Source organism: Trichocoleus sp. DQ-U1, assembly GCF_039961925.1.
Classification (GTDB): domain Bacteria; phylum Cyanobacteriota; class Cyanobacteriia; order Cyanobacteriales; family FACHB-T130; genus FACHB-T130.
In genome coordinates this window covers 1-57671 of the sequence record NZ_JAMPKB010000031.1, presented here as the reverse complement: position 1 = coordinate 57671, position 57671 = coordinate 1, and the positions used below count along the sequence as shown (strand labels likewise).

General features: G+C 46.3%; 48 protein-coding genes and 2 pseudogenes (1 of these 50 running past the window's edge). 22 read left to right on the top strand and 28 right to left on the bottom strand.

Annotation, left to right across the window (positions count from 1 at the left end):
- The 7 genes from NDI34_RS14950 to NDI34_RS14920 all read right to left on the bottom strand — a co-directional run.
- A protein-coding gene (locus NDI34_RS14950) for a TolC family protein (protein WP_348233042.1) crosses the window boundary here: on the bottom strand, positions 1 to 1093 show its 5' portion. The gene continues 887 nt to the left of window position 1, outside the view; only the first 1093 of its 1980 coding nucleotides appear in the window; its start codon is at positions 1091 to 1093; its stop codon lies off the left edge, out of view.
- 108 nt (positions 1094 to 1201) lie between these two features.
- The gene (locus NDI34_RS14945) at positions 1202 to 2365 is read right to left on the bottom strand and encodes an ABC transporter permease (protein ID WP_190428460.1); all 1164 of its coding nucleotides are present in this window, start codon (positions 2363 to 2365) and stop codon (positions 1202 to 1204) included.
- Between the two features lie 121 nt (positions 2366 to 2486).
- The gene (locus NDI34_RS14940; RefSeq protein ID WP_348233041.1) at positions 2487 to 4007 is read right to left on the bottom strand and encodes an efflux RND transporter periplasmic adaptor subunit; all 1521 of its coding nucleotides are present in this window, start codon (positions 4005 to 4007) and stop codon (positions 2487 to 2489) included.
- A gap of 37 nt (positions 4008 to 4044) precedes the next feature.
- Complete coding sequence (locus NDI34_RS14935; protein WP_348233040.1) at positions 4045 to 6744, bottom strand: glucosidase; 2700 nt, start codon at positions 6742 to 6744, stop codon at positions 4045 to 4047.
- Between the two features lie 57 nt (positions 6745 to 6801).
- Positions 6802 to 7362, bottom strand: a complete 561-nt coding sequence (locus tag NDI34_RS14930; RefSeq protein WP_348233039.1) for a sugar O-acetyltransferase — start codon at positions 7360 to 7362, stop codon at positions 6802 to 6804.
- Positions 7363 to 7573: 211 nt separating this feature from the next.
- Entirely contained in the window at positions 7574 to 7939 is a 366-nt protein-coding gene (locus tag NDI34_RS14925) for a response regulator (RefSeq protein WP_190410056.1), read from the bottom strand.
- A gap of 106 nt (positions 7940 to 8045) precedes the next feature.
- Positions 8046 to 8309, bottom strand: a complete 264-nt coding sequence (locus tag NDI34_RS14920) for a hypothetical protein (protein ID WP_190410057.1) — start codon at positions 8307 to 8309, stop codon at positions 8046 to 8048.
- Positions 8310 to 8446: 137 nt separating this feature from the next.
- Between NDI34_RS14920 and NDI34_RS14915 the strand changes: the two genes are divergently transcribed.
- Positions 8447 to 8620: a hypothetical protein gene (locus tag NDI34_RS14915; protein ID WP_190428456.1), complete on the top strand. Its 174-nt coding sequence runs from the start codon at positions 8447 to 8449 to the stop codon at positions 8618 to 8620.
- Positions 8621 to 8640: 20 nt separating this feature from the next.
- Here NDI34_RS14915 and NDI34_RS14910 read toward each other — a convergent pair whose 3' ends face one another.
- Positions 8641 to 8874 carry a hypothetical protein gene (locus NDI34_RS14910; RefSeq protein WP_190428367.1) on the bottom strand — a complete coding sequence of 78 codons (234 nt, stop codon included), beginning with the start codon at positions 8872 to 8874 and terminating at the stop codon, positions 8641 to 8643.
- A gap of 6 nt (positions 8875 to 8880) precedes the next feature.
- Between NDI34_RS14910 and NDI34_RS14905 the strand changes: the two genes are divergently transcribed.
- Both NDI34_RS14905 and NDI34_RS14900 read left to right on the top strand, forming a co-directional pair.
- Positions 8881 to 9591, top strand: coding sequence for a gamma-glutamyl-gamma-aminobutyrate hydrolase family protein (locus NDI34_RS14905; protein WP_348233038.1), 711 nt, complete (start codon positions 8881 to 8883; stop codon positions 9589 to 9591).
- A 251-nt stretch (positions 9592 to 9842) separates the two neighbouring features.
- Entirely contained in the window at positions 9843 to 11495 is a 1653-nt protein-coding gene (locus NDI34_RS14900; RefSeq protein WP_348233037.1) for a hypothetical protein, read from the top strand.
- A gap of 201 nt (positions 11496 to 11696) precedes the next feature.
- Here NDI34_RS14900 and NDI34_RS14895 read toward each other — a convergent pair whose 3' ends face one another.
- Positions 11697 to 12083: a nuclear transport factor 2 family protein gene (locus tag NDI34_RS14895; RefSeq protein ID WP_348233036.1), complete on the bottom strand. Its 387-nt coding sequence runs from the start codon at positions 12081 to 12083 to the stop codon at positions 11697 to 11699.
- A gap of 39 nt (positions 12084 to 12122) precedes the next feature.
- Positions 12123 to 12497, bottom strand: coding sequence for a nuclear transport factor 2 family protein (locus tag NDI34_RS14890; RefSeq protein ID WP_190410063.1), 375 nt, complete (start codon positions 12495 to 12497; stop codon positions 12123 to 12125).
- 596 nt (positions 12498 to 13093) lie between these two features.
- Here NDI34_RS14890 and NDI34_RS14885 point away from each other — a divergent pair.
- Positions 13094 to 16597, top strand: a complete 3504-nt coding sequence (locus tag NDI34_RS14885; RefSeq protein WP_348233035.1) for a PAS domain S-box protein — start codon at positions 13094 to 13096, stop codon at positions 16595 to 16597.
- Entirely contained in the window at positions 16569 to 16949 is a 381-nt protein-coding gene (locus NDI34_RS14880; protein ID WP_190410137.1) for a response regulator, read from the top strand. The genes NDI34_RS14885 and NDI34_RS14880 overlap by 29 nt, the downstream gene beginning before the upstream one ends.
- A gap of 177 nt (positions 16950 to 17126) precedes the next feature.
- On the opposite strand, the gene NDI34_RS14875 is transcribed toward NDI34_RS14880, so the two are convergent.
- Positions 17127 to 17711, bottom strand: coding sequence for a peptidoglycan-binding domain-containing protein (locus NDI34_RS14875; RefSeq protein WP_190410065.1), 585 nt, complete (start codon positions 17709 to 17711; stop codon positions 17127 to 17129).
- Between the two features lie 692 nt (positions 17712 to 18403).
- The gene (locus tag NDI34_RS14870; protein WP_348233034.1) at positions 18404 to 19447 is read right to left on the bottom strand and encodes a M23 family metallopeptidase; all 1044 of its coding nucleotides are present in this window, start codon (positions 19445 to 19447) and stop codon (positions 18404 to 18406) included.
- Between the two features lie 929 nt (positions 19448 to 20376).
- Here NDI34_RS14870 and NDI34_RS14865 point away from each other — a divergent pair.
- A complete protein-coding gene (locus NDI34_RS14865; RefSeq protein ID WP_190428799.1) occupies positions 20377 to 20574 on the top strand; it encodes an NblA/ycf18 family protein in 198 nt (65 codons plus the stop codon).
- Between the two features lie 126 nt (positions 20575 to 20700).
- On the opposite strand, the gene NDI34_RS14860 is transcribed toward NDI34_RS14865, so the two are convergent.
- Positions 20701 to 21567 carry a WGxxGxxG-CTERM domain-containing protein gene (locus NDI34_RS14860; protein ID WP_348233033.1) on the bottom strand — a complete coding sequence of 289 codons (867 nt, stop codon included), beginning with the start codon at positions 21565 to 21567 and terminating at the stop codon, positions 20701 to 20703.
- A gap of 1473 nt (positions 21568 to 23040) precedes the next feature.
- Here NDI34_RS14860 and NDI34_RS14855 point away from each other — a divergent pair.
- The 8 genes and pseudogenes from NDI34_RS14855 to NDI34_RS14820 form a co-directional block, all read left to right on the top strand.
- Positions 23041 to 24273: pseudogene (locus tag NDI34_RS14855) on the top strand (glycosyltransferase family 1 protein); the annotation flags it as partial.
- 284 nt (positions 24274 to 24557) lie between these two features.
- The gene (gene glf / locus NDI34_RS14850) at positions 24558 to 25790 is read left to right on the top strand and encodes a UDP-galactopyranose mutase (RefSeq protein WP_348233032.1); all 1233 of its coding nucleotides are present in this window, start codon (positions 24558 to 24560) and stop codon (positions 25788 to 25790) included.
- A gap of 250 nt (positions 25791 to 26040) precedes the next feature.
- Positions 26041 to 28251, top strand: coding sequence for a family 1 glycosylhydrolase (locus tag NDI34_RS14845; RefSeq protein WP_348233050.1), 2211 nt, complete (start codon positions 26041 to 26043; stop codon positions 28249 to 28251).
- A gap of 72 nt (positions 28252 to 28323) precedes the next feature.
- Entirely contained in the window at positions 28324 to 28746 is a 423-nt protein-coding gene (locus tag NDI34_RS14840; protein ID WP_190410072.1) for an STAS domain-containing protein, read from the top strand.
- A 1271-nt stretch (positions 28747 to 30017) separates the two neighbouring features.
- Positions 30018 to 31991 (top strand): glycoside hydrolase family 2 TIM barrel-domain containing protein, encoded by a 1974-nt coding sequence (locus tag NDI34_RS14835; RefSeq protein ID WP_190410073.1) that lies wholly within the window; start codon positions 30018 to 30020, stop codon positions 31989 to 31991.
- Positions 31903 to 33003: a galactose-1-phosphate uridylyltransferase gene (gene galT, locus NDI34_RS14830; protein WP_190410074.1), complete on the top strand. Its 1101-nt coding sequence runs from the start codon at positions 31903 to 31905 to the stop codon at positions 33001 to 33003. The genes NDI34_RS14835 and galT overlap by 89 nt, the downstream gene beginning before the upstream one ends.
- A 114-nt stretch (positions 33004 to 33117) precedes the next feature.
- Positions 33118 to 34215 carry a M24 family metallopeptidase gene (locus tag NDI34_RS14825; protein WP_348233031.1) on the top strand — a complete coding sequence of 366 codons (1098 nt, stop codon included), beginning with the start codon at positions 33118 to 33120 and terminating at the stop codon, positions 34213 to 34215.
- 170 nt (positions 34216 to 34385) lie between these two features.
- Complete coding sequence (locus NDI34_RS14820; protein ID WP_348233030.1) at positions 34386 to 35423, top strand: DUF6745 domain-containing protein; 1038 nt, start codon at positions 34386 to 34388, stop codon at positions 35421 to 35423.
- A 34-nt stretch (positions 35424 to 35457) separates the two neighbouring features.
- Here NDI34_RS14820 and NDI34_RS14815 read toward each other — a convergent pair whose 3' ends face one another.
- From NDI34_RS14815 to NDI34_RS14785, 7 genes are all read right to left on the bottom strand, one after another.
- On the bottom strand, positions 35458 to 35829 hold the full coding sequence (locus tag NDI34_RS14815; protein WP_190410076.1) for a signal peptidase I: 372 nt from the start codon (positions 35827 to 35829) through the stop codon (positions 35458 to 35460).
- A 202-nt stretch (positions 35830 to 36031) separates the two neighbouring features.
- A complete protein-coding gene (locus tag NDI34_RS14810; protein ID WP_190426753.1) occupies positions 36032 to 38140 on the bottom strand; it encodes a M3 family metallopeptidase in 2109 nt (702 codons plus the stop codon).
- A gap of 107 nt (positions 38141 to 38247) precedes the next feature.
- Complete coding sequence (locus NDI34_RS14805) at positions 38248 to 39267, bottom strand: aldo/keto reductase (protein WP_348233029.1); 1020 nt, start codon at positions 39265 to 39267, stop codon at positions 38248 to 38250.
- 265 nt (positions 39268 to 39532) lie between these two features.
- The gene (locus NDI34_RS14800) at positions 39533 to 41611 is read right to left on the bottom strand and encodes a leucine-rich repeat domain-containing protein (RefSeq protein WP_348233028.1); all 2079 of its coding nucleotides are present in this window, start codon (positions 41609 to 41611) and stop codon (positions 39533 to 39535) included.
- Positions 41612 to 41670: 59 nt separating this feature from the next.
- Entirely contained in the window at positions 41671 to 42006 is a 336-nt protein-coding gene (gene petJ, locus NDI34_RS14795) for a cytochrome c6 PetJ (RefSeq protein WP_348233027.1), read from the bottom strand.
- A gap of 52 nt (positions 42007 to 42058) precedes the next feature.
- Positions 42059 to 42325: a hypothetical protein gene (locus NDI34_RS14790; RefSeq protein WP_348233026.1), complete on the bottom strand. Its 267-nt coding sequence runs from the start codon at positions 42323 to 42325 to the stop codon at positions 42059 to 42061.
- A gap of 113 nt (positions 42326 to 42438) precedes the next feature.
- Positions 42439 to 42663, bottom strand: a complete 225-nt coding sequence (locus NDI34_RS14785; RefSeq protein ID WP_348233025.1) for a hypothetical protein — start codon at positions 42661 to 42663, stop codon at positions 42439 to 42441.
- Between the two features lie 124 nt (positions 42664 to 42787).
- On the opposite strand from NDI34_RS14785, the gene NDI34_RS14780 reads away from it, so the two are divergent.
- Both NDI34_RS14780 and NDI34_RS14775 read left to right on the top strand, forming a co-directional pair.
- Positions 42788 to 44251 carry an alpha/beta fold hydrolase gene (locus NDI34_RS14780; protein WP_348233024.1) on the top strand — a complete coding sequence of 488 codons (1464 nt, stop codon included), beginning with the start codon at positions 42788 to 42790 and terminating at the stop codon, positions 44249 to 44251.
- Positions 44252 to 44414: 163 nt separating this feature from the next.
- Positions 44415 to 45224 carry a histidine kinase gene (locus tag NDI34_RS14775; RefSeq protein WP_190410084.1) on the top strand — a complete coding sequence of 270 codons (810 nt, stop codon included), beginning with the start codon at positions 44415 to 44417 and terminating at the stop codon, positions 45222 to 45224.
- A gap of 154 nt (positions 45225 to 45378) precedes the next feature.
- On the opposite strand, the gene NDI34_RS14770 is transcribed toward NDI34_RS14775, so the two are convergent.
- Both NDI34_RS14770 and NDI34_RS14765 read right to left on the bottom strand, forming a co-directional pair.
- Positions 45379 to 45570: a YqaE/Pmp3 family membrane protein gene (locus NDI34_RS14770; RefSeq protein ID WP_190410085.1), complete on the bottom strand. Its 192-nt coding sequence runs from the start codon at positions 45568 to 45570 to the stop codon at positions 45379 to 45381.
- 213 nt (positions 45571 to 45783) lie between these two features.
- Complete coding sequence (locus NDI34_RS14765) at positions 45784 to 46176, bottom strand: phage holin family protein (RefSeq protein WP_190429279.1); 393 nt, start codon at positions 46174 to 46176, stop codon at positions 45784 to 45786.
- 50 nt (positions 46177 to 46226) lie between these two features.
- On the opposite strand from NDI34_RS14765, the gene NDI34_RS14760 reads away from it, so the two are divergent.
- Positions 46227 to 46376: a hypothetical protein gene (locus NDI34_RS14760; protein WP_348233023.1), complete on the top strand. Its 150-nt coding sequence runs from the start codon at positions 46227 to 46229 to the stop codon at positions 46374 to 46376.
- Positions 46377 to 46562: 186 nt separating this feature from the next.
- Here the strand turns inward: NDI34_RS14760 and NDI34_RS14755 are convergent, their stop codons facing one another.
- Together NDI34_RS14755 and NDI34_RS14750 are read right to left on the bottom strand one after the other, a co-directional pair.
- Entirely contained in the window at positions 46563 to 46841 is a 279-nt protein-coding gene (locus tag NDI34_RS14755; protein WP_190429277.1) for a hypothetical protein, read from the bottom strand.
- 15 nt (positions 46842 to 46856) lie between these two features.
- Complete coding sequence (locus NDI34_RS14750) at positions 46857 to 47339, bottom strand: VOC family protein (RefSeq protein WP_190410089.1); 483 nt, start codon at positions 47337 to 47339, stop codon at positions 46857 to 46859.
- A gap of 80 nt (positions 47340 to 47419) precedes the next feature.
- Here NDI34_RS14750 and NDI34_RS14745 point away from each other — a divergent pair, with 80 nt between their 5' ends.
- Both NDI34_RS14745 and NDI34_RS14740 read left to right on the top strand, forming a co-directional pair.
- Positions 47420 to 47908 (top strand): DUF4385 domain-containing protein, encoded by a 489-nt coding sequence (locus NDI34_RS14745; protein ID WP_348233022.1) that lies wholly within the window; start codon positions 47420 to 47422, stop codon positions 47906 to 47908.
- 151 nt (positions 47909 to 48059) lie between these two features.
- On the top strand, positions 48060 to 48965 hold the full coding sequence (locus NDI34_RS14740) for a hypothetical protein (RefSeq protein WP_190527083.1): 906 nt from the start codon (positions 48060 to 48062) through the stop codon (positions 48963 to 48965).
- Positions 48966 to 49150: 185 nt separating this feature from the next.
- On the opposite strand, the gene NDI34_RS14735 is transcribed toward NDI34_RS14740, so the two are convergent.
- Positions 49151 to 50179, bottom strand: coding sequence for a hypothetical protein (locus NDI34_RS14735; RefSeq protein WP_348233021.1), 1029 nt, complete (start codon positions 50177 to 50179; stop codon positions 49151 to 49153).
- 294 nt (positions 50180 to 50473) lie between these two features.
- On the opposite strand from NDI34_RS14735, the gene NDI34_RS14730 reads away from it, so the two are divergent.
- On the top strand, positions 50474 to 51514 hold the full coding sequence (locus tag NDI34_RS14730) for a hypothetical protein (RefSeq protein ID WP_348233020.1): 1041 nt from the start codon (positions 50474 to 50476) through the stop codon (positions 51512 to 51514).
- 279 nt (positions 51515 to 51793) lie between these two features.
- Entirely contained in the window at positions 51794 to 52396 is a 603-nt protein-coding gene (locus NDI34_RS14725) for a hypothetical protein (protein ID WP_190410094.1), read from the top strand.
- Between the two features lie 143 nt (positions 52397 to 52539).
- On the opposite strand, the gene add is transcribed toward NDI34_RS14725, so the two are convergent.
- Entirely contained in the window at positions 52540 to 53610 is a 1071-nt protein-coding gene (gene add, locus NDI34_RS14720; RefSeq protein ID WP_348233019.1) for an adenosine deaminase, read from the bottom strand.
- Positions 53611 to 54079: 469 nt separating this feature from the next.
- On the opposite strand from add, the gene NDI34_RS14715 reads away from it, so the two are divergent.
- The gene (locus NDI34_RS14715) at positions 54080 to 56335 is read left to right on the top strand and encodes a Tex family protein (RefSeq protein WP_348233018.1); all 2256 of its coding nucleotides are present in this window, start codon (positions 54080 to 54082) and stop codon (positions 56333 to 56335) included.
- Positions 56336 to 56560: 225 nt separating this feature from the next.
- Here NDI34_RS14715 and NDI34_RS14710 read toward each other — a convergent pair whose 3' ends face one another.
- Positions 56561 to 57271 carry a class I SAM-dependent methyltransferase gene (locus tag NDI34_RS14710; protein ID WP_348233049.1) on the bottom strand — a complete coding sequence of 237 codons (711 nt, stop codon included), beginning with the start codon at positions 57269 to 57271 and terminating at the stop codon, positions 56561 to 56563.
- A 304-nt stretch (positions 57272 to 57575) separates the two neighbouring features.
- Positions 57576 to 57671 (bottom strand): annotated as a pseudogene (locus tag NDI34_RS14705) (IS5/IS1182 family transposase); the annotation flags it as partial.

Sequence of the window (57671 nt, the reverse complement as noted above, 5' to 3'; positions counted from 1 at the left end):
TATTAATGAGAGTTGATTTTAAACCTTGAATATTTGCTCTTTCATCGAGTCGAGCAATTTCAATAGGAGCTTGATTAACTGCAACACCAGCACCTCGTAATAGAGGTTGCGTTAAACGTAGCTGAAGATTTGAGCCAAATAGATTGTTATCTCTATCAACATTGAAATTATTTATATTTGACGTTTGACCGTTCGTTTCCCAACCAAAACTCAGCCTACCTCCCGTAGGAACCGTGACCTCAACAGTGGCACCAACACCAAGATCGCTATTCGTGCTAGTGTTTCCACCCGAACCAAAGCGATCGAGATTAAATGATAATCTAGGCGTAAAATCAGGGACAAATCTATCTTCTGCCACTGCTAAGTCTTGTCTTTGGGCGATTCTTTCTAAATAAGCATTTTTGATATCTTTATTGTTTTGCAATACCAAGATAACAACATCAGCTAGGGTTAATTGAATCCCCCGCCCAGTTGTTACGGTTTCTTGTTGGTTGGGTTTTGGTTGCGCTTGAGCCAATAAAGCGGCTGGTTTCCTGGCTTCAGAGAACGTCTTTAAAATTGACCGAGATGCGGCAACGGGAGGCGAAGATTGGGGGCGAATACTTTTTGCCGATGGGGAGATACTAGATCCCTCCAACTCTGTTTGTAAAGGCGGGCTAGTAGTCGGAGAGGGTGGGAATTGTCTTGGCTGGGTGTTAAGCGTAAAAGTTGGACTGGTTTTAGTTGCGAGTGGGGAAAGAGAAGAAGGAGCGATCGCATTCTTTACACCAGTTCCCCCTAAAACTATTGCTTTGCCTATGTTCACCCCCGGACTTTCTGAGACTGGAGCCGTTTTGAGCTTTGCTCTATCCGTTGGCGGAACCATAATCGGGCGTGCGAGTTCCGGCGTCTGTGTCTGAGCCGCTGTCCGAGCATTAGCAGTCGTCGCTCTTACCGCCGTTGAATGAAGCTTAAGAAGGAAGGCTAACGTTAATGTCGTGCCTAAAGTTGCAGTCACAAGCAGAACCACACCCCCAAAAGAAGAGCGGATAGGGGGTAAAAACCTACCGCTAGAAACTGGAGGTTGGGCATTTGGGTTGTCGTGCTTGTGCATGATCGCGGATAGCTTTTAGCTGGTTGATTTTAGATTTTAGATTGAACAATTGTCGATTTAATCCAAAATCCAAAATTGAGTTGCTTTACGCAATGCCTGTAACTGAGGCTAAGAGTTACGCAATGCTTTCACGGGATCGAGCCGACTAGCTCTCACAGCAGGCAAAAATCCAGCGCCTACTCCTACCAAGAGTGCAGATCCTAGGGACAAAGCAGCCGTCTTGCTTTCAAATTCGTAAGGTAACTTAAAAGTTTCGGCGACAACCATCGTCAAGCCATGCACCGAGATAATAGCGGCAGTTCCCCCCAATAAACTCAGGATTGCCGCTTCCAGAATAAATTGCAGCAAGATGTCCCGCCTTTTTGCCCCAATTGCCCGCCTCAGCCCAATTTCTGGGGTACGCTCCATTACTGCTGCGATTGTGATATTGGCAATGCCGACGCCACCGATGAGTAGCGAAATGATTCCCACGGCTGTCAGCCCATTGGATGCCATTTCCAAGGTTTGCTGCTGCGCCAAGATTTCGTCTACGTTGTTCCAGGCATAAACCTCTTTGCCTGGGAAGCGCTGCTCCATCAGTTGCTTGGCTTTGTCTGCCAAATCTTCTAAGTCTTCTATTTTGTAAGGGCGTATCTTGAAGGAGCCAAGGTCGCGGCTACCCGTCAGGGCGTAGTAAAACGACATCGGTATCAATACCTCACCTTCAGGTTCCCCAAAAGATGGGGTAACGGTTGGCACGACCCCGACAACGACGTAGGGTCTTGAATTGGCATAAATGGTTTCTCCAACAGCTTTCTGACCTTTAAAAAGTTTGTCTACTAAAAATTGATCGAGCACCACGACAGGGCGATAGTTTTCAAAATCGGCAGGAGTGAAGAAGCGCCCCGCTACCAATTGCTTTCCCGACGTGAGCAGAAAGTCTTGAGTAACAGACCTCATATTAGGTTGGGCTTCTTCATCCTGAAATAAGGTTTGAGGATTCGGATAGAACCCACTAGAGGCACTGATTGCCCGCACGCCCTCTAGCCGCTGTCGCAAGTATTCCATGTCTTCTGACCGGAGTTCCCCATTCATGTAGACAGAGACTTGAGGGGCGTCTCTCTCAGCGAGTTGCTTGGCAATTACCGCTCGACTGATGCTGCCCACTTGAAGCGTGGCGCTGACTGCTGCTACACCCATAAAAACGCCCAAAGTGGTAAGGGTTGAACGCACAGGGTTACTGCGTAGCGAGTTACAGGTGAGTGCGAGGAGGTCGAAGGGGGAGAGGCTCATATCAACTTAAAAATTAGGAATTACCAATTACTTCTCATGTTTCTTTTTTCTGTTTCCCAGGCTGAGCATGAGAGCAAGGATATTGATTACCAATTACCGATTACCAATTACCAATTACCAATCACTTTTCATCTTTCTTTTCTAATTTCTCTTGAACAATAACCGGCGTTCCTGGCTCTAGGGAAGCATCAGGCGGCGGCAGCACCACTGAGTCCCCCGGTTGCAAACCTGAAGTCACTTCTACGGTTGTTAATCCCTCTAGCCCCAAAGATACGTCCCGTTTTTGCGCCTTGCCTTGATCTCGTACCCAGACAAAGGGTTTAGAACCAGAGCGCTGTATGGCTTCCGTATTCAAAACCACGACGTTCTGGCGCTGCTGCAAAATGATTTCGACGCTGACTTGGCTGCTAGGAATTAATCTGCGGGTGGGTTGGTCAAGCTTGACAGTTGCAGGCACCGTGGCTTGTCCGGATTGGCTTTCCTGCTCGCTGCTGCTAGAAGTGCTAGCGATCGCTTGGGGATACAAGCTTTGCACTCGTCCGGTAAATTTCTTCGCATCGGGACCAATCACACTAATGCGGACACGTTGATTGCTCTTCACTTTGGCAGCATTCAGCGTGGAAAGATTGAGTTTCACCAACTCTTGTGTCGGATCGCCTAAAGTCAGCAGGTCATTCCCAATGTTGACGCCATTCCCATTCTTAACCATGATGTTGAGAACTTTCCCTTGAATGGGTGCAGTGACGATGTTGTTTTGGAGTTGCTGCTGAAGATTTTTGATTTCCAGCACCTTTATCTGGATGTCCCGACTGGTGGTAGCGACTTCTAATTGTGCCTGCCGCAGTTCAGTTTGTGCAGTCGCCACCTTGTCTAAGATTTCTTGCTGGTCAGTTTGACGCTGCTGCTGAAGGTTCTGGAGTTCTAAGTTACTTGTACTCGCTTCTAACTGAGCATCTCGTAAAGCAGACTGGGCATCGCGGACTTGTTCTTGCTGATTCTGGAGTTCGTTGGCTGGAATGAAGCCTTTGTCAGCGAGGACTTGCAGCTGCTTGAGTTCCTGTTGGGCAGCCGTTAGCTTTTCCTGAGCTTCGGCAATCTTCTGCTGATTGCGTTTGATGCTAAGTTCCTGTTTCCGAATTGCCGCCTGCTGATTGACACGATTTTGGAGTTCTCTTCGGGCAGTTGTTAGCCTTTCCTGGGCTTCTACAACTTTCTGGCGACTGCGTGCCAAAGTGAGTTCCTGTTTAGTAATCTCCAACTGCTGGGCGTCGAGGCTTGTTTCTTGCTTGGTGTCGCGCAGAACGATGAGTTTTTGACCGGATTGAACGCGATCGCCAAGTTGTACTAACACCCGTTCCACAGCGCTTTCCGCTGGGGATTTGAGGGTTTGCTGACCGCCTAATTCAACCACGCCACTTTCATTGATCGTGTTCTCAACGGTGCCTCGCTCTACTTTTACCAAACGCACCGCCACCGGATCGCTGGAGCGATTTAGCAGCAACCCATAAACTAGCCAACCTCCTACGCTTGCTACTGCTAGACCTGCTGACCAAGCTAACCATTTGACTCCAGCCTTGAATTCCGGTTTACCCAGGTTCCCAATTCCCAACACTTTGCCCGTCCAGTTTGCAGTGGTAAGCAAAAATTACACTGCTACTGATAATAGTTCACCGTTCCGTCTATTTTTGAGCAGGTTTGGAAGCTTGATTTTGTCCGCCGTATTCGCCGCATTGCTGAATGAGTTTAGCGACTACACCTGTCCAGCCAGTTTGATGACTAGCGCCCAGTCCTGCGCCATTATCGCCATGAAAATATTCGTAGAACAGAATTAAATCGCGCCAATGGGGATTATTTTGAAAGTTTTCCGAGTCGCCATAAACCGGACGTTTACCTGATTCATCCTGAAGGAAAATTCGGGTTAGCCTTTGCGACAATTCTGTGGCGACTTCCCAGAGATTCATCATTTGACCAGAACCTGTGGGACATTCGACTTGGAAATCATCACCCAGGTAGTAATGAAATTTTTGAAGCGCTTCAATAATTAAATAATTAATCGGAAACCAAATAGGCCCGCGCCAGTTGGAATTCCCCCCAAATAAGCCGCTCCTGGATTCTGCGGGTTCGTAATCTACCCGGTATTCTTCTCCATTTACCTTAAAAATGTATGGATTACTCGCATGAAATTTTGAAACGGAGCGAATCCCATAGAGACTTAAGAATTCGTTTTCATCAAGCATCTTTCCTAAGATCCGCCGGAGTTTATCTCGATAAGCGATCGCAAGTAATCTTCTAGCACCAACCCCTGGCGTTTCCATACACGCAACATTTTGCTTCAGGTTAGGGCGATTTTGAATAAACCATTGCATTCGTTGTTGAAAACCTGGAAGTTTCTCCAACATTTCTGGTTCAATCGTGGCAACTGCTAATAGGGGAATCAGCCCAACCATTGAACGCACTTTTAGGGGCAAATAGCGACCATCGTGTAAATGCAGCATATCGTAGTAAAAGCCATCAGCTTCATCCCACAGAGATGTCTCCGCATCGCCCATACAGTTCATCGCATCAGCGATATAAAGGAAGTGTTCAAAAAATTTGCTAGCGATATCTTCGTAAGCGGAATTTTCTTGCGCTAACTCTAGCGCGATCGCTAGCATATTTAGACAGTACATTCCCATCCAACTTGTACCATCAGACTGTTCTAGGTTTCCGCCTGTAGGAAGTTCTACATTTCTGTCAAAGACACCAATGTTATCCATTCCTAAGAAACCTCCCTGAAATACATTTTTCCCTCCGATATCTTTGCGGTTCACCCACCAGGTAAAATTGAGTAGTAATTTTTGAAACACGCGCTCTAAAAACTTCTTATCAGCGCGACCATACATTTTTTGTTCAATCTTGTAAATGCGGAATGTTGCCCAAGCATGAACCGGCGGATTACCATCGCTGAAATCCCATTCATAGGCTGGTAATTGACCATTGGGATGCATATACCATTCCCGCGTCAATCTATCGAGTTGCCGCTTTGCAAAATCCGGATCGATTGTTGCTAAGGGAATGACATGAAAGGCTAAATCCCAGGCTGCAAACCAAGGATATTCCCACTTGTCCGGCATGGAAATAATGTCATCATTGAAAAGATGAATCCACTCAGAATTTCTAATGCTTTGGCGCGACTTGGGTGACGGATGAATCGGATCGCCTTTTAACCATTCCTCTACAACATAGTAATAATATTGCTTATTCCATAACATTCCCGCGAAAGCTTGTCGTTGCACATTTCGCCTGTCTTCCGTTAGCGAACAGGGAGAAGTAACTTTTTCGTAAAATTCATCAGCTTCTCGTTTGCGATTTTGGAAAGCTGTGTCAAAATCCGCACCAAATGGTTCTGCAAAGTCAGGTGAATCAGTTAGTCGTAGTCGAATCACCTTGGTTTCGCCCGCAGCAATTCTTAATCTATAATTTGCAGCAAATTTAGTTCCTGTTTGGTTAGGATTTACAGCATCTTTTTGACCGCTGACAATATAATTATTAATTCCATCTTTTACGTAGGGCGAGGGATTATTTACCCCAAACAATCTTTCCTGATTTGTTTCATTTTCTGTAAACAACAGTAGAGGCGGCGTTTCCGCACCCTGATTCCCCTCACAATAAAGCCAGCGTTCGCCTAGCGTTGCTTCAGTAGCTTCTAAAATACTTAGATTCTCGTCACTTTTGAGCTTTTTGATTTTGGGCTTCTCTTCAGAATTATTCCAAGACCAGGTATTACGAAACCAGAGAGTCGGGAGAAGATGCAGCGTTTTCTCTTCAGTTCCTCGGTTGATAGCACTAATTTGAATTAAAATATCCTCTGGTGAAGCTTTGGCATACTCAACAAAAATATCGAAATAGGCATCAGAATCAAAAACTCCAGTATCAAGTAATTCAAATTCTCGCTCTTGATAACCTCTACACTTATTTTCTTCAACGAGTTGAGTATAAGGGAATGCTTGTTGTGGATATTTATAAAGACATTTCATGTAAGAATGAGTGGGAGTATTGTCAAGATAAAAGTAATATTCCTTGACATCCTCGCCATGATTTCCTTCCTTCCCAGTTAAGCCAAAAAGCCTTTCTTTAAGGATCGGATCTTCTCCATTCCAAAGCGCGATCGCAAAACAAAGCCGCTGATGATTATCCGAAATCCCGGCAATCCCATCTTCTCCCCAGCGATAAGCGCGAGAACGAGCCTGATCGTGAGTAAAATAGTCCCAAGCCGAGCCATCAGGACTATAATCTTCTCTCACCGTTCCCCACTGTCGTTCGCTCAAATAAGACCCCCATCGCCGCCAATGAGCTTTGCGATCGCGGTCTTCTTGTAATCTAGTTTCTTCTGGAGTCATCCTACTGTTAAATGATTAAAAATTTTCTAATGAATTCTAATTAAACTCAACAAAAATTTAAGTTGCTGGTCGAATAATGCGACAGGGATTTCCAGCAGCCACAACATTTTCAGGAATATCTTTAACAACAACACTGCCAGCTCCAATCGTGGTGTTGTCGCCAATTGTTACCCCTGGACAAATGATAGTGCCGCCTCCAATCCAGACATTATTGCCAATTTTAATCGGTGTAGCGAGTTCTAGACCCGTTTGCCGAATTGCAGGATCGGTCGGATGATAGGCGGTGTAAATTTGCACGTAGGGACCAAACAAAACATTGTCACCGATATGAACGGTATTGCAGTCTAGAATTACGCATCCATAATTCATGTACAACCCGTTGCCAGCGTAAATATTGCTACCGTAGTCACAGTGAAATGGCGGTACAATTTGAACCGTTGAGCCTACCTGAGCGAACAAGTCGTTGAGAATTTGCGATCGCAACTCTAGCTCTTCCTCAGTCGTAGCGTTGTACATTCTTAACAGACGAGACGCTCGTTTGCTTGCAGCAGCGAGTTCCGGATCAGATGCTAGATATAGCTCGCCTGCCAGCATCTTCTGTTTTTCCGTTTTTTCCACGGCGTTGCTTCCTGCACTCTCTCTACAAGTATGCGTTGAAAGTCTACAGGCGTGATGAGAAAGCAATGAGAAATAGCCGCTTGTTCATGCCAAACTTTCCTCATTTACTGGCATCTGCCTAAAGACAAAAAAAGAGAGGCTCCGCCTCCCCCTTTAGTCGTAAATTTAAATACACATTCCCAAGCACCTGCTTAAGAATAAGAAAGTCGGATTATTTTCTCATATGAGTAGCGATCGCTTCTAGAAGTGAAGCAGTTGTAAACGGTTTAGCAAGATAACCGTTTGCACCTAAGAGTTGCCCTTGGTGAAAGAAGTTTTCAGTAGTATCAGCCGTGAGAAAGATGAAGGGAATTGGAGCTGTAACCGGATCGGAACGAAGCGCCCTGAGAACTTCGTACCCATCAAGTTCTGGCATTCTCACATCACATAAAATCAAATCGGGACGCAATTCTTTTGCCAATTGCACTCCGATGCTGCCATTTTCAGCACCAATGGCAATAAATTCTCCTTCAATCAGGATGTCTAGGATGCTCTCACGGATGACTTCTTCATCTTCAATCACCAACACTTTTGTCATCAGTTCCTATCTAGCCATTCAATGACGCTTTGACAACAAAAGGGGTATTCAGCAATTCCATTGCTCAACTGGCTTGTATCAGTTTTATAATGCGACTCTCTAAAAACTATCTTATTTCTGAGGGTCGATCTCCACCAATCGAGAGTGCCTTCTTGCTCTGTTTCAACTGTTTCCAGAGACGCTTCACTTGTTCATATGCCTGTTCGGGAGCAAGCTTGCCTCCGGTCTCTAGAGCAGAAATGTAGCCAACTTTATGAGCAAACTCTTGCAAATTGGCATTAAAAGCGAGTTGTTCGGGCGTAAATGAGCCGTAATAGCGGCTTTGAGGGTAAAGAAAGCTGTTTTTGCTCGCTTGGTCAGGATTAATCATGGCTATCTTTTTATGACATTGAGTCTTAATTTCAAAATCTCTTGTAGATGTTACCTTAACCTAAATTTAACCTAATTTGATTACCCCCTAGGGAATATTCACAAATATCAACTTTCCTGAATTACTAAACAGCAGCGATGATGTTCTGGCTTGGCTTCACCGATGCAGAGTTTACGGCACGTTGCACCCAACAAAGGCGATCTAAAGGCGATCGCGTCTCCCTCGAAAATTCAGCTACTTTCTCCTTGCCTCCATACGCTGTTGAAATTCCCAAGACAGCACAGCAAACTGTATTGCCTGCGACACGCTAAATCTGCAAAAACAGTCATGCTTAAGGGGAACTCAGCCTAAGAATGCAAAGACGGCGATCGCTCGTTTGATGTTGCGGTAGATTTCGCAATTGGCTACCTTGCACAGACAGCGATCGCTCTTTATTGCCGGAAGCTACTTTCAGGATGGAGACTGAAAGCAATAGGAGAGATTTTGCGATTCCCCGCATCAGGGATAAAATCTCGCAATGTTGAGGTTGCGGAGCCAGAGCGATCGCCCGATCAACTGCTAACATCAGAAAATGAAATCTAAGCCGCCACTCATTGGAATTACTACCGCTGGTCAGATGGATACGCGCCTGTTTAGCATCAGAGGCGACTATGTAGAGGCAGTGCGCTTAGCGGGTGGCTTACCGATGTTGCTGCCCCCAGGAGAACCCGATCCCGCAGCCATCTTAGAAAGAATTGATGGATTGATCTTTTCTGGCGGGGGTGATATTGACCCCGCGATTTACAACGACTCATCCCATCCCACAGTTTATAACGTCGATCGTCAGCGCGATACCTTTGAGCTAGCTTTAGCCAAGCTGGTTTTAGAGACAGATATCCCAATCTTAGGGATTTGTCGTGGCTTGGAAATTTTGGTAGTCGCAACAGGTGGCAATTTGGTGCAGCATCTGCCGGATGAATTTGGTGACGCGATCGCGCACCGCACCCATCAGTCTCGCTTCTGCGAACATCATGTGCAAATTGACCCTGATAGTCGCCTAGCAGCGATGATTGGCATTACAGAGTCGGAGATAGTCTCGTGGCATCATCAAGCGGTGCGGACAGTACCACCAGGGTGGAGGGTTACGGCACGCGCTTCTGATGGCGTAATTGAAGCGATGGAACACGAACAGCATCCTTGGGCGATCGCACTTCAGTGGCATCCAGAACTCGCTCTCCAAGATCCCTATCAGCAACGCATCTTTCAGGCGTTAGTCGAGACAGCACGTAAGCGCACAATTTAATTTTCAAGGAATCGAGGTGTTCTCGACTACAAGGCACGGACACATCTCGAAAAGGCTGAAACGGGAAAAAAATCTGTTTTGTAGACCTTTAATAAACGTTAGCGAAAGTGTTATTTAAATAAGCTTTTTTCGCACCCTTACTTATCGGGAAATCCAAAAACGAAGATTGTATCTATCTCTATCGTGTTCATCTGTGTTTAGACGTGATTTCCCTATTAAATGAGTTTTCCAAAAAGAGAGAAAACCTCTCGATGAAGCGTTTCGTGGCAATTTTCGGTATTGTTGGAATTCTCAATGCCTGTGCAGCTCAAACTCCTCAATCTCCTCAGGCAATTGAGCAAGTAACTAATTCTACTAAATCAACGGCTTCAAACCCAAAAACGACTTCGCAAACTGACAAAGGTTCCCGTGTAACCAATTCTGCTATTTCAGCAACTAAATTGCCAAAACTGGTTTCCGATAAAGATGAATCGCCTTCTCGGAAATTTGATTTTCACATCCGCAACATTGTGACTGCTGGCGATACTGTAAGGTTTCAATCGCGCAAGTATGATTTTGTCTTTGATAAAAATAGTAGCGATTTTTCCGTGCAACCAGGAAGTCTCCCCAAAAATTTTGTTTCTCAGCCAGAGAAGCATCAAAAAGCACTGGGAGGAGAGTTAAATCTGCCTTCTCGTTACGAAACGATTGAACATAAAGGCAAGACTTATCAATATCGGGTAAGTCGTGAAGGGAATTCAGAAACTCCAGATTGCCAAAAAGAAGCAAAAGTCGTAATTACGCTAATTACGCCCGAAAATAAGCAACCAAAAACTCAAACCCTATACACAGGCGGTTGTCTGAGCTTTCCTTACATTACCGCCGCTAAAATTGTAGGCGATCGCTTGTGGTGGTCGCTTGCCTTTCCGCAAGGAGAAGGGTATACCGGCAAAACAACTCTCGTTGGTTATCAGCCGCAGCAGCAGAAATGGACAGTTATTCATCCACAAGGGATGGATAGACAAGAGATTCTGGATTTCGAGATTTCAAGAACTCGCGATCGCCCAACATTCTGGATGGCAACAAAAATTAGTGGAGAAGGCAACAACTATTCACCAGGAATGGGATTAGTCGCGTACCGTCCCAACTCTTCTGACCTGCAATCTGGTTCTGTGACTTCGTACCGCGTAGACAACAGTCCGCTCATCGGTACAATTCCCGATAAGCTATTGCTGGAATCAGATCGGCTTTGGGTTGGTACAGGCAACGGGATCTGCCAGTTGCAATTGTCAGTTCCCGATAATCCTGATTGGAAATGCTGGCGATTTGTCATCACCGCACAACTGCCGACCGAGAAAGTACCTCTCTACAGCGCATTGTTGAACGAGACCCCTGCTACTACTCTCGATACGACTGCGGGAAAAACCGTTGAAGTTCTCTGGTGGTTGCCTACAGACTATACCAGTAACGATCAACCTCTGCCGCGCCGGAAAGGTCGTTACGAAGTCAGATATGAAACAGGTTTCACAGTGACGCTGGATGGGCAGGGGGCAACTTCTTGGTCTGAAATTTTTGGATCATCGGAAAAGCCGCCGGTGTGGTTTTCTCCTGTCTCCTGGCCTGGTAATGACTGGCATTGGGACGGTTCGCGCTTTGTCCGAGGATTTGATGAAGTGTGTGAGTGTCACTCTGGGGGAGGTCCTAGAGGCATTGGTTCTATAGAGCGCAATCCTAGCGGTGGCATTAACCTTAATGCTATGCGAGGCGATTTGGAGTTAGTGAATTTGTCGAAGAATCCTACTAGCGTCAAATATTATTCCGGCTGGGTTGACGATGCTCTTATTAATCCTTACCCAACTGTGGTGCCACAACCTTCAAAAAATGCTCAACCCAATCCCCTAGAATCTATCGCGAAGCAACTCTAGTCCAGCATTCTGTAAGGTACAACAGAAACTTTAGGAGACGTTGTTATCCACTTCGGAAATTGAGGAACGAAAATCACTAATTAGATGGAGCGAATTATTTGTAGTTCCTCATTCTATCTCTATGTCAACATTAAGTTTCGTTCCTCAAACGCCACGTCACAAGAGTTGGGAAGCCTCCGTTTTCAGGTGGCTTCCCAACCTTTAACGCATTAAAGGACTCCCGTGGTGATGGACTAAATACCACGTTTGTGCCATTCGCTCAAAAATATTCGTTGCCATCGACTGGGCTTTAACTCTTCTGCCACCGCTGACTTGAAACACATTTTCGACAAGTACAACGTAGGCAATATTATCTCGAATCTCTGTAGTAACAATCTCTGTTTCTATTTCAATGTAACTGGTGTTTTTAAATATCTGTTCCCAGGAAGAGCGAATTTCCTTGCCGCCTTTCAGTGCTTTCCGTCCGGGGTGTATACAAAGAGTCCCTGTTCCTTGCGAACAGATTGCACTCATGGCTTCGATATCTTTTTTCTCGAAGGCTCGATAGAAAGCCTGATTTGCGGCTAATACCTCTTGCTCATCGCTCATAGTTTCCTCACCTCATTTAAATTTTGACAGAATTAATTATCATGTTCTTAACTTAGGTGTTTCAGTATCAAAATATTCACGCCAGCGAGTAATCCAACCCTCTTTGAAACTAATAACAATAACATCATCGGCTTTGTTACGACGACCAGTTGAATTTTCAGTATCTTCGTAATACCACTCAACGACTGCGCGATCGCCATCAACGATAACCTGCTGAATCTCAATTCTTACATCTGAATACTGCTGAGCAAAATGAGCGACTTCTTGCCGAATTCTCTCTTGCCCCTGCCATCGTTGACCCGGTACGATGATTTCACCGTTGGGCGTAAACAATGCCGCTAGAGCCTCGCCGTCACGCGCAATCCAAGCGTCTCTAGCTTGCGCGATCGCTATCCGAATGTCTTCTGGATTCATAGGCTGATTGGCAAACGCACCTTTGCTAAAATCTGTAGTTAATAATATAAGAATTAGTTCCACCTATATAAACCATTTTAAAGAAAAAAGATATATTGATAAAATAATAAAGGCTATCGTAATTAAATTTAATTTTTGAAATGTTTTTTTAACGAATCGCAGAGGTCGCAGAGAAAATAAACACTGATAAAGTTTATAGGTTTGGCTAGGAAAGCTATGCATCCCTCTACCAGCAGAATGAGTTGATAGCAATTTTACTGATTAGAAGGTCAGCTCCCCGACTTCCCTAAGAAGTCGGGGAGCTGAACCTCTACCTCATAACTTAAATCTGATTGCTATACTATTTTAGATTGTAAAAAACTTACGATTCTCCTTGTCTCTACCAATTGGTAGCTTCATGAAATCAAACATGGTAACGGTCAAACAAAATGGGATTACCAGCGAGGGGAATGGAGGTTATTAAAGCCTCTTCTGAGAGTATCTTATCGCCCTGCCAGAAAATTTACTTTAAGGTAGACTCAAGCTGCTAAGGAAAGAAGCTTGATACTGGAATTTTTAAACGTCTTTTTTACTTCAAGGGTAAGGAAAGAAGCTGGATGCTGGAATTTTTAAACGTCTTTTTTAGTTCAGGAGGGTTTATCGCTCACGGTCATTGCTACCTATGGAAGCCTGGTTTGGTGTGGCTTCATATCGTGTCCGATTCTCTGATTGCCCTTGCTTATTATTCGATCCCAGTGACGCTGTTCTACTTTGTCCGAAAGCGTGAGGATCTCCCATTTGACTGGATTTTTCTACTATTTGGCTCATTTATCATCGCGTGTGGTACCACCCATGTCATGGAGATTTGGACGCTTTGGCATCCTACCTATTGGCTGTCTGGGTTCGTCAAAGCAATTACCGCTTTAGTTTCGGTGTACACGGCTGCGTCTCTGGTGCCCTTGGTTCCTCAAGCGCTTGCTCTCCCAAGCCCCGCAGTGTTGGAAGCAACGAACCGAGAACTGGAAAACCAAATCGCCTACCGCTTGCATATAGAGGAGGCGCTGCAAGCAAGCGAAGAACGATTTCGGAGTGCTTTTGACTATGCGGCGGTGGGAATGGCGCTGGTGGCGACAGATGGACGCTGGCTGGAAGTTAATCGTTCTTTATGCGAGATCGTTGGCTATTCGGAGCAAGAATTATTGGCTAGGAACTTCCAAGCGATTACGCATCCAGACGATTTAGAAACCAATCTGGAATATATGCACCAAATGCTGGCTGGCAAGATTCAGCATTACAACGTGGAGAAGCGATACCTCCACAAACAGGGACACATTGTATGGATTTTCTTGAGTGGATCGCTGGTGCATAATGCCAAGGGTGAACCGTTGTTTACTGCTCAGATTCAAGACATCACGCAGCGCAAGTTGGCAGAGGAGGAGAGAAAGGCATCGCAAGCGCGACTGGCTGGGATTTTAGATATTGCTGAGGATGCAATTATTTCCGTAAACGAAACTCAACAAATTACCTTATTTAACCAAGGGGCGGAAAAAATATTTGGCTATACCGCCAATGAGGTAATTGGTCAGTCCCTGGATTGGCTGTTGCCAAAGCGGGCTGCGATCGCTCACCGTCAGCATATTCGCAATTTTGACACTTCTGTGGGTACCGCCCGGAAGATGGGAGAGCGCAACGAGGTTTTTGGACAGCGTAAAAATGGTGTGGAGTTTCCAGCGGAAGCTTCCATTTCTAAGCTGGAATTAGCTGGGGAAAAAATATTTACCGTAATTTTACGAGACATCACCGAACGCAAGCGGGGGGAGGAAGCTTTATCCCAACTAGCCTCGATTGTTGAGTCCTCAGAGGATGCAATCGTGGGCAAAACACTAGATGGAATCATTACCAGCTGGAACTCTGGGGCTGAACGAATCTATGGCTATACCGCCCAAGAAGTCAAGGGACAGCCAATCTCGATTCTGTTGACACCCGACCGCTTCAATGAGATGCCGTCAATTTTGGCAAGAATCAAGCAGGGAGAACGCATCCCCCCTTATGAAACCGTGCGCCTTAAAAAAGACGGTAGCCAAATTGATGTTGCCATTACAATTTCTCCAATTAAGAATCGGGTGGGTCAGGTGACGGGTGCCTCAGCGATCGCTCGTGACATTAGCGATCGCCGCGCCATAGAACGCCTCAAAGATGAGTTTGTCTCTATCGTCAGTCACGAACTGCGGACGCCCCTAACCTCGATTCGCGGTGCCCTCGGCTTGCTGGCAGGGGGTCTGCTGACTGCTAAACCGGAAAAGGCTCAACGGATGCTGGAGATTGCCGTCTCGAATACCGACCGCTTAGTGCGCCTGATTAACGACATCCTCGATATTGAGCGCATCGAGTCGGGTCAGGTGGCGATGGAGAATCAGATTTGCGATGCGGCAACTCTAATGCTTCAGGCATCAGAGGTGATGCGGGCAATGGCTGACAAAGCTGGAGTCACCCTATCCGTGTCTCCCCTATCCGCCCAACTGTACGCCGATCCTGACCGGATCATCCAGACCCTGACGAACCTACTCAGCAATGCCATCAAATTCTCGCCTCCTAGCAGCAGCGTCTATCTCAGCGCCGAAATTCAGCAGACCAGGGAGCCGCTTGTAGAGACGCGATTTCCCGCTTCTGGAGCCGGGGAGGGTGGAACAGGGAAAGAATTTACCCCCTCACTTCCTCAACCTCTCACCCTCACAGTATTGTTCAAAGTGAAAGACCAGGGACGAGGGATTCCCGCACAGAAGCTGGAAAGCATCTTTGACCGATTCCAACAAGTTGATGCCTCTGACTCGCGCGATAAAGGTGGCACAGGACTGGGGTTAGCAATCTGTCGCAGCATTGTGCAACAGCATGGAGGTCGTATCTGGGTCGAAAGTACGCTGAATGAAGGCAGTACCTTTTTCTTTACACTGCCCCTTTTGAGTGGTGAGACACGAATGCTGAATGCTGAGGATGAACGGGAGAATCTGCCTCCGGGAGATGTGACGACAGCCCAAGCCGAATACTCCCCTGTGGATACTCAGGACAGTGCCGTGCCCTTACCTTCGGATGCTGAGAATGCACTAGGTACGCCTCTCGTGCTGGTGTGCGATGATGAGCCTGCGGTCTGTGCTGTAGTCCAAACTTTATTAGAACAGCGCGGCTACCAAGTCAAGACGGCTTTCTCAGGTCAAGAAGCGGTAGAATTGGCGCTACAGGAGCAACCTGCGGTGATTCTGCTCGACCTGATTATGCCCGGTATGAACGGCTGGCAAACAATGGCGGTTTTGAAACAGCGACCCGATACAAGGGAAATTCCCATCGTCATTTTCAGCGTTTTATCCCCAGAGCAGAGTAATCTCCTCAAATCTTCTTTAGAGAATCAGACCTTAAGTAGCCTGCTAGATGGAAACCTTCTGCAAACCGATCTGAGTCAGTTGCAGCCGTCTGAACCTTCAGATGCGATCGCTTCCAATGCAATTGCAATGGAAAATGCAGCCAGTTCTAATATTGACAGCGCGGATTCTACAATCAACGACATTCCGCCTCAGGTATTGCTTCCACCAAACTCAGATGATGACAAGCCGCGCCCTCCTGATTTTACCGGCTGGGTTCGCAAACCCTTAAATGAAGCATCCTTATTTCAAGCGCTGGAGCAGTCGTTGCAACAGGCAAAGATTGCTAGAGTTTTGCTGGTGGAAGACGACCTGGATCTGGCGCGGGTACTGATTGCTCGGTTTGAGCGCCACGGTTTGGAAACGATTCACGCGAAGAACGGACGCGAGGCAATTCAAAAATTAGCAAATATCAATCCCGATCTGCTAGTGCTGGATATCGTACTGCCGGAGTACGATGGTTTTGCTGTAGTAGACTGGCTGCGTCAGTGCAATCGCCTGCGCCAAATTCCAATCGTGGTATATTCTGCTAAGGATTTGAACAACGCCGAAAGAGAGCGGCTGCGGCTAGAACAAACCGAGTTTCTAACTAAAGGTCGGATTACTCCAGAACAATTTGAAGGGCGCATCATTGCCTTGCTGAATCGGATGGTTCCCAACAGGAAGGAAAACTGCAATGGTGACAACGAAGCGCATCCTGGTAATTGATGATGAAGAGGATATTCGGGAAGTGGCTCAGCTAAGCTTAGAAATGGTCGCCAGCTGGGACGTTATGACAGCGAGTTCCGGAAGGGAAGGGCTTGCCAAGGCTGAAGTTGAACCACTTGACGCCATCCTTCTAGATGTGATGATGCCCGACTGGGACGGTACAACGACTTTTCAACAGCTGCAAGCCAATCCAGTAACCCAGCACATCCCCGTGCTGTTGTTGACGGCTAAAATGCAGGCTGCTGACCAACGCCGTTTTGCTCAACTAGGAGTAAAGGCAGTAATTGCGAAACCTTTCGACCCGATGACTCTGGCAGATCAAGTTGCGAAGTCTTTAGGATGGGATATTTAACTGAGTTTTGCTACCAATCGACTGCAAACTCACCCCATCCCAAATTTGAGTGAAACCCAAAAGAATAGGGCGCAGTTGTGCGCCCTATTCTTGTTAAACAGTAAAATCAATTCGATGAAATGAGGTTAACTCAGCTCGTTCTAGGATAGATAGACCAGCTTCTTAGCTAAATCTTCTCTATACTCCCAGCGCTCTGCGAGTTTGCGGTCCCACTACTCCATCTGCACGTAAGCCATTTCTCGACTGAAAATTCCGGACTGCTCTTTGAGTCACCGAACCATAATATCCAGTCGGTGAAACCCCTAAAGCAGATTGAACTTGTCGAACAGCAGAACCTCTAGAGCCTAGGCGGAGAAAGGAACCGCCAACACCAGAACCAGGATTAGAACCAGAACCTGGTCTCGTGCTGATATAGTTAGCAGCAACATAACGGCCCGTAGAAAGCTTTGCATACCCGTTGCGATAAGCCACAACTGGTGCAAGTGCAGCTCCATTACGGACGCAGCTATGCACTCCGTAACGTGTGCTGGGACCGTAGCGAGCATTGAGACAACTGCCGTTTGTATTTACAAAATACTGTGCTGCGTTAGCTGGTTGGATCTCGCTGAGACCTCCGAACAAGAAAGCTACACCAAGTAAACCCAGCCAAGCTGAACTCGGTGGTTGCTTCCAGTTCAGCGAAAAGTCACGCAGAGTATACTCGATACCAGCTTCTGCCTCTTCATAGGTATTAGAAACATGAATGTAAGCAAGAGTTTCCATGATTTTTCTCCGTATGGTTGAGAAACACTTTGTGATGCTTCAGGATGGCTGCTGAGTTTTTCGGAAACATTTTTCGGAAACTCAGGTGATTTTTTATGAATTGTTGAGTTTCAGCCACATTAGAGGAACCTAATGTGCAATTTACTTTCTAAATGAGACGTTCAACTGTAGCCGTTCCAAGACATACAGACAATTCAGCAATACACAAATAATGTGAACTGACAGATGGCAATTCAATCAACGAGTCAAGTTCCAGAAATATCTGGTCTATTCCCGCTTTAGAATAAATCGTTTGCTCAGTTGTCCGATCGCTGTTTTCCCGCACTGACGCACCTTCAGAAAAGTTGCATCGATGCGAGATGGTAATGCTCGTGTCGGTCAGAACGCTTTGTCTATCTGGTTAATCAATACTGTAAGGCTTTAACTCCTCACAATAGTCAAACAATAAGGTAGACATTATCGCAATCTTAAAATCTTAATTTTTTATTCAGAAAAAAAGTGAAGAAAAATAAGTTTTATTAAGAAGAAGTAAAGAAAAGGCGATCGCTTTGTCACCTCCCTTGGAAAATCAGGGTAGAAAGAGCGATCGCCCATAGAGAACCTGATAGTCTATCTAGAGAAGAAATCGGGTAGCACTTTCTCTTAGCACGTTCTTTGAAGATTCGTAACCATCAGTCGTCAAACCAAACCTTTTAGAACCGTGAAATCTTCAAAGAACCGTTAAAAGGCTCAGAACGGAGCTGACGACCATTTCGCCAAACTTCTACTCCGCGTGGACTAATAAAATAAGAATAACTGCCGTTATCCGCTTGATACCGATCCTGCCCAACACGCCAAGCCGCAAGCTGCATCGAAGCGCTCGGTTGTTGCTTTAATTGCCCCATATAAAACAATTGACCATTTTCCCGACAAACTTTCACCAGAGAGCTTGCCGTCTCACCTTCAATCAAGGGGTTGCCGCATTGATTGAAAGTCGCAGCAACAGCATAAGTCGCTGGTGCCGGAGTCACTGCAATCGGTTGCAGTGGTTTGGGTGCGATCGCGCGCGGTACTCGAAGAGAGTTCCCTTGCTGACGACCCCCAGAATAAACATTTAGATTCGGGTAAAGTGTGGTGTTGCCTCTCGTGTCCGCGTTGTTGCGTACAGTCTGAGAAACCACTGGAGGCAGATCAATCGGTTTAGGCGCAGCGGTTGCTCTTTGCGGCGGTGGAATCCTGCCTGCGACTAAAGAGGGCAATCCGGCAGCCGGATCAACCGCTAGACGACCATCAGGATGATACTCAAAGTGGAGATGAGGGCCTGTACTATTCCCTGTCGAACCCATCTCAGCAATTACTTGACCCTGAGTAACTTGTTGACCTTTACTCACCAAAAGACGACTATTGTGACCATACACCGTGTGGCTTCCATCAGGATGCTGGATTTCTATTACGTTGCCTAATCCCCATCCCGAATCATCACGACCAGCTTTGATGACTGTACCCGATGCGGCAGCAACAATCGGAGTTCCAGTGCTATTAGCAATATCAATTCCTTCGTGATAAGTATTAAAGCCTTGAGTGAGATTCCCTTGAGTGGGCCATATTAAGCCAGAAGCAAGGGAGGGATGACCTTGAGTAGCGGAATAGTCTTTTGCTTGACTCAAGAGGCAGAAACTTGGCCCTAGCATGGTGGCGCATGAGATAACGCCAATTAAGCCATATTTACGGAATTGAGAAATAGCGAGTTGTTTCATTAGATCAGAGCCTGGAAGAAGAAGGGTCTAGGAAGCCTTTTTGTTATCTGTTGGCTTCAGCTTTGAGCTAGCTATATCAGGACAATCGCTATGTAGATTAGGGATACCCGTTTAAGGGGGACAGTAGAACCCCCTCCTCTTATCTTCAGAGGCAAACCTGCATCTCCCAATCCCTCCCGGCGATGGTGAGGGGCGCTCGGTTTGATAACCTACGCTGCTAGCGAGTCACTAAACCTGGCTGACAAGTAGTTATATTTTGTGCTGTTCGCTTGGAGTTGAGCTTTCGGACAGGTCTATAGATGAAGGAGCTTGTTATTTAGTTTAAGTGGATATTTTCTATTAGAAGGGTTGCTTAGAAGTATGTTCCTTGTTTGGGGATAGATCCAAAAATGGTCAGAATCACTAATAAATGGCTTAATTTAAGCAAATTTGCTTTAATTCAGAAATTAACGATTTTTATTTGAAGCAAATACGGCAGAATAACCTAACCTTCTAGCCTTCCTTCCCTGAGATGCCTATCCTTTACCCATCACTGCGGAAAGAGAGTTTATTTTTCTTGTGTCCTGTAAAAAAGTTCAGATAGATCCGATAGTGACAAAGGACTCTCTCAATCTGACACGCAAGCAGATGGGTATTATCCAACTTTAGTCTGCTCGTGCTGCCCTTCACTCTCCGACAGCTCAAACAGCCTGAGTGCAAAGAAGTGTTAGATATTTGGCTAATCCTTATTGAATAAATCTATCGGATTATTTCTTAAGGAAATTAAAGTTACATCGGGTGGAAGAGGAAGCTGCAAACTTGAAAATGATATTTTGTAATTGTCAGGCAACAAAAGAAGTTTAAATAAACTGGTTCATTTAGCTTCATTTTCAGACACATATCAATTACTTAACTTTAGTTTTTGGCCTAGTTGGGCACAGGAGAATATTATGGAACGCCCCATTGAATTGTCTTTAGAGCAAGAATTTAGCCTAATTTCTTTTGCAGATCAAGTGCAGCATATGTCTCGCGAGCAAGCTCAACAATTTTTGGTTCAGCTACATAAGCAAATGATAATTCGAGACAATATCTATCAGAACCTGCTGAAGCATCAATGGGGGCTGGATTCAATTCTGGGATCTGTGTAAAGCTTGAAAGCGATCGCCTAAACTTTCCTAAACTTTGAAAAATTACATATATATGAGTAAAGCCCTGGTTTACAGCCAGGGCTTTGTTGTTAGCTTTGGTTTTTAAAGACTTGGTTTAACGCTGGTTTAACGCTGACGTGCAGTTTCATGGTTCTGCTTGCGGAACAGATTAGCTAGACCGATTAGACCCAGCAAGCCTAACCAGCCCCAACTGGAGTTGCGATCGCCTCTTGCAGACTGAACTCCTTGGTAAGAAGTGGTGTCTGTAGTAGCGCCGTTGGGAGTTGTGCTACCGGGAACCGTAGTTGTGTCTGAAGTAGTGCCTCCAGGCGTCGTAGTCGTGGCGTCAGGAGCCGCGGTAGTCCCTGTTGCACCCCCAGGCGTTGTGACTGTGCCGTAAGGAGCAGTAGAAGTCCCTGAAGTAGTGCCACCTGCACCCGTGGTACCGGAAGTAGCACCTGCACCCGTGGTACCAGAAGTTGCGCCACCTGCTCCTGTGGTTCCGGCAGTTCCGCCACCGATGCCAGTAGTACCAGAAGTTGCACCGCCTGTGCCTGTGGTTCCGGCAGTTCCGCCACCGATGCCAGTGGTACCGGAAGTTGCTCCACCCGCGCCCGTTGTCCCGGCAGTTCCGCCACCGATGCCAGTAGTACCAGCAGTTCCGCCACCGATGCCAGTGGTACCGGAAGTTGCTCCACCCGCGCCCGTTGTCCCGACAGTTCCGCCACCGCCTGCACCTGTAGTACCAGCAGTTCCGCCACCGATGCCAGTGGTACCAGAAGTTGCACCGCCTGCGCCTGTGGTACCGGCAGTTGCACCGCCTGCACCCGTCGTACCAGAAGTTGCGCCACCTGCACCCGTACCAGTACCGGAAGCTGAACCACCAGCACCACCGCCTGTTTGGGCAACAGAAGGCAGAGTTAAGGGTAGAGCCGCTACAGTGAGGGCAAAGGTACTTGCAAAAAGAACTTTGGACAAATTAGAAGGTTTCATCGTAGTGGTTTTTCTTATTCTCTAGAACTCTGCGATTTGTTATTATTCAAAAACAGTCTTGTTAACTTCATGGGCAGCTAAATTACGAAGACTGGATATACTTCCCGCTCATGAAGTCCCGATCTAGGACGATCGTGGTTTAGAATACGGGTCTGGAATTACCAGAGCGTTTTGCTATTCTCCTCAGATGCGATCGCTCTTAGGAAGAATAACTGCCATCAGTTCTCTTTACTTCTACCAGAGGAACAGACCCACCTCTCCCTGAAGGATTGACTTTACTTTAAGCCAGTGTGTGCTTAAGAATACAAACAGTTCTATGGGGAGCTATGCTATGCTATGCTTCTCTCGATAGCACAGCAGATAAGCTTAGTGATTAGTTGAGACTGTGTCATCGAGGGGAAAATATTTTCCCTTCGTGATTAACTTTCCTTGGCTATTTTCCCCTTTCATCCATCTGCTTTACAGTTTCTCTGAGCAAGCGATCGCTCAACGCTCAGTTTGTAAAACAGAGTCAAGATTCATCACTCCCTTTGGGAGGTTCGCCAAATTCTCCTAGAGAAGTTACTATCTACTGTTCAGTAACTTTGCAGAAGGCCTTTCGAGGCAATTCCTCGAAGTATACTCCACGCTCAATAAAAATTATTAATATATTATTAAGGTTTTTATTTAAAGCCTAAATAATATATTTTCTTTAGTAGCTTTAGCTATTAAAATACTTACGAAAAACTTTTGCACACCTTTTGTATTTGCTACTAAAGGTGATACATAAAGCATAAATTATATAAATTTAGTGCTGTATTTTTTTAGGATACAAGCATTTAATTCACCTTTATTCAATCCATTTAGAGCGATCGCTAAGCGCACAGCTTCGGCGAATATAACTCTTATTGAATAACCTAAAACGCAAGCACCTAAAATGATAAACCGGCGTAAAACAAATTACGTGAGATTACGTGCGCTCGTTACTGAAGCTACTACAGCCATCGAATAGGGATGCAATAATGCTGCTACTTGGAAGCATTGTCTTCTAAGTCCTGCAACCCACCCGCATCTCTTGTTTACTCCCATTAAAAGTCACTATACTTAGGCATTTTGTATTATTTAGCACAAACTAATTTAACATTAAATTTATTCTTTAGGAAGAAGTCGCGTCATTCCTCTGGTAGAAGCTAGAACTCAACAATAGCTATTATTTTTTTAGCAGTGGCAGCAAATTCCTTCTCCAGGCAGAAGCGGATGGTAATAAAACCCGATAAATTAAGCAGAAGTGCGAAGTCAATAAAACTGCTTTAGAGTCGCAAAAAGGGTAAACAAGGCAGGAAAACATCATTTCTAGCTGCTTTTTGTAGTTATAGCTAGGAATTAATTTTAAGTGTTCTTTTCACTTCAAGGCTTTCCACTTTGTTCTTCTTTGTGTGTAGGTAGGCGATTCTGAAAGCTTAAATCCAATCTACGAAATATCTGAGGCTATTTATGTCCCAGCCCAAAAATTTGATAAAGAATAGTGTGAGTAATGGTGGGGCATGGGAGATACAGTTCTCCATAAAAGATGCACTTGAGTCTCCCTCAGCGAGTGCATTTCCAACATTACAGTCGGATGGTTCTGATTCCTTGTCAAATACACCGGCGCTCATTTGTTTGTCGCATTTGCGTTGGGATTTTGTCTACCAACGACCGCAACATCTCTTGAGCCGCTGTGCAAAGCAGCGAAGAGTATTCTTCATTGAAGAACCGATTTTCAGTTCCGATCCATCTTGGCGGCTGGATGTTAGCCTCCGCGAGAGTGGTGTCTCGGTGGTGGTGCCTTACTTGAGCGAAGGAATGAGTGAGGAAGAAATCATTGCTGCTCAAAAGGGGATGCTCGATGATTTGTTAGCACAAGCGCAGATCCGCGAGTATATCCTGTGGTATTACACACCGATGGCAATCGCGATCGCAGACCACTTAGATCCTTTAGTCGTTGTCTACGACTGTATGGATGAGCTATCTGCATTTAAGGGAGCGCCACCCGTGATGATTGAGCGCGAAGCCGAACTCTTTAAACGTGCAGATTTGGTATTTACAGGCGGACAGAGCCTTTACGAAGCCAAGCGCAACCAGCACCCGAATGCCCACGCCTTCCCCAGTAGCATCGAGAGAGCGCACTTTGCACAAGCAAAAACTCTGACAGAGGAACCAGCAGATCAAAAAAATATTCCCCACCCGCGTCTGGGATTCTATGGGGTAATTGATGAGCGCATGGATCTGGAACTGCTGAGTGGCATGGCCCAAGCGCGACCTGACTGGCATCTGGTTATCATTGGCCCAGTCGTCAAAATAGACCCCAAAGAGCTGCCCCAACATCCCAATCTTCACTATCTGGGTGGGAAGTCTTATCAAGAATTGCCTGCATATCTTGCTGGGTGGGATGTAGCGTTGTTGCCTTTTGCTCGTAACGAGTCAACCCGCTTTATTAGCCCTACCAAAACTCCAGAATACCTCGCCGCTGGGAAGCCAGTTGTATCTACCTCGATCCGGGATGTCGTTCGTCCTTACGGAGAGATGGGTTTAGTGCAGATTGCAGATACCGTCGCAGATTTCGTCGCCGCAGCCGAAGCAGCAATCGAGCAAAATTACGATCGCTCGGCATGGCTGAGTCAGGTGGATGCTTTCTTAGCGCAGAATTCATGGGATTCCACTTGGGCGCGGATGATGCAACTGATTGAGGGTGTAATGAACGACACGAGTGTATCTCAAGAATTGCGCGATCGCGTTGCCAAAACTTCAGCGTCTCAAATGGACGAGCGTGCAGGAGTTACCTCGGTTAACAAACCTCAACAAACATCCTGAGCTAGTCCGCTCAAAGCGAATCAAGACTGGTTTTTGGTTTATTTTCTGACTTTTCAGTTTTTCAATTTTTACTTTCTACCCAAGGGTAGCCGTTTCATTTTTCCCTTACTCCCGTAAGGGTTTCACCGCCATATTTCTATTAAATAAGCGAGGCTTTTAGAATGTTCGATTATCTTATTGTGGGTGCAGGGTTCGCTGGAAGTGTCCTTGCAGAGCGGCTGGCGACTCAGTCGGGCAAGAAGGTTCTAGTGGTTGACAAGCGATCGCACATTGGCGGCAATGCTTACGATCATTACGATGATGCGGGCGTTCTGGTACACAAATACGGCCCTCACATCTTTCATACCAACTCCCGCGAAGTCTTTGAGTACCTTTCCAAATTCACCGAATGGCGCTCTTACGAACACCGCGTTTTGGCGAGTGTAGACGGTCAACTGGTACCCATGCCCATCAACCTCGACACCGTTAATAAACTTTACGGACTCAGTCTCACCTCCTTTCAACTCGAAGAATTTTTCGCCTCGGTTGCTGAGAAAAAAGAACAGATCCGTACCAGCGAAGATGTAGTTGTCAGCAAAGTAGGGCGGGAATTGTACGAAAAATTCTTCCGGAACTACACGCGCAAACAATGGGGAATCGATCCCTCGGATCTCGATAAGTCAGTCACCTCACGGGTGCCTACCCGCACCAATCGAGACGATCGATATTTCACCGATAGCTATCAAGCGATGCCATTGCACGGCTATACCCGAATGTTCGAGAAGATGTTGTCTCATCCGAACATCAAAATCATGCTGAACACCGATTATCGGGAAATTCAGAAAGTCATTCCGTACCGGGAAATGATTTACAGCGGGCCTGTTGATGCTTACTTCGATTACCGCTATGGAAAGCTTCCCTACCGTTCCCTTGAATTCAAGCATGAAACGCACAACAAGCCTGTGCATCAATCAGCGCCAGTCGTAAACTACCCCAATGAGCATTTATACACGCGCATCACTGAGTTCAAGTATCTGACCGGACAAGAACACAGTAAAACTAGCATCGTTTACGAGTATCCCCAGGCAGAGGGAGATCCTTACTACCCAGTACCACGCCCAGAAAATGCCGAACTCTACAAGAAATACAAGGCATTGGCTGATGCAACGCCGGGGGTACATTTTGTCGGACGCTTGGCGACCTACAAGTATTACAACATGGATCAATGCGTGGCTCAGGCGCTCACGGTTCACAAACAGATTGGCACGAAACAAGAACCAATCACTTTAGAACCTGTGGAAGCGAGAAGCAACTACACCCAGAATGTTTCTCTCAGTGAAATCGTTGAACAACGCCCGCAGACAGAAGTTGCAACTACAAACGGAAACGGTCAAGGAAAAGCCGTTAGTCATTAGTCAGTAGTCAACAGTCATTAGTCATTAGGGATTTGCTAATGACTAATGCTTGCTTGAATCATTTTTACTGCCATGAACGATGAATAAAACATCGGAAACAATAGCCATGAGTCATGGGCTACTGACACTTCATGCACAAGTTATTCGGGGGTGAGGAATGATAAGAGCAGCCTTAAGTAAAGAACTAATCATTAGCAATTCTGAACGAACTCAAAACTCAAAGCCCAAAACTCAAAACTCTAAATTGGAGATGTGGGCTGGAGTAGAGTGTACCGTTAACCGCGTAGGCGATCGCTATTTCAACCAGTTGGAACGAAACGGTCACAAAACGCGCTTAAGTGACCTCAATTTGTTTGCCGAACTCGGCGTGAGTGCCATTCGCTACCCGATCCTCTGGGAATTAACCGCCCCTGATGGGCCAGATAGTGCCGATTGGTCTTGGGCGGATGAACGACTGGGACGTTTGCGCGAACTCGGTATCTGTCCCATTGTCGGTTTAGTTCACCACGGCAGTGGCCCTCGCCATACGAGCCTGGTGAATCCCACCTTTGCCCCTGGGCTTGCCCAGTTCGCCGAAGCCGTTGCCCAACGCTATCCGTGGGTGGAAAATTACACCCCTGTTAACGAGCCGCTCACGACAGCGCGTTTTAGCGGATTATACGGTCACTGGTATCCTCACGGTCGGGATAGTTTAACTTTCTTGCAGGCATTGCTGACGCAACTCCGCGGCACAATCCTGTCAATGCAGGCCATTCGCCAAGTTAACCCAGACGCAAAGCTGGTGCAAACCGAGGACTTGTGCAAGGTGTTCAGCACGCCACAGATGGCGTACCAAGCAGAGTTTGAAAATGAGCGTCGCTGGCTGAGTTTCGATCTGCTGTCTGGTCGCCTCAATCCCGATCGCCCGATGTGGCAATATCTATGTAAAGTTGGAATTCCTGAAGCTGAACTGGAGTGGTTTTTAGAAAATCCCTGCCCGCCGGACATCATTGGGATTAACCACTACTTAACGAGCGATCGCTTTCTGGATGAGCGCCTAGAACGCTATCCCCAGTGGACGCACGGCGGAAATGGGCGGCAGCAGTACGCAGATGTCGAGGCAGTGCGGGTGCGTGCTGAAGGAATCGCCGGACCCTACACGCTAATCAAAGAGACATGGGAACGCTACGGCTTGCCAATTGCGGTCACTGAAGTCCATCACGGTTGCACCCGCGAGGAACAACTGCGCTGGGTTAAAGAGGTGTGGGAAGCAGCAACCCGTCTGCGTTCCGAAGGCATCGATCTGCGGGCTATCACTGCTTGGTCACTCCTGGGTTCTTATGACTGGACTAGCTTGGTAACAAAAGATAACGGTCATTACGAGCCTGGGGTGTTCGACTTGCGATCGCCCGAACCCCGCCCAACTGCGATCGCCCATATGCTGCGCGAGTTGGCACGCGGCGAGATGCCTCACCATCCCCTTTTGGATGTGCCAGGATGGTGGCATAGAAACCAGCGACTGCTCTATCCACCCGTTGCGGAGAGCAATGGCGCAGAGGCGCAGAGGCACAAAAACCCAGAAACGCACCTCAGTCCTCAGTACCTAAGCACCTCCACACCTGTCCGTTCTTCCTCACCGCGTCCGCTCGCCATTATTGGAGCGAGAGGCACGCTGGGGAAAGCTTTTGCTCGAATTTGCGACATCCGGGGTATCCCCTATCACCTCCTTAACCGTCAGGAACTGGATATTGCCGATCCTGCCTCGGTTAAGCGGGTACTGGCTGAACTCAAGCCTTGGGCGGTTGTAAATGCGGCTGGATACGTTCGCGTAGATGATGCGGAGCGCGAACCGGATGCTTGTCTGCGCGAAAACGCAGTTGGCCCAGCAACTCTTGCGGCTGCTTGCGCGATGCAGAAAGTGGCGTTGCTCACCTTCTCATCGGATCTGGTATTTGATGGAACTGGTGTTGCTCCTTATGTGGAGAGCGATGCTGTTGCACCGCTCAATGTGTATGGACGCAGCAAAGTAGAAGCTGAGTCGCAAGTTCTAAAGTTTCATCCCTCGTCGCTCGTCGTCCGCACCAGCGCCTTCTTCGGGCCGTGGGACGAGTACAACTTTATTACAATGGCGCTCCGCACCCTAGCGGCAGGAAAACCCTTTATTGCGGCAGAAGATTCGGTCGTTTCACCGACCTACGTTCCGGATCTGGTCAATGCCAGCCTTGACCTCTTAATTGATAGCGAGAACGGTTTGTGGCACATTGCGAACCCTGGTGAGAGTTCTTGGGCAGATTTGGCACGGTTTGCTGCAAAGAAAGCTGGTTTCGATGCTACCCGAATTGAAGCTTGTCCCATGCAAGCGCTGAGGCTATTGGCACCACGCCCAATTTACAGCGTTCTGGGCAGCGAACGAGGGGTACTGTTGCCGTCGCTGGAAAATGCGATCGCCCGCTACTTCCAAGAATCCAAAATTTCCCTGTAAAAATCGATACTTTAACCCACTCTAAGGTGGGCACTGCTCACCTTAGTCCATTTACCCATTGAGGTTTTTAAGATGAGCATTCTTTTTAAAATCGTTAAATCCCCAGACATTTTTGATAGCTCTAGAGCAGCTCAGTTTCATCAAGAAATTGAGAATCTGATCGACGCAGGAGTCAAATTTGTTCTCCTCGATCTCAAAAATGTCACTTTTATCAGTAGTTCTGGCTTAATGGCTCTTGTTTCAATGGTGAGGCTTACCCGCTCCGCAGGTTGCAAAATTTTACTTTATTCCAAGAGCGAACAGGTTAGGATTTTATTGGAGATGACGGGTTTAGATCAGGTTTTGGAAACCTTTAATAAGTCAGAAGGATTTCAAAGTTTAGGAAGCTTAGCGCGAGCTAATGTTAATCCTATATCAGAAACCTTGTCAAAGTCAGCATATTCACCAAAGCTGAAATCTACCAGCTCGCCTGTCCAGCCTGCTTCGGCTCGTTAAATCGTTAAGTTTTCGCGATTCTTCTCCAAAATTGGAGCGTGTGTTCCTGAACGATGAACGCAGCAAAATTATTACTCTTTTGCTTCTAACAATGCCTGACAAGCGTTGTGCTAACGTATCCTACTCTTGAGAAAAGGTACGTTATCAATGAAGCAACAGTAATATACTCTTTCTGCGAACGGCAAATAACCCAATTTAATAACATCTCCCAATTTTCTTAATTGCAACCATCACAGTTATCCTGACATAACGCCGGATTTACAATTCTGACCAATCCAAATTTTTTCCATTAGCCAGAGAGAGTGCATTTGGGCGAATATCTTCGCTCACCTCACTGGAAAAATCCCGCCATAAATCTTAACGATCTGCCGTCGATCGATTTGATTCTACTCTCACAAATGCACAAAGCTCGTTTCGAGTGCATTGCAGAGCAAAAACTGAATACAAACATTCCCATCATATCTTCCCTTTCCGCAACTGCTACAATTAATAAAGAAGGGAGTTTAATGCAACCTAATCTGCTCAAAACTTGGAACCTTTAACTGTTACCAAGGGGAATGTTGATTTTTAGCTTAAGTCGATGCCTGGAAGACACGGGTCGATGCTCCTCACAGCCGTACTACCACCTGTTATGCGAGTCTGCTAAAGCTTCAACCTGCTTCTGGGAAGACGGCATTTCGTCTCTTTATTACTGGCAATACCTTCGCTAACCAACAACTGAAGGAAATTCCTCGACAGTATTCGGATATCGATTTGGTTTTGCTGCACTTGTATGGAACAAAAGCATTCGCAATTCGTCTGATAATCGATGCCAAGCAAGGCGTTAAGGCAATTCAATAAATTGTTCTTTCTATGCCATCCCAATTCACTCCAACGATTACACGAATTTTAAATCGTCGTTAGAGGATTTTATGCAAGCTATTACGGCAACGGAACTCAAACAAAAAGTTACGTATCTGAGTCACGATAAGACTTACAATTTTGAGGCGTCGATAACACAGTAGCCGGATATGTGGTACAGAGGCAACGTACCTCGCTCCGGAAAAGATCGGCAAATGGATGTAGTAATAATGATAGGCATTACTTATCCTATTAATGGCATTAAACAGTCTTGGTTCTTAAACTGTATTTTTGCTAGAAAAAAATAACCTTAAATCGCTGAAATCCAGACTGTGTAGACATTTAAAAAATTTTATAGAAAAACACTTAAAAGAGTTAGTACTCAGATATTTATGGGTACTCTAGAAATATAACCTTGGATAGATGACTATATGCACTCTTTGGGGAAATGGCTGGAGAATTGTTATATCGCGTCTGGCGGCGCTACTCAGTCTAATTTTGACCAGTTCGACAGAGCATATCCGCGTCCGCAGTTACAGCGATCGCATTGGATTTGTCTCAACGGTCCGTGGAAGTTTACTTATGACGATGAGGGGAAAATAACTCGACCCTCAGATGTTTCCGGGTGGACGCATACAATTGAAGTTCCCTTCGCGCCAGAATCCTCAAAAAGTGGCATTGGCGACACAGGGTTTCACCCGAACTGCTGGTATGAACGGGAATTTAACATTGTTAAGGGTGCAGGTCGGGTGCTGCTTCACTTCGGGGCGGTAGATTATCGCGCCCGCGTGTGGATCAACGGTCAATTTATGGCTGACCATGAAGGCGGACATACTCCCTTCAGCATCGATATTACGCCAGTATTTAATGAGAACGGACCGCAGCGGGTAACAGTGTGGGCGCAAGACGACCCCCAAGACTTGGCAAAACCTCGTGGTAAGCAAGATTGGCAACTGGAACCGCACAGTATTTGGTACCCGCGCACCACTGGGATTTGGCAGACCGTTTGGGCGGAGATCGTTCCTTCTACCTATATTGAGCGCATCCGCTGGACGCCGCACTTTGAGCGTTGGGAAATTGGCTTTGAAGCTTTTGTTGCAGGTGACCAGTGCGATGGCATCGAGGTAAAGGTAAAACTAACCGTTGGCTGCCAGTTGCTAGTCAACGATACCTATGAAGTAATTCACGGAGAGATTCACCGACGGATTGCCCTTTCTGACCCTGGTATTGACGACTACCGCAACGAATTGCTTTGGAGTCCAGAAAAGCCAACTCTGATCGATGTTGAAGTGCAGTTGTGGTCTAATGGCGAGTTGCTGGATGAAATCAAGTCTTATACCGCAATGCGGACGGTGGGAATCCAGCGCGATCGCTTTATGCTCAATGGTCGTCCCTACTATCTGCGACTGGTTCTAGACCAAGGCTATTGGCCTGAAACTCTGATGACCGCACCTTCCGATGAAGCGTTGCGGCAAGATGTTGAGCTAGTCAAAGCAATGGGATTCAACGGGGTTCGCAAGCACCAGAAGATTGAAGACCCCCGCTTCTTGTATTGGGCAGATGTGCTAGGACTGATGGTTTGGGAAGAAATGCCCAGCGCCTATCGCTTCTCTCCTAAAGCGGTGGAACGGATTACCAAGGAGTGGACTGAGGTCATTGAACGCGATGCCAGCCATCCTTGCATTGTGGTCTGGGTGCCCTTCAACGAATCTTGGGGTGTTCCCGATTTGACAGCGACAGCAGCCCACCAGCACTGCGTCCAAGCACTGTATCATTTGACCAAGACTCTCGATCCAACTCGTCCAGTCATCGGTAACGACGGTTGGGAAAGTGCGGCGACCGATATTTTGGCTATCCACGACTACGATAATAAGCCGACTCGGATGGCAAAACGCTACGGTCCAGAAGTGAAGCTATCAGACCTTTTCGATCGCCAACGTCCGGGTGGGCGCGTTCTGACGCTGGATGGCTATCCTCATCAAGGACAGCCGATCATGCTGACTGAGTTTGGCGGTATTGCTTATGCGGGTCGGGAAGATAAAAAAGCTTGGGGATATGTGCGTTCCCATGATGTCTCCGAACTGCAAATCCGGTATACGGCGCTACTAGATGTGGTGAACCGAGTCGAGTTATTTAGCGGTTTTTGTTACACCCAGTTGACCGATACCTACCAAGAAGCGAACGGACTGCTATATGCTGACCGGACTCCGAAATTTCCTATCGAAGCGATCGCATATGCAACTCTAGGCAGGGGTGAGGAAGACGAAGAGGACGTTATGCTCACAACAGTTAAAGCTGCATTGGGGCAAGAAAACAATGTATTCCCAGGAGCTGTTGAAGCCGGATGGTCGCAAGCTGATTCTATACAGCAGATTCCCCATTGCGGAGGAAATTACAGCCACTAGCCCTAGTAATGAGCCAGTGCAGGCGAATCCTCACCTGCGCTGGCATCCGTTGCGGGGCGAATGGATTGCTTATGCAAGTCACCGTCAGGGGCGGACTTTTATGCCGCCCCCAGAATACAACCCGTTAGCACCTACCAAAGATCCTCAGTTTCCGACGGAACTCCCGCAGGGGAAATATGATATGGCGGTGTTCGACAACCGCTTTCCCTCAATGGCTTTGGGGGCGCACAATCCACCCGCTAGCATTGTGCAGACTCTCCCAGCAAATGGCGCGTGCGAAGTGGTCGTATTTACGCAAGATCCGCAAGCTTCCCTCAGTTCTTTAGAACTGGATCAATTAGAGTTATTGTTGCAAGTTTGGGGCGATCGCACTCGCGCTTTAGGCGAAATGCCCCAGATTCAGTATGTACTGCCCTTTGAGAACAAAGGGGTCGAGATGGGGGTAACTTTACAGCATCCCCACGGGCAAATCTACGCTTATCCGTTTGTTCCACCTGTCCCAGCGCGGATGTTAGAGAGGCAACAAGCGTATTATCAGGAGCATCAGCGGGGTTTGCTGCAAGATTTGATCCAAAAAGAGATTTTGGACAATCAGCGGATTATTTATGTGGATGAGGAAGCGATCGCATTTGTCCCCGCTTTCGCCCGTTACCCTTACGAAGTCTGGATTGCCCCGATTCAGCCCACCGCTACATTTGTGGATCTGACAGATGGGCAGCGCCAAGGACTCGCCAAAGCCTTAAAAACGGTCACTCTCAAGTATGACGGTTTGTGGAATCGTCCTTTCCCTTACTTGATGGCGTGGTTCCAAGCACCCACCGATGGAAATCCCCACCCAGAAGCACATCTGCACGCAGAGTTGTATCCTCCCTATCGGACTCAGGATCGGCTTAAGTACCTGGCGGGAACCGAACTAGCCGCAGGAATGTTTGCCAATGATGCGCTTCCGGAGGAGAAGGTGAAGGAGTTGCAAGCTGTCGTCATCACACTTGAGAATCCTGTGCGGTTGTGAATCAAAACTTAACCCCCGAATCCCTTCGTTTGCAGGGAAGGGGCAAGAACTTCAGTTTCCTCCCCGTTTCCGGGAGGGGCTGGGGGAGGAATTTCCTGCTGTAAGAGGTGAGTTATGAATCAACTTAGTGAAGAAGTCTCTCAGAAATTAGAGTTAATCCGAAATGCCTTAACGGAAGCGGAAGCGCAGGGTTTGCGATTGCGTGGCACCGATTGGTTCGCTTGGGCAACTGCTGGCGCTTCTAGTACCGTACTGCTAACCGCTGAAACTGGCATTGCAGAAGTGCTGGTGACTGCTGAGGATGCCTGGATATTAACCGATGAGATTGAAGCGCAGCGGTTAAAAGATGAGGAGATTCCTGAAAATTTCCAGCATTATGCGAATCCCTGGGCTGATGCGGCGGCGCGTGAATCTTTTGTGCAACAGGCAACCAATGGGGGGAAAATTTTAAGCGATCGCCCGATTCCTCATGTTGAAAAGCGATTACCCGCCTCTCTACAACAGCATAAGCGAACCTTGATACCAAGCGAGCTAGAGCGATATCGCCAGCTAGGGCGTCAGGCAAGCGAAGCGATGACTGAGGTACTCAAAGCCGCCAAGCCAGATTGGACAGAATATCAGCTTGCCGGTGCGGGTGCGGAGGCATTATGGGCGAGGGGGATACATCCAGCGCTGACGCTGGTAGCAGGCGAGAGACGTTTGCCGCTATACCGTCATGCTACTGCCACAGGTGAAGAGATTGGACGGCAAGCAATGCTGGTATTTTGCGCCAGAAGACATGGTTTGTATGCGAATCTTACCCGATTTGTTTCATTCGGTACGCTTTCAGAGCAAAGCGCCAAATTGCATGGTGATGTCCGTCAAATTGAAGCAGAAGTCTTGGATTTTTTAAAGCCGGGAATCGCTCTGAATGCAGTTTATGACACTTTAGCTGATGTTTATCAGAGGCACGGATATCATAATGCCATCCGCCAACATCATCAGGGTGGAACAACGGGATATCTAGCGCGAGAAGTTGTAGCGAATCCAACGACTAATGACACGTTGGAAGAAAACATGGCAGTTGCTTGGAATCCAAGTTTACCGGGTGCAAAGATTGAAGATACTTTTGTACTTCTCAAGGATGGATTGGAAAATTTGACTTTCGATCCAAATTTTCCCAATGTCGAGGTAGCAGGAAGATTGCGTGCTTTGCCGTTGGAAATTGCCTAATCAGAATGCCCTAGCGAATGGGATTCGCGGCTAGACAGACAAAACCTGCCTACACAGGTTTCAAAATACCAAATTTTCTTAAGTCCGCGTAGGCGGACTTTGTTTGTGTAGCCGCGATTTCTAATCGCCAGGGCAATCGCACCAGATACATTCAGCAACACCGCCGCAGTATGTCACAGGAAAAAATTGAAAAGCTGACTCCACAAAAAGAAGCATTGATTCCTGTTTATCGGGAGAAGTGGCGAAAGATTGCTCTCTCTACTGAACCGATTGACAGAGGAAAGGCTACTGAAGCAGTAATCAATGCTTATAATTCAATTGGCAAAAAAGCGCCTGAGATTATTTTTTCTGATAGCCCTTATGCGGCTTTAAAAACTTTTTCAGCCAAAATTACAAAGCAACCAAAAAGGGCACTTAATGAGCAACTGAGGTTCCAACCTTGGCATCAGATGGAAGAGCAAATTAGTAGCCAAATAATAGAGAACGATCTGAATGACAAACTATGGGGAGGACTGGAGAGGCAGCTATGGGGAGGACTGGAGAGGCAACTGTTTAAACAACTAATCAAGCAGCTAGGAAGTAAGGTTAACCACAAATATATTCCACCAGAAGTGTGGGCGTGTGGAGGTAGTAATTTTGACTTCTACATTTCTGTTTTAAATTGCACTTATGAGCAAAGCAAATGGTCAGTATTTCAATCGCTAGTAAAAAATTGTGGGTGGATTTTACCATCTGAAGAGATAGCAATAGTATGCGATCGCCCTCGCATCCTCTCCTTCGACAACCAGCAGCGTCTCCACGCAGAAGGCGCACCCGCGATACAATTTGCAGACGGATACAGCCTCTATGCTTATCATGGCGTGACATTACCTGAAAAATACGGAAAGCTACATCCGAATCAGTGGGAAGCACAATGGATAATAGATGAAGATAACGCTGAACTGCGGCGAGTGCTAATTCAGGGCATTGGCTACGAAAGAATCGCCCAGGAACTAGGGGCAATTGCGTTAGATTCTTATCAAGAATACAGTTTATTAAAAATTGATACCGATATTGATGTTGAGCCAATATCTTTGTTAAAGATGACTTGCCCAAGCACCGGATTTATTCATGCGTTGCGCGTACCACCTGAGATAATATCGGCGCGGGAAGCGATCGCTTGGGTGAATTGGGGAATTAATCCAGAAGAATTTTCTGTGCAAACATGAATTTTTTTGATGATTCACGCGATATTGAAAACAATTAACTAACTGCTACACTATCTCCCAACTTGGAGGGCCAGCGGACAGTCAGAATGGTACAATCTGACTCGGCAGACCAAGAATGGGGCACGCCTGGAGACCAGAGAACGTAGTCGCCTTCACGAGACAGTAAAACTTCTTGCTCTGGAAATTTAACGTGAAATCGTCCTTTAATCAGGATAGAAAGTGTCGTTGCTTCCTCATTCATTGCCCATTCGGATCTACCGTCTCCTGCTGGGTGAATCCCCCATTTCACTTCTAGGCTGGAAGTCGAACGAATGTCATCGATTGGGTTTATAAAATGACCGAGAAACCAACCAGAACGATTTGCACCTTCACTATGAGCATTCCCAACAACAACATTAGACGGCATTTGCGAATCCTTGCTTATATGCAAGTATTAATTTTATAAAACTCAGCAAAATTATCAAGTCGGATGACTAAGGGTTAACGCACAAGTGCTAACGCACAAGTGTGAACGCACAAAGATTGTGCAAAATCTTAGGGATTGTAGAGACGCAAAATTCTACGTCTCTACAGGATGGGATTTCTCTCTACTCCCGGCGAGATGTTCCTTAACGGGACGCCACGGCTAAGCCGCTGTGGCGCAGTAAAGGCTCGGTACTCGGTTCGCGTCCCCGGAAGGACTTGAACACTTCCATTGGGTGCAAGCTACCACCCAGCGCCAACACGGTGTCGCGGAAGCGCTTACCTGTAGAAGCTACAGCCGTCTCATCTTCTAAACCAGCGTCTTCAAAAGCTGCAAAGGCATCAGCACTGAGAACTTCAGCCCACTTGTAGCTGTAATAACCCGCCGCATAGCCGCCAGCAAAGATATGTCCGAACCCGCATAAAAAGGAGTCTTCTGGCAGAGGGGACAAAATTGTTGTGGTTTTGGCAATGCGGTTCCGCACATCAGCCACAGTTTCATTGCCACCCGGTTGATAGCGATGGTGCAGTTCGATATCCACTAAGCTAAAGTGCAATTGCCGCAGCGTGCCAGTACCGCTCATGTAGTTGCGTGCTGCCAAAAGCTTTTGGTAATAATGCTCTGGTAAGGTTTCCCCGGTTTCGTAGTGCTTCGCCATTCCCATCAAAGTGGGTCGGTCATAGCACCAGTTTTCCATGAACTGGCTGGGTAATTCTACCGCATCCCATTCCACATTGTTGATGCCTGCTGCACCCGGATAATCCACCTTGGTCAGCATATGCTGCAAGCCGTGACCGAATTCGTGGAATAAGGTTTCTACCTCGCCAAAGGTCATCAGGCTGGGTTTGCCATCGACTGGGGGGGTTTGGTTGCAGACCAAATAGGCGACAGGTAAGCGTGTAGTGGGCGTGCCAGCTTCGATAATTTTGGCACGGACTAGGCACTCGTCCATCCAGGCACCGCCGCGCTTTTCGGCGGGACGGCTGAAAGGATCTAAATAGAAGTATGCGATCGCATTACCTGTTTCATCGGCAATCTGGAAGTAACGCACATCCTCATTCCACACTGGGGCTTGACCATCAGCCGCCGTGACGGTAATTCCAAATAACCGTTTTACGAGACTGAATAGCCCATCTAGCACTTGTGGTAAGGGGAAGTAAGGGCGTAACTCTTCTGCACTGAAGGCGAACTTTTCTTCCCGCTGGCGTTCCGACCAAAAGCTGATATCCCAGTGCTTCAAGTCGCTGCTTTCTGCGGCTCCTTTACTAGCAGCATAAGCTTTTAATTCTTCTAATTCCTTCTTAGCAGCATCATAACTAGCGCCGCGCAGTTCATCTAGCAGCGCCTCAACTGCTTCAACGCTAGGAGCCATTTTTCGGGCTAAGCTTAACTCGGCAAAACTGTCAAAACCGAGTAGCTTTGCCTTTTCTTGGCGCAGTTGCAATATGCGTTCGATGAGTGGGGTGTTATCCAACTCGCCACTCGATGCACGGCTGACATAGGCTTTATAAAGCTTTTCGCGCAAGTCCCGACGGGTGCTGTGCTGCAAGAAAGGGCCAAAGCTGGGAAAATCCAGGGTGATGCGCCAAGGGCCATTTTCAGGGGTGGCATTTTCTTCGCCAGCAGCACGGGCAGTTTGAGCGGCTAGACTCACTAAACTGGGCGGTAAGCCGTCAACTTCCTCTTTGTTGGTGAGGGTCAGGCTAAATGCTTTAGTGGCGTCGAGGACGTGGTTAGAGAACTTGGTAGAAAGTTCTGCTAATTCGAGTTGAATGGCGTTGAAGCGATCGCGCTTTTCTCCTTCCAACCCAACACCGGAAAGTTCGGCATCCTTGATCGCTGATTCTACAATCCGCTTTTGGGCTGATTCCAGGCTATCCCAAGCGTTGCTACTTTGCAGTGCCTTAAATGCTTCATACAGCGGCTTACTTTGGTTCAGCTTGTTGGAAAACTGCACCACTTTTGGCTGAACGGTTTCGTGAGCTTCGCGGATTTCGGGGCTATTCTTCACAGCCATCAAATGACCGACAATGCCCCAACTCCAGGTTAAGCGTTCTACCAGTTGTTGGAGGGGTTCGACTAAACCGCTCCAAGTCGGTTCTACCTGGGTTTCTAGGGTGGCAAGTTCCTGTTCTAGTTCAGCTAGTAGCTGCGTCATCCCCGGAACGACGTGTTCCGGTTTGATGGCATCAAACGGGGGCAGCCCTTTGCCGATGAGTAACGGGTTATCAGTAATAATGGCGTTTGCACTCATAGGTGATTTGTTTGTAAACGTGTTTGGGCTGAATCGTCCTTGTTATCCGATCTTAAGAAAAAAATCAGCTACCCTTACAGGGTGGTTAACCGTAGCGAAGTTGCTGCTTATCGTCGGTACTCGTCGCCGCAGTCACCGATGACCTGGTATAGATCGCGCGATTGTTGAGCGATCGCATTCGTTCGCCTATCATCCTCTGCATCCAGTATCAAATCAAACACCCTGGCATTGTCTTCAATATGTTCCGACACCCCTAACCGTGCGCCGACGATTGCACCGGCGACTGCTGGCTGCTCTAGAATATAACGCACCGCCACATTCGAGATATTTACCCCGTGCTTCTGAGCAATCTCTTTGAGGACAGCAAGTAACTCTTGAAATAAACTCCAACCACCCCACGCATCCACCATATTCTTGTATTTTCGCAAGCTAGCAGTCTTCAATTCTCCTGCCCGCGGTTCTGGCTGTCCCAGGTACTTTTCTGACAACAAGCCGCCGCAGAGTGTCCCGTAAGCAAAAAGCTGGATGTCATTCTCTTGACAAAATTGCACCATGTTCACGAAAGGACGCTGGTCAATCAGAGAAAACTGCACCTGATTGGACACAATTTTGATACCTGCCTCAGTAATAATTTTGAGACGTTCTGTATCAAAATTTGTCAAAGCTAGATGCTTGATTTTTCCCTCCTCTTGGAGTTCTGCCATATACTTGAGCGCATCCAAGTAGTTTTTATCGCGGTAATCCCACCAATGAAACTGCATCAAGTCAAGAGAATCAACTCCCATTCTTTTTAGGGAAATATTAATGTTATCTTCTACCAACTTGCGCGTCATTTTAGTGGGTCTTGGTACCCATTTTGTGAAAGCTTGCAAGTTAGACAGCGCCTCTTCACCTCGACTTGCTACCAATTGCCTCCGGAACTCTCCAATAAAGTCCTCAGCGGGGCCATAATGGTCGGCTAAATCCCAAGTGGTGAAGCCTGCATCCATGTAATCAAACATATTTTGGATCGCAGCTTTTGAGTCAATTCTTCCATGTGCGCCTGACACTTGCCACATTCCATTGAGTACGCGGCAGATATTCAAATTTGGGGTAAATTGCAATCTGCTTGATTCGGGTAAGTTCATGTTGACGTTTTGTTATGTATAGATAAAATTATTGCCTATAGTGTCAGAAGTTGGATGCGATATACAAACTTAACCTCTCCTCAAACCCCTCTCCTACAAGGAGAGGGGCTTTCCCCCTTCCCTACTAGGGAAGGGGCTAGGGGTTAGGTCTATATTTTATTTAAGTAAGTAGCGCTATAAATCAATATTTTTGAATTTTAAATACAGATAAACACTGACAAATTATCTGCATTTATTTGTAGTAATTACTCTAAAGACTGACTATTCAGGTTTGCACGGAAAATTCTTCTGGATCGATGTCCCAATTGATCCAGCGAATCGCTGCACGAGCCGATGTAATATCCGGCGGCACTCGCATAGCATGAATGAAACCAGTGCTAGGACAAGTCATTTTTATCAAGTGAATAGGCTCTTTTTGAGGAGCATCATCATCAAAAGCATTACGTTGAAAACCATCAATATCAGCATCAAGTTTTAGCAAAGTGTATTCTTGCCAGGAATCTAATTCAGTTGCTTGTAATTCTTGACAGATTCGTGCATAGCCAATTCCTTGAATTAATATTCGACGCAATTCAGCGTTGTCTTCTTCTAAAATCCATTGTGCCTGCCATTGATGGGAATGCAGTTTGCCATATTTTTCAGGCAACTTTACACCGTTATAATAATATCCCGTATGCCATCCATCAGCAAACTGAATCGCGGGTTCACCTTCGGCGTGGAGGCGGTTTTGGCTGTCGAGGGAGAGTTTAGTCGGGCGATCGCATACTATACAAACCTTCTCAAACGGGAAAATCCAGCCGCATTGCTCGAAAAGCTGGTTCAAGCATTCAAGTGCTTCCTGTGACTTCTGCTCCAACACCCAACCGATAGAGACACAGTATTGGCTGATGCTGATAATCGCAACCAAATCTTCAGGGGTAATGGCACTCAATGGTTGGTAATATTGCAACAAATGTTGTGTTAGGTTATTCTCGATCGTTCTTCCTAGTTGAAAGTTGATCTCTTGCTGCAAAGCTGTCCAGATTCCTAAACTCAGCGATTTCCTAGCTAATTGGGATAGTGACTGTGCGAGTGAAACTCCCAACTGCTGGTATTCGCGTAACCGCTCAACACCAGTAAGTGGACTACTGCAAAAAATGATTTCAGGTTCTTCTTGACCAATAACTGCGTAGGTTGATTTTATTGTTTCTGTGACTTTTTGACGATCGATCGGCTGTGTTAACAAAGCGCGCCACTTCTGTTGAAGCGATCGCAACAAACTTAGATTGGAAATTGGATTGGCTTGAAGATACAGTTCGGTGAGGTTGGTTAACCCAGATAGGCTACTCAAGTCAGTAATTTGATTGCCACCGAGATTCAGGCGGGTGAGGTTGGTTAACCCAGATAGGCTACTCAAGTCAGTAATTTGATTGTTACCTAGATACAGTTGGGTGAGGTTGATTAACCTAGAAAGCCCACTCAAGCCGGTAATTTGATTGCTACCGAGATTCAATTGGGTAAGGTTGGTTAACCCAGAAAGGGGACTTAAGTCGATAATTTGATTGTTATTTATATACAGTTGGGTAAGGTTGGTTAACTCAGAAAGGGGACTTAAGTCGGTAATTTGATTGTTGTAGAGATGCAGGTGGGTGAGGTTGGTTAACTCAGAAAGGGGACTTAAGTCGGTAATTTGATTGGTGTGGAGATGCAGGTGAGTGAGGTTGGTTAATCCTGAAAGCGCACTCAAGTCTGTAATTTGATTGGTGTGGAGATTCAGACGGGTGAGGTTGGTTAACCCAGAAAGCGCACTCAAGTCTGTAATTTGATTGTTATTTAGATGCAGGTGAGTAAGGTTGATTAACCTAGAAAGCGGACTCCAGTCGCTAATTTGATTGTTATTTGGATACAGGTAGGTACCGTTGTAGAGATGCAGTTCGGTGAGGTTGGTTAACCCAGAAAGAGAACTCAAGTCAGTAATTTGATTAATGAGATACAGTTGGGTGAGGTTAGTTAACCTAGAAAGCCCACTTAAGTCGATAATTCGATTGTCATTTAGATACAGTTGGGTAAGGTTGATTAACCCAGAAAGCGGACTCAAGTCTGTAATTCGAGTGTTATAGAGGTTCAGTTGGGTAAGGTTGGTTAATCCAGAAAGCGGACTCAAGTCGGTAGTTTGATTGTTGTAGAGATGTAGCTCAGTGCAGCTTGATAGTATCCGATTCGCTTGATTACAGTCAGAAGTGCCAGCTTTCTGCAACAACACCTCAACCGTATGCCTTGCTGCTGGATAGAGGCTATCTTTGTGCAAACACCAGTCAGCAAAGCTGTTAAAAATTGTGGTTTGGTTTGGCTGCGATCCGGACATAAAGCACCCTCAACAGTAATTTTTGGTTTTTTAGTCAGGTGTCAGTAACTAGCAACTTGTTAAGAACGCCAGTCTTTCTCAGCTTGTTCTAGAACGTAAGCGGAAACAGCTTGGATTTCTTGTTCGGTTAAGCGGTCTTTGTATGCCGACATGTTGTTTTTGCCATTGGCGACGATGGACGCGATCGCTTCCACGTTATCCATGCCATTTCGTTTTAATGCCTTGAGTTTCAGATTCTTCCCGCGTCTGATGATATTGCCGCCGTTGAGATGACAACCTGCACACTGGACGCTAAAGATTTTGGCACCGTTAGCAGTATCTGCGGCTACAGCTGGAACGCGAAAGGCAATTAGTACAGCGAATGTTAGAAGTAGGACGGTTAGTAGCTTCCTCAAGGGACTTTTCCTCGGTTTTTATTAAATGAAGAACCAGTGACAATCCACTATTTTATGAATCGGTGTCTTCTCCCTCAACTTCTTCGTCTTCTATCGCTTCCTGAAGAAATAAGCGTGCCAACCTGTTATAAGTGCCAGCACCAACAAACTGAGGATAAGTGTGAGAACGGCTGTACACCCATACCAGTTCTTTTCCGTCAAAAATGCGGATATCTTGAAACAGACCTTTACATTTTGGTTGCAAGGACTTAGCTGTATTTAATGCGTCCGTCCATCTTTCAAAGTCTTGGGAAAATTCAGGGGTGATGACTCTAAACATAAGCTTGGGCTTCTTTCTTGACTTGCTAATTTGAAGCTTAAGCGGCGGGTGGGAATTGGGGGAATGATTCTGAAAAGAAAGCGATCAAAAGCACCGAGGTCAAAGTGCTCATGTCAAAGTGCCTCAAAGGAAGCCGTGAATCCTTCAAGACTTAAACACTCGTCTTGGAATGATTCCGCGTCCCCTACATCTTCAACCTTGTATTCCATGAAACGCTGACCATCTGGCGCTTTTTTGGAAGAGATACAAGTGCTTTGATACTTGTCTGCGATCGCTTTACAGGTAGTCCCATTGCGTTTCCAAGCATCGCCCGAACAGCGAATCGTTACCAGCCACATAACTTAAGTCTCCATTGATATTGGGGATGTTGCGATCGCGAAAACTCTGAGTTGCTCTGACGCAATCTGATGCATCATATCAAGGGTTATCACCCTAAGCCTAACTCCGGAGTTAAGGATTGATATGACTCGCAAGCGCTTATTTTCGCTAATTGCGGCGCTGTTGCTGATTGCACTTTCCTGGTGGGGGGTAGCGGCGGCGCGGACTGGATTGGTGACGCGAACATTCTCAGATAAAGGGTTGCCGATGCTGTACGTCGCACCAGAGGGTTTTGAACAGGGTTCTGAGAAAATACCCGGTGTGCTGGTGGCGCACGGCTATGCGGGTTCTAAGCAATTAATGCTGGGCTACGCGCACGTTTTGGCGCACGCGGGGTATGCCGTGATGTTGTGGGATTTCGGCGGACATGGCGCGAATCCAGCACCCCTAGAGCGCGATTCACTTCAGCAAGACCTGAATGTGGCTTATGCAGCCCTGTTGGAGCAACCAGAGGTCGATCCCAGCCGCTTGGCGCTGCTGGGGCACTCAATGGGTAGCGGTGCGGTGATGTCGGCGGGTATCCGCAATCCCGACCGCTTTGCGGCAACGGTTGCCGTCTCGCCAACGGGTGCGGGAGTGACGCCTTCTATCCCGCGCAATCTTCAGCTACAAGCCGGGAGTTGGGAAGGTGGATTTGTGACGAATGCCCAGCGGTTGCTGGCGGCGGCAGGAGGAGAAAACGATAACTTTGCTGGGGGAAGGGCGCGATCGCTCGTTATCATCCCGAACGCCGAACACATCACCATTCTCCTCCGCAATATCAGCCACCAAGCTGCCCGAACGTGGCTCGATGCTACCTTCAGAATTCAGAGTAGCAGTAACTATATTGACCGTCGGATGGCTTGGTATGCCTTGCATTTGTTGGCATGGCTGTTGTTCCTTTTCGCCGTTGCCCCTGCTGTTGCTGACCCGGCGACTACACCTAAGGCAAAGGTGCATCCGCTACAAAGCTTGCTAGGTTCGTTCTTAGCTCCATTTCTTGCCAGCGCTTCACTCCTATTGCTGAGTCGTATGGGGGAAATTGACAGCTTGGGTGGCGTCCTCGTCGGCGGTGCAATCGGAATTTGGTTCTTTGTGGCAGGCGTCGTCTGGCTGGGGATTCTCTTGCGCCTACAACGTCCTACATTCAGGGCGCTGGGGATAGGCTTAGGGCTGTTTGTACTGCTTTGGGTGGGTTTTGGGGCAATGGCACAGTCGGTGTGGCTGCAATGGTGGCTAATTCCAGCACGTCTAAAGCTTTGGCCTTTGCTGTCGTTGGCTTGCCTTCCTTGGTTTCTAGCGTCGGAAGTGGCGCAACAGGATGCTGGGGTACTCTCGCGGATGGCGTGGTGGTTGTGGCAAAGCGTGCTGCTAGTAGGCGGCTTTATTTTGGCGGTGTACTTGGTTCCGCAACTTGGTTTTATCTACCTGTTGCTGCCGCTATTTCCGCTAGCGATGGGTATTTTCTCCTTTGCTGGCAGCCAACTTAATAATGTGTGGAGTTATGCACTGGGGAGTGCGTTGTTTTTCGGTTGGGCGATCGCTGCTGCTTTCCCGCTCGCTAGTTAGCGAATACAGAATTAGAAGTTTTCTACCTAAAGGAAGTACCGATTTTGAAGCGATCGCGCCAAGATAGAAGAAGCGAATTATAACCTCTTTTTTGCTGGAAAGCTTGTACAAGTAGTTTAATTAAACCTTCATCTAAATCAACTACTACAAACCGGGGAAGAAAATGCCTAATAATAAAATCAAAGAACAAATTACAACCGATCTCCATCAAGCTAAAGAAACAGGACAGCTCAGAGCAGAGCGGATTCGGGAAATTGTTCAATCTGCTGTATCTCAGGTGGGTTCGGAGTTTAAGGAAGGTTCCACCGAACTTCGCTCAATTGTTAAAGATGCGGTTTCTGTGGTTCTGGAAAACTTGCAAGATAAAGGTGGCGAACTCAAAGAAGAAGTTACGGCTACGATTGAGGGAGCGGTTGAAGGCTTTAGCCATCTAAGACATCGAAATATTGCGAAAACGCAAGCAGAGGTTAAACAGCTACAAGCTCAACTGGACAACGAAGAAAATGAACTCCAGCAAGAGATTGATAAACTGCTAGTAGACATCGAAGAATCTGGTAAAGATACCTCGCCTTCTACCAAAACTGCCCTGGAGTCTGCGATTAATAATCTCAAAAACAGCGACGAGGTCGCATCGCTGAAAGAGCGTTATGCTCAACTACAAGCTCAACTAGCGATTCTCCGAGCGAATTTGGCTGCACGTTACGGGGGACGCGCCGAGGACGTGAAAGGGTACCTGGACGAAGCGAAGCACTGGTACGACCGTTCTCGCCCTCAAGCTGAAATAATGGTTCAGCAGGTAGAACAAAAGCGATCGCAGGTTGAAGAAAAACTGGGTGATGCGGGGGTAGCGATCGCTAAGAAAGAACGTCAGGTACGTCAAATCTTGAGTGAGTTGTTACGAACAGCAGCAGATGCAATTCGCGAAAAAGAACCCGTGAGTAAATCAGGGACTCCTAAAGATTCTCACCATTAATTAAAACAGAACCAGCTAAGACTTAGCTGGTTCTGTTTTTTAAACTCAATTTTTAAACTTGCAGTAGGGTTTTAACACGCAACCAGCACTCAAGAAAGACTTCTACTCCCACCACTACCGCTACAAGGGATAGAAGCGTCTAACTAACCTTGGCTTAGTATACGTTTTCTCCTCCAGCCATTCTTTCTTCGTGCTTCACGATTACCCAAACTGCATGAATACTACCGGGAAGCCAACCCAGAACCGTAAGCAAAATGTTGATGAATAAAGTTGGGCCAACACCAACTGTCAGAAAAATGCCTAAAGGAGGCACGAGAAGACCAGCCAGAATCCGGAGTAATTTCATGAGACTACTTCAACTTTCTTATTTAAACTCTTATTAGCCTTATTCTCCTAAATCAAGTAATTGAAGACCTCCCCCTAACGAATTATCTTCGTTTGGATAGATGGTATACAAAACTACATTCATCTTTCTAGCTTGCAAACTAAAAAAGGAGGAACAGCATCTAGCTTTCCTCCTTTTTTTAATCTCTATCAATTTTACTTCTCTGGATAGAGATTAACCTTGAGTTTTCAAGTCACTACTGCTGCCGGTTAGTACACCCGCGTTTCTCTCAGCAAAATATTTGCTGATGAAAGTATTCGCAAAAGATAGAACGACGGGTGCCAACAGAAAAGCTAAAATCCCATGCATACTAAATCCGGGAACCAAAATTGAAGCCACCCAGAAACATATCCCGTTAACGACAAGCGAAAATGTTCCTAAGCTGACGAAGTTAAGCGGCATAGATAGGAAAGATAGAGTTGGCTTAACTCCGGCATTGACCAAGCCAATCGCTACAGCAGCAATTAAAGCAGCAGGAAATGTAGCAATATTAACACCTGGAACAAGTAAATCAACAATTAGCAGGCTAAGAGCCGTAGCTACCCAGGTAAAAAGCGTTCCCATCATGGTTTTTTTCCTTAAATTGACACAATAGAAAATTTTAAAGTCCTGATACTATGCTCAGCGATCGCCTAGCCTTCAACCTCCCTACGAAGGTAGATTTTTCTGGAAGCGATCGCCTGTTGCCTTGGTGTTTTAGTGTCTTGGTCGTTGATTACACACAAGATGTAGATAAGGTAGTTCCTCTCGCCAAGAGAAGGCAGTAAATCTCAATACAATCAGGACAACTTAAGCTAAGTGAAATTAGTGATGTATAGGATGGGTGAGCGATAGCGAAATTTATGCAGGGGTTGGCTTTTCCAAGCCAAACACCACTTGCGTGCGGGGGGTTCCCCCGCACGCAAGTGGCTTCCCAACCTACGAACATCTTCAATTTAATTGCATCCGCTTACTTATTGTTGAGGTGCAGTTATGCTGACGTTATTCGTTGAGCTATCCAATACTATCCAGCCAGATTTCCCGTCTAAATTCTCTGCACTATTTGCCACTTTAAAATAGAGCTTCTCGCCGCCACGAGTTTCAACAGCGAAATCGGCTTTTTCCGCATAAACCACTTTAAATCCTCGGTCTCTCAGACAATACATCGCCCAAGCTTTCAGCGTGTGCTTGTGTGGTTCATATTGAATCGGAGGCTTGTTTAACGCCTCTTCCATCACCTTAATTAGCTGCACTGGTTGCACGCTCCACTAGATACTTTCCTTTTTAGTTTCTGCTGGATCGCAGCGAATTTCAATCAGGAATCCATCCGGGTCGTAAAAGTAAATGCCTCGTCCGGTGGGACGGCTGACAGGACCATGATCGATGGGCACTTGATTTTGTTTTAGCACCTCGACCGCCCGCTCGAACAACTGTGGGTCGATGTCAAAGGCGAGGTGATTGGCGCGGGTAAAAGCGCGATGCGGGTCATTGTCTGGGGGTGGCAAATCCGGCTCCCAAAACAAGTCGAGGACGGTACCATCGGGGGTGACGAAATTGGTAACTTTGCCTGATGCTACAAGCGATCGCAATGTGGTCGGCACTTCTTCACCCGTCAGTTCGTACAAACCCAGGATACCCCCGTAAAAGTGCCGGGAAGCTTGCAGATCGTGGACGTTCAAGGCAATGTGGTGGACTCGCCGCAGATCCCCTGCGGAAAGGGCAGTGTTGACGGATTGGGGGCTGGATAGCATGACAGAAAAGACTCCTTTCGTTACTTTCGATAGAAGCAAGACTTTTTTCTTTAAGTCTATTATTCAAAATAAAAATTATCATGCCCTTTGATTACACTTTAGATTTTAAGGCAATCGATTTTCGCTCTTCTCCCGAACTTTATCGAGTGGGTAAGGGCGAGCAGGGGGTGCTTTTGGTAGAACCCTACAAATCAGAAATTCTTCCCTACTGGCGCTTTAAAACTCCAGAGATTGCCAGAGAATCGAGCGAAAAAATTTACCAGATGTTTCTGGATTACCTAGAACAAGATGATTTTGTTGGCGCAGATATGGCACGGAAGTTTTTACAAATGGGTTATACGCGATCGCGCAGATATGCCAATCATAAAAGCGGCAGAAAATTTAAGTCAAATCCTCAAAAAGAAACCTCTAAAGAAGCCCTGCTTCAAGCAAGGAAAGATATTTTACCCAATGAAGTAGATCCGGTAAAAGCTGAATCAGCCGCAATCTTTAAAGAAAAATGGATGCAAGCCAAGACGCATGAGAAATATCTACAGCTTTTAGCGAAGCACAAACAGATGTACGAGTAAGGATGAAAGAGCATAATCTTAGCAAATAGAATTCGCAGCTCCGTCAGCCTTCCTATGTCAGTTCAAATACTGACACATAATCTACTCAGAGTTTTCGGAAACGCTTTCTACATTGGTGTTGTATACAATTAGTTTACCAAGAACAATCAAAATGAGTAATAGCCGGAAATCAATTTTATTTTTTAGCTTATTCCTCACCCTTTTGGGAACAATCACCTCTGGGAAACACGTCCTAGCGATCGCCCAATCTTCAGAATCAACCCAGCGACTAACTGTATCACAGACATCACCCTCCAAATTGGCACAGCTTTCTTCTACATGTACCTATGACGATAGAAAAACCGTAGAAACTGTGAAAGACAAAAAGGGTAAAGTGACACTGGTTGGTGAAACTTATGTCATCGTAACTGAAGGACAGGATGGTATAAGATATGCAACTTGTAATCTTCCTGATAGTTTCAAGGCAGAAGGAAAAGCAATTACATTCAGTGGTGAAGTAAAAGAAATCTATCCTAATGAACGTTGGGCAGCTACACCGTTAAAAATTACAGCGATCGCATCCAGCACCCCAACTTCAACCCCAACCCCAACCCCAGTTCAATCTATTCAAAGCCTATCGAATGGTAACTACACCTTTTGTAGTAAACCTCCCTCAGGCACCGGGAACCAACAGGGTGTAGATTTAGGCCATTGTTATGTATTTGGTAAGAAAGGAAATCGCCTAGTCGGAGACCTTTACGATACCAAAACTTTGGGCGAAGTAACCGCTTGTGTTAGCGGTGTAGTTAATAAGAGAACTGTTAGCGGCGAAGCGATAGAAATTGTCGGAGATATTGGTCGGCAAAATATACCGCCAAACTCATCAGGCACCCGGTTAGTTAATTGGGACAATCAGGGTTACTTGAAAGTTGCGAGAGCTACTGTAATTGGCAGGCTGAATAGCCCTGGCAGGAACAATGTCAGAAAAGTTCGCTATCGTTCTGCTTTGCTTAACTTAAATGGTTTTTATCGCCACAATCAACTGAAACAAGCACCTACAAACTGTTTAAAACGCTAAGAAAGGCAACCGCTAAAAGTAAGCGATCGCATTCTCAATAACAGTAGGTTAAACCCAACAACCAAGAAACCCAACCAATGCTTAATCGAGTTGGGTTTCTTTGCCGCATTCCAACTTAAATTTTGATTGATAGTAAAATTTTACTACCAATATTTGTCTCAAAAATCCTCAAATTGATAAATTTATTAATTCAATTTGTCTCCATTTGAATGAGTATACTTCTGATACCCATTGTTTGTTGGATAATTATTTGTTGGATACAAAGCATTGGATTTGAATAATTGTCCCGATTGGATAATCGCAATAGCGATGGGTTCTAAAGCTTTTGTCCAGCTGTCTCTGATTCGCTGCTGCTCTTCCGGAGTGGGGTTGGTGCTTAACCGTTGAATTTCAGCCAGGACAATTGCTGGTAGTTGCTCGTAGAAACTCATTGCTAGTTCACTACCTACCTGATTCAACAACAGTTGCACTAAAGCAGAGCTGTTCATTACATCATTCGCAACACTACCCGTTGCACCAGTGGCAGTTGCACTAGCGGCAGTTGCACTAGCGGCAGGGGGCGGATTTAATTGGGGGATAGCATCAACGGGAGATACAGGGGTTTTAACTGGCTCAGCAGGACTTTGAAGCGTGTCCCTGGCATCTTCAATCGGAGGTTGAACAATCGCAGCGGGACTTTGAAGTGTGTCCCTGGCATCTTCAATCGGAGGTTGAACAATCGCAGCAGGACTTTGAAGCGTGTCGCTGCCATATTCAATAGGAATAGTAGGTTGAACAGCCACAGGACCTTTATGCGTATCCCAAGGGTCTTCAATCGTAGGGTGGACACCCGTAGCAGCCCCTTTAAGGCTGTCGATTGCACCTTCAATCGTAGGGTGAACACCCGCAGCAGCACCTTTTATTACTAAATCCGCAGCACCTTCAACAATCGCTTTAATACCCTCACCTACACTTTTACCAGTAAACGCCGCAGCAGCTGCACTGACTACAGCACCAAAGGTTGCTCCAGCTAAAGCAGCATTCGCCACACGCCTGCGGGTGCCTGTTGGCTGAACACCGGACTCTTCAGTAGTTGTCTCAGTTTCTTCGTTGGCTGCATCTGACGCAGCATCACCGCCATCTCCGCTAGTGTCTGCTGGAGGAACGCTGGACTGTGCCGGAATCCGGTCAGTATTTTCGTCATGCCGATCAAAAGGCTGATTGCTCTGTGTCATAATGCCCCGTCTCCTGCCTACCAAAACGGCTTAACGATCTGAAGTCACTGCTACTGCTAATTTAGCGATCGCACGTATAGACTTACACCGACCTCAAGGGAGACATCCTTAAATACCCAGCAAGGTATAGCCATATACGATGATTGGGATTCCATATCTACAACTACAGATGCAATAGGTGTTGAGTCATGTCTGCCTTTAGCTCAGTTAAATCCTTCTTGAGGCTCGTTAGAGTTGCAATAGATAACGAGCTACAGCAAAACGATATTTAGATGCTTGGGGGCAAAAGAGACAATGATGACTAATAATACGCCAAATTTCGAGAGACGTGACGAAAATGCTGGCTCTAGCGAGACAGCTCAACCTTATATTCGTACAGAAAGCACAACTCAACCTAGTGGAATAGCAAGAGCAGAAAACAGCCCTACGATTACATCTCAATCTGTTGCTCGGCAACAATCCACTGACATCAATGCTCGGCAACAACCCACCGACATCAATGCTCGGCAACAACCCACCGACATCAATGCTCGGCAACAACCCACCGACATCAATGCTCGGCAACAATCCGGTAGTATGAATGCTGGACAACAATCTAGCAGCATGAATCCAGCCTTATCTAGAGCGCTGATGGGAGGACTCATCGGTGCTACCTTAGGGACACTAGCCGGTCTGGTAGCTGGTAGGAGAACATCTGAGGGTGTGAAGCACGCTGCCAAAGGTGTTGGCGATGCGACAAAGACTATTGCTGGCGGTGTTAACCAGACTGCAAAAGGTGTTGGCGAAGCAGCAAAGACTGTAGCTGGCGGTGTTGGTCAGACAGCCAAAGGTGTTGGCGAAGCGGTTAAGAGTGTAGCTGAAGGCGTTAACTACGCTGTAGTAGGCACATTACAAGATACTGCTGAAGGTGTTAGCCAGGCTGTAGTAGGTACATTGGACGCAGTAAAGGGTACAGCTTCAAATGCTAAGCAAGTTGTAGCAGGTGCCGCAGACCAGCTACAGGATAAAACTGAGGATGCCAAGCAATCTGCAATCAGTGGATTGGACGCAGTTCAGGATGCCGCTGAGGATATCAAGCCATCTTACGAGCAGAACGTCAAGGTAGCTAAAGAGCATCCGGTGATCAGTACGCCGCAGGTCACGACAACTGCGAACATCGGCATGGAAAGGGACATGGATATGCAGACAGCATATATTTCCGGCCCAGATGAGGAAGATGTGGTTAATCGAAATAGGTTTTCAGAGACTGAAACCTCACTAGATCCTAATGCAACCTATCTCCAAGAAGGGGAAGGTTCTGGTTTCCAACGTTATGAAGATACTGCTGACATTTAGAAGCAAGTCTTGATGACTGCGAATGATTGATAGAAGGGTTAGGAGTTAGGAGTTAAGAGTTGGAAATTGATAACTCATAATTCATGACTCCTAACCTTTATCAATTGTCCCTGAAAAACAACCCTTGCAAATTAGAATAAAATTGTAATTAGTTGGGTTTGAACTAAGCGTTAGCAAAGGATATTCCGCATTTGCCTAGGTTAAGAGAATATCGCTTTTTTCCCATTTAAGCAGGCGGCTATCATCAGTATCTATTTAAGTAGAAAGGAGACGATTTTTATGATTGATAATGACAAAGTTTTGGGTGAAGATGAAATATTTGTTGAGCAAATTCCACACGAATATGATACTCCTCCGGCAGACACAGGCATGAATAATGCCTTGACTAAAATAGCGATTGGAGCATTCATTGGTGCTACGGTGGGTGCGATAGCTGGGGCTATGGCGAATAAGGGTGCCGTTGATCGGGTAAACCAGACTGTAAGAAATGCAGGAAATGCAGTCAAAAATGCCGCTGACGGTGTTAACCAAACTGTAAGAAGCGTAGGTGATGGTGTAAAGAACGTAGCTGTCAGCGTTAACGACACAGTAATCGATGTAGGGGACAAAGTTAAGGGCGTCACCCAGGATGTTAATTACACCGTAAAAGATACTCTTAGCACAGTTAAGGGTACAGCGGAGAATGTTAACGAGACTGTGAAAGGTACAGTAGATGTACTCAAGGACGCAGCGGATAATGTTAACGAGAATGTCAGAGGTGCGGGAGAAGCATTGAAAGGTGCATCTGAGGATGCCACTCCATCTGAACCTCAGATTGTCAAGGGGCCTGATAAGCAGGTAAAGTACATTTTAGTGCCAGTAGAAACTGAAGGGAATATTTGATAAACCAAACTTCGAGGAAGGTGAAGTTTAGGAACAAATACTTGAAGTGTTGCTTTTGCAACTGGACAAATTTTGGTCGTCAGAACAAATTTTAATTAGAAGCGATCGCTCTCTGAAAAAAAGAAGCGATCGCTTCTTTTTTTCTAATAAAAAGGGTAGATTGAGGCTTGACTTTTATTAATTGTAGAAATTTTAATAGATGAGGAATTGATTAAGGGCAGTGCCGTTTCAATTTTTCCAAGTAACTCCATTTTTTCTGTGTCATCACACCAAGAAGATTTGATGGCATTTTTAATCAAATTTACAATATCATCCAAAGAAAATCCTAATTTTTCAACCAACATTTTATATTCGTAAGCTAAACTCGAATTAAACATTTTTGGATCGTCAGTATTAACCGTTATCAGCAGTCCTTCCTCGTATAATTTTTTAATCGGGTGGAGTGAGATGTCAGCAACGACTCCTGTTCTCAGATTAGAGATAGGACACATCTCTATTGGGATTTGCTCTGACTTCAAAAAGGATACTAATTCTGGATCGTCTATCGCACGTACACCATGCCCAATACGATCCACTTTTAAGCTGCGAATGGCTCCCCAGATACTCTCAGAACCTGCTGCTTCACCCGCGTGGGCAGAAGTTTTAAATCCCAAGTTTCTCGCTTGCTCGTAAACCGCTTCGTAGGGTTCGGGAGGAAATGTTTGTTCCGAGCCACCGATGCCAATTCCCAAGACTCCAAGATTTTTTACCTCGTGAATCTGTTTTACCCAAGTCATTCCCTGTTCCGGTCCGAAATCTCGAATCAGGTCGGCTACTAAATTCACTGTAATTTTATCGGCATGAACATCCAAACCTTTGCGAATTGCTTCTGTGAGTTTCTGGGGTTCCAGTCCATGCCTAATAAAATCGCCTGGAGAATAAAAAGCTTCCACATAAATAACATTTTGAGAAGCTAAATCCTCAGCAACTTTACTGGCAATCAATGTAAAATCTTCGTATTCTCGTAAAAAATTGTTCTTCCAAACCCAGGTGTCAATAAAATGTTGAAAATCTTTGTATTGAAATTTTTGCTCCATCTGGGAGAATGAACCAACCGAAGAAACGGCATTATACTTTTCTATAAGTTGCCAAAGGGCTGTGAGGGGAATTGCTCCCTCCAGATGAAGATGAAGTTCAACTTTGGGTAATTGGTGCAGAGTATCATTTAGCAACATATTCTTAAGATGAAAAGTAATTTTTATCGGCGTCAGATGACGTAATTTTACCGCTCAAAAATCGCCAACTCTATTTATTAGAGTTACTTTGCCTAAAGGTTATTATCTTCCTCCAAGTGGTTCACCCGATTGGGTGACAGTATGGACAGATAGCTCCCATGTGAGAATATAGCGGGCAAGCAGTTGAGTCCAATACAAACCTAACCCCCAGCTCCTTCCCTAGTGGGAAAGGGGAGTAAGACTTAAATCAAAGCCTCTCTCCTCCTAGGACAGAGGTTTGGAGAGAGGTCAAAAATGTACTGCATCCAACTGAGAACGGCTATACCTCATTGATATTCCTTGGCAGTAAGGGTGCCTTTACACACAATTAGTTTTCTGTCAATGTGGAAGCGATAAAAATAATTCGTGGATGGGTGTTTTAGGATGATCATCACAGAAGTGTCTGATTCGTAACTGCTGAACACATCCGATGCTGAACATTCCTCAACTACTGGCACAAGAGCTTTCCCTCAAACCTTCTCAGGTGCAAAGTGCGCTGGAACTTTTCGCCGAGGGGTCAACGATTCCCTTTATTGCTCGTTATCGGAAAGAGCGTACTGGCACAATGGACGAAATCCAGCTTCGCAACCTGTCGGAGCGATTTACCTACCTGACGGAGCTAGAAGAGCGCAAGGCGGCGATTCTGGAAGCGATCGCATCCCAAGGTAAACTCACCGATGAGCTGAAAGCTAAAATCGAATCCTCTGTGCAAAAAACCGAACTAGAGGATCTTTACCTACCCTACAAAACGAAGCGACGGACACGTGCCACCATCGCTAGGGAAAAAGGACTGGAACCCCTGGCAGAGTTCATCAAGTCGCTGAACAATCGCACTGCTCAGCCTACATCTCTGGAGTCAGAGGCGGCAAAGTATATTTCTGAAGAAAAGGGAGTGAAGACGGTGGAGGAAGCGCTTAAAGGTGCTTCTGACATTCTGGCGGAGGCGGTGTCTGAAAAAGCTGAGGTGCGATCGCATCTACGCGACTATTTGATGAACGAAGGGGTATTCGTCTCGCGCATCAAAAACGATCATCCCGAAGGTTCCACCAAATTTGAGATGTACCGAAATTTTCAGGCTTCGGTGAAAAATATTGCGCCGCACAACTTGCTGGCGCTGCTGCGAGGCGAGACGGAGGAAGTGTTGAACCTAGAACTTTCCTTCGATGAAGAAGTTGTCCTGTCCTATTTGGAGTCGCAGGAAATCCAAACGAAAGTCCCAGCGGTGAGAGACTTTTATCGGGGAATGCTCAAAGATGCCTTCAACCGTTTGATGAAAGCTTCCCTGATTAGCGAAGTGCGTGCTGATAGAAAAGCTTATGCAGATGTCGAGTCGATTAAGACATTTGAAAGTAATTTGCGGGAGTTGCTGCTGTCGAGTCCAGCGGGATTGAAGCCAACGCTGGCAATCGATCCGGGATTTCGGACTGGGTGCAAAGTTGCCGTTCTTGATGAGACGGGGCAATTTTTAGAATACCAGGCTGTCTTTCCCCATCAAGCAGCCGAGCAGCGATTGAAGGCTGCCAGCACTATCAAGAAATTGATTGAAAAGTACAATATTCAACTGATAGCCATCGGTAATGGCACTGCCGGACGGGAGACGGATGAGTTCGTTGCAGAAATTCTCAAGACGATGGATCGCAAACCAATTAAAGTAATGGTGAATGAGTCGGGAGCATCGATTTATTCTGCGAGTGATGTAGCGATCGCAGAATTTCCCGATCTTGATATTACCGTTCGTGGTGCCATCAGCATCGGTCGTCGCTTGCAAGATCCCTTAGCCGAACTCGTCAAGATTGACCCCAAATCTATTGGCGTCGGACAGTACCAACACGATGTCGATCAAAAATTACTGAAAACGAAGCTAGATGACACGGTAGAAAGTTGCGTGAACTATGTCGGTGTGGATTTAAACACTGCCTCGAAAGAACTTTTGACCTTTGTTTCCGGGATGACACCAACGGTTGCCAAAAATATCATTACCTATCGCAACAAACAAGGTGCATTCAAAAACCGCCGGGAACTTCTGAAAGTACCAAAATTAGGGCCAAAAGCTTTTGAACAGGCGGCTGGTTTCTTGCGGATTCGCGCTGGCGAAAATCCTTTAGATAATACAGCCGTGCATCCTGAGAGTTATGGGGTTGTACAAGCGATCGCTAAAGATTTAAATGTGCCATTGGAGCAAATTACGCAAGTTGCAGAAAAACTTAAGTCAACCAACTTGAAGAAATACGTCACTGATACCGTCGGCGAACCGACGCTGCGCGATATTATCAGCGAACTGGAAAAACCGGGAAGAGATCCCCGCGCCGAGTTTAAGTATGCCACTTTTAAGGAAGGAGTCAAAGAAATCAAGGATCTCCAAATTGGCATGGAACTGGAAGGGATTGTGACGAATGTTGCTAACTTTGGCGCGTTTGTCGATATTGGCGTTCACCAAGATGGTTTGGTGCATATTTCGCAACTCTCTGACCGATTTGTAGACGATCCAAAACAAATTGTCAAAGTCGGACAAGTTGTGAAAGTGCGAGTTCTAGAAGTCAACGAGCAGTTGAAACGCATTAGTTTGTCGATGAAATCAGCAGGCGAAGCGAGTGGCGGAAGTAGTGTGAAAAAAACAAGCGATCGCACGCAGCAAAAATCACCGACACTGAACGACTTAAAAACAAAGTTTGGTAGAAAATCGTAAGCTTGCAACTTCCTAGCTCGATCCCCCAACCCCCCTTGAGAAGGGGGGCTAAAATTCTTAAGACTTTGGCAATATTGGGTAACCTCTAAATAAAAAAATACTTTTTTATTTACAGATTCTGATTTTTATCAAGTTTTTTTAGTTTAGAAATGAAAAATATTGGTCTTAGCTTCCCTTAAAAAGGGGGGTTGGGGCGCTCAAATATAGCAGCAGCCCAAAATTATCTTATCCCTCCAGCTCTTGAAATACTATCAAATGCTGCTGAGGTAAAAAGCTTTTTGTTTCCAACCATTGCAAACCCACTGCTGCCATTTCTTTACGCACTTGCTTTTGAGTCATTTTGTGCAGCGCTTTGATCAGAATAAACGGATTTTCACCGCGATACTCAACTAAAACTACACGTCCACCTGGTTTAAGCGCCTTCACAAGTGCTTCCATCACTTCTCTGGGATACTCAAATTCGTGATATGCATCCACCATTAACGCCAAATCAATACTTGCTATCGGCAGATTGGGGTTGTTAATTGTGGCTAAAATCGGCTCAACATTCGTAATATTTTTCTCCTTTTTCATAAAATTAATGATGTCGAGCATCTCCGGCTGAACATCCACCGCCAGCACCTTCCCTTGTGACGCGAGGGGAGCAATGCGAAAGCTCATGTATCCCGTCCCGGCTCCGATATCTGCCACAATATCAGTAGGTTTCAAGTCAAGGGCATTCACCACTTTAGAAGGTCGCTCTTCAGCTTCTCGACTCGGTCGTTCCAGCCAAAATGCTCCCTCATGTCCCATCACTTTAGCAATTTCTCGACCCATGTAAAACTTGCCAATGCCTTCTGAGCTGTGGTTGCTCCGTTCCTGATAAATCGCGTTATCAGAAGCTATTGTATTTGTTAGTCCCGTGTTAGCAGGATTAAGCAAGAAACCACCTATCATTACCAAAATAATCACTGCTACACGTAATTTTTTCAAAATTTCCATCCTTGGTTTACCTAAATATGTCTCTGCTTCGTGCCCCAAAGCTCAACTTAGCACTCAGACAGTCAAGAGCATATCATCCGATTCCTTAAAATCTTCGGAATTCCCGAAGAAACGGCTATATGAAGAATCGGATGTATTAGGAAGTAGCTGGTGATGCGATCGCGGCATCGACTAATGGGCTAATCCCACTCGGAGATTCTCAAACCACCGCTGGACGCCCATTTAAGTTGAAATTTCATCATTAGACCTCCTGCATGAATCAGGAGGCATGTGCCAGTTCGTAGTTCAGCAAGCCAGCAATTAGGTTTAAGCGCAAACCAAATCTCTGCCTGCGATTGCGATAACGTCCTGAAAA

Bases quoted from the DNA above. Each gene is read 5' to 3' on its own strand.
- NDI34_RS14920 (WP_190410057.1), bottom strand. From the start codon at position 8,309: ATGATTAATCCTGACCAAGCGAGCAAAAACAGCTTTCTTTACCCTCAA.
- NDI34_RS14760 (WP_348233023.1), top strand. From the start codon at position 46,227: ATGCTCAGCGATCGCCTAGCCTTCAACCTCCCTACGAAGGTAGATTTT.
- NDI34_RS14915 (WP_190428456.1), top strand. From the start codon at position 8,447: ATGATGTTCTGGCTTGGCTTCACCGATGCAGAGTTTACGGCACGTTGC.
- NDI34_RS14935 (WP_348233040.1), bottom strand. From the start codon at position 6,744: ATGACTCCAGAAGAAACTAGATTACAAGAAGACCGCGATCGCAAAGCT.
- NDI34_RS14745 (WP_348233022.1), top strand. From the start codon at position 47,420: ATGCCCTTTGATTACACTTTAGATTTTAAGGCAATCGATTTTCGCTCT.
- NDI34_RS14900 (WP_348233037.1), top strand. From the start codon at position 9,843: ATGAAGCGTTTCGTGGCAATTTTCGGTATTGTTGGAATTCTCAATGCC.
- NDI34_RS14865 (WP_190428799.1), top strand. From the start codon at position 20,377: ATGGAACGCCCCATTGAATTGTCTTTAGAGCAAGAATTTAGCCTAATT.
- NDI34_RS14765 (WP_190429279.1), bottom strand. From the start codon at position 46,176: ATGATGGGAACGCTTTTTACCTGGGTAGCTACGGCTCTTAGCCTGCTA.
- NDI34_RS14715 (WP_348233018.1), top strand. From the start codon at position 54,080: ATGCTGAACATTCCTCAACTACTGGCACAAGAGCTTTCCCTCAAACCT.
- NDI34_RS14945 (WP_190428460.1), bottom strand. From the start codon at position 2,365: ATGAGCCTCTCCCCCTTCGACCTCCTCGCACTCACCTGTAACTCGCTA.
- NDI34_RS14740 (WP_190527083.1), top strand. From the start codon at position 48,060: ATGAGTAATAGCCGGAAATCAATTTTATTTTTTAGCTTATTCCTCACC.
- NDI34_RS14905 (WP_348233038.1), top strand. From the start codon at position 8,881: ATGAAATCTAAGCCGCCACTCATTGGAATTACTACCGCTGGTCAGATG.
- NDI34_RS14730 (WP_348233020.1), top strand. From the start codon at position 50,474: ATGATGACTAATAATACGCCAAATTTCGAGAGACGTGACGAAAATGCT.
- NDI34_RS14845 (WP_348233050.1), top strand. From the start codon at position 26,041: ATGTGGGCTGGAGTAGAGTGTACCGTTAACCGCGTAGGCGATCGCTAT.
- NDI34_RS14785 (WP_348233025.1), bottom strand. From the start codon at position 42,663: ATGTGGCTGGTAACGATTCGCTGTTCGGGCGATGCTTGGAAACGCAAT.
- NDI34_RS14840 (WP_190410072.1), top strand. From the start codon at position 28,324: ATGAGCATTCTTTTTAAAATCGTTAAATCCCCAGACATTTTTGATAGC.
- NDI34_RS14800 (WP_348233028.1), bottom strand. From the start codon at position 41,611: ATGTCCGGATCGCAGCCAAACCAAACCACAATTTTTAACAGCTTTGCT.
- NDI34_RS14820 (WP_348233030.1), top strand. From the start codon at position 34,386: ATGTCACAGGAAAAAATTGAAAAGCTGACTCCACAAAAAGAAGCATTG.
- NDI34_RS14925 (WP_190410056.1), bottom strand. From the start codon at position 7,939: ATGACAAAAGTGTTGGTGATTGAAGATGAAGAAGTCATCCGTGAGAGC.
- NDI34_RS14750 (WP_190410089.1), bottom strand. From the start codon at position 47,339: ATGCTATCCAGCCCCCAATCCGTCAACACTGCCCTTTCCGCAGGGGAT.
- NDI34_RS14870 (WP_348233034.1), bottom strand. From the start codon at position 19,447: ATGAAACAACTCGCTATTTCTCAATTCCGTAAATATGGCTTAATTGGC.
- NDI34_RS14710 (WP_348233049.1), bottom strand. From the start codon at position 57,271: ATGATAGGTGGTTTCTTGCTTAATCCTGCTAACACGGGACTAACAAAT.
- NDI34_RS14860 (WP_348233033.1), bottom strand. From the start codon at position 21,567: ATGAAACCTTCTAATTTGTCCAAAGTTCTTTTTGCAAGTACCTTTGCC.
- glf (WP_348233032.1), top strand. From the start codon at position 24,558: ATGTTCGATTATCTTATTGTGGGTGCAGGGTTCGCTGGAAGTGTCCTT.
- NDI34_RS14885 (WP_348233035.1), top strand. From the start codon at position 13,094: ATGCTGGAATTTTTAAACGTCTTTTTTAGTTCAGGAGGGTTTATCGCT.
- NDI34_RS14810 (WP_190426753.1), bottom strand. From the start codon at position 38,140: ATGAGTGCAAACGCCATTATTACTGATAACCCGTTACTCATCGGCAAA.
- add (WP_348233019.1), bottom strand. From the start codon at position 53,610: ATGTTGCTAAATGATACTCTGCACCAATTACCCAAAGTTGAACTTCAT.
- NDI34_RS14890 (WP_190410063.1), bottom strand. From the start codon at position 12,497: ATGAATCCAGAAGACATTCGGATAGCGATCGCGCAAGCTAGAGACGCT.
- NDI34_RS14805 (WP_348233029.1), bottom strand. From the start codon at position 39,267: ATGAACTTACCCGAATCAAGCAGATTGCAATTTACCCCAAATTTGAAT.
- NDI34_RS14835 (WP_190410073.1), top strand. From the start codon at position 30,018: ATGCACTCTTTGGGGAAATGGCTGGAGAATTGTTATATCGCGTCTGGC.
- NDI34_RS14910 (WP_190428367.1), bottom strand. From the start codon at position 8,874: ATGTTAGCAGTTGATCGGGCGATCGCTCTGGCTCCGCAACCTCAACAT.
- NDI34_RS14725 (WP_190410094.1), top strand. From the start codon at position 51,794: ATGATTGATAATGACAAAGTTTTGGGTGAAGATGAAATATTTGTTGAG.
- NDI34_RS14735 (WP_348233021.1), bottom strand. From the start codon at position 50,179: ATGACACAGAGCAATCAGCCTTTTGATCGGCATGACGAAAATACTGAC.
- NDI34_RS14825 (WP_348233031.1), top strand. From the start codon at position 33,118: ATGAATCAACTTAGTGAAGAAGTCTCTCAGAAATTAGAGTTAATCCGA.
- NDI34_RS14780 (WP_348233024.1), top strand. From the start codon at position 42,788: ATGACTCGCAAGCGCTTATTTTCGCTAATTGCGGCGCTGTTGCTGATT.
- NDI34_RS14815 (WP_190410076.1), bottom strand. From the start codon at position 35,829: ATGCCGTCTAATGTTGTTGTTGGGAATGCTCATAGTGAAGGTGCAAAT.
- NDI34_RS14895 (WP_348233036.1), bottom strand. From the start codon at position 12,083: ATGAGCGATGAGCAAGAGGTATTAGCCGCAAATCAGGCTTTCTATCGA.
- NDI34_RS14875 (WP_190410065.1), bottom strand. From the start codon at position 17,711: ATGGAAACTCTTGCTTACATTCATGTTTCTAATACCTATGAAGAGGCA.
- NDI34_RS14775 (WP_190410084.1), top strand. From the start codon at position 44,415: ATGCCTAATAATAAAATCAAAGAACAAATTACAACCGATCTCCATCAA.
- galT (WP_190410074.1), top strand. From the start codon at position 31,903: ATGTATTCCCAGGAGCTGTTGAAGCCGGATGGTCGCAAGCTGATTCTA.
- NDI34_RS14770 (WP_190410085.1), bottom strand. From the start codon at position 45,570: ATGAAATTACTCCGGATTCTGGCTGGTCTTCTCGTGCCTCCTTTAGGC.
- NDI34_RS14790 (WP_348233026.1), bottom strand. From the start codon at position 42,325: ATGTTTAGAGTCATCACCCCTGAATTTTCCCAAGACTTTGAAAGATGG.